Here is a 56,930-nt window from a genome sequence, read left to right as displayed (position 1 = left end):
GGGCATCGACATCTCCGACCAGACCCCGAAGGTGCTGACCCCCGAGGCCGCCCAGGCGTCGGACTACATCATCACCATGGGCTGCGGCGACGCCTGCCCGTACTTCCCCGGCAAGACCTACCTCGACTGGCAGCTCGAAGACCCGGCAGGACAGGGCGTGGAGGCCGTCCGCCCCATCCGCGACGAGATCAAGGGCCTCATCGAGGGCCTGATCGCCGAGATCGACGCCAAGCAGCAGGCGTGACAAGGTGACCGACACGCACCCCGCCGACGGCATACGCGACGTCGTCATCATCGGCTCCGGCCCCGCCGGATACACCGCCGCCCCAAGCGACCAGGTGCAGAACGCAGCCGAGGTCCTGGCCTGAACCGCCAGGCCGGGACGGGAACCGGGGCACGGACTGCCGACCGACAGTGTGCGGCGGACTGTGCCCGGGTTCGCGCGTGCCGGACGCGGTCGGGCTGTCCGCGCTGATTCAGGGCGCGGGTCCCCCGGTTCGCGGACCGCGCGGCGTCGAGTTCGCCCTGGCATTCCTCCAGGGTCCGCTGCGCTGCCAAGCGGCCGGCGCGGGCATGGGCGTTCGCCGGGTCCGCCTGGAGAGATGCGCGGGTGACCGCGGTCCCGGCCCGCCTCCGGCCACCGCCGGCCTGTCGACCTGCACCACCTCAGGTACAGGGCGACCCCGCCGGCGTACGGCTTCGTCGTCGACTCGGCCCGGTCGCGCCCGAACCGAAGATTCCGCAGCCAGTGATCGGCTACGGAGACGACCTCCAGGTCGTCGTCAAGGACCGTCCAGTACCTCTGCGCGGACGGCATCACCACGGGAAACGCCCGCACCCGCAATTCCTGCATCGAGTCGTGCAACAACCCGCCGCAGAGCCACACCCCCCGAGAACGAGTCCCAGGACCTCAACGAACCCACCTCACCCCACGTCACACCACAGCCCATCCACCCCCAGAGAAGGGGTTTCCGCCACCAGTTCGGAACGGACGAGTTCGAGGAGGCGGCCCGTCCAGTTGCGGCCCCGCCCCCCGTTCTCGCCCCAGTGGCCCGAGTCGGCGTCGTCGTAGAGCAGGGTCGCGTCACCCGTGGCGAGCAGGATCGCCGCGAGGTCGGGGTGCTGCTCGTACTTGGCGCGCAGCAGTCGGGCCATGACCGCCGTCCGCACCTGCTCCCAGCCCTCGCGCCGCTGCGCGGCCGCCGCGACCGTACGGGCCTTCGCACCCGACTCCGCCGCCACGACCGCGGCCCGGGCCTCAGGTTCGGCGACGGACCGGGCCCAGTAGGCGTGCGCCACCGACGGGTAGGTGGAGCCGCCGACAGTGATCGCAGCGGGGTAGTCGTTGCGCAGGGCCTGCTTGCCGGGGTCTTCGAGCGCCCGCTGCGGGTACGAGTGGTAGATCTTGACCGCGGGCGCGAAGGACTCGGCCGGCCCGTCGGCGGGCACCCGCGAAGCGGCAGTCGCCCTCCACTGCGCACGCTCCTCGAAGTAGGAGACGGCCGCGTCGTACTCCTCCTGGGTGACCGTTTCTCCGCGCTCGTCCGGGGTCCGGCCCCCGGGTCCCGCCACCAGCACCCGCAGCGGACGGTCCTTGCGGTCCATGTCGCCGAGCGCGTAGTGCCGCACCGTCTCGGGAATGGCCTCGTAGGCCGCCCGGGCAGCGGCCCGGTTGCCCTCCGTACGGTCCGCCATGAAGACGTCCACGGCGGCGAGGCAGCGGGCGGTCGAGTCGGGGCGGCCGTTCAACTCGTCGATGGTGTCACGGACCTCGGCGAGCAGCAGGTCCGGCGTCAGCCAGGTGTCCGGTGCACCGAAGGTCCACGAGGCCAGGTGGTGCGCGGAGGCGCGGCCGCCCTCCGGAAGGCTGGTGGCCACCCAGCCGCGGCGGAGCTTCTGCTCGAACTCGTCGAGGGTGACCAGCTCCCAGCAGTCGATCAGTCCGTCGGCGTAGACGAAGAGGTCGGTGAGGAAGTAGGAGCCGCCGTTGCAGATGAACGCGTGCCGCCAGGTGCCGGGTATGCGGACGCCGTCCGCCGTGCGATGGGTGATCCGGTTGCCGATCATGCCGCGATGATGCCGGACGGACCGACCGGCGAGCACCTGGATTCGGCGCCGCGGGCGTCGTGTGATGATGTGCGTCCACTGGCGGGGAGGTGACGGTGTCGAGAAGGGGCGCGCGGTGGGCGGCGGGCACGATGGCCGCGGCATGCATGCTGCTGCTCCTGGGCCCCGGCGCACCGCCCGGCGGCGTCCCCGTCCCCGCGCAGGCCGTACCGGACCGGGTCGGTACGTGGAACATCTGCAACCCGTGCGGCGGGAGCGGGCTCAACTACGGCCGTGCGACGGACATCGCCGCGTACGCACCGCAGGTCATCGGCCTGCAGGAGGCGTGCGTACGGGACGTCGAGCAGATCCGCGCCCACCTGGAGGATGCCTACGGGCTGGTCTACCGGGTCGCATACGGGTCGGTCCTGCGGAACTGGAACCGCTGCGGAGGGCTGCCGTGGCAGCCGGGCGGCTACGGGCAGGCGATCCTCTCGGCAGCGCCGATGACGGACCGGGCCAGCGTCGAGTACCCCGATGGAGGCTCGGAGGACCGCGGGTACCTGGCCGTCACCACGCTGGTGGGCGGCCGGCCCGTCCGCGTCTTCAACACCCACCTCGCCGAGCGTCGGCAGCCCCAGGTGCGGGCGGGTCAGGTCGAGGTGCTGGCGGCGGAAGTCGCCCGCCACGACCGCGCCATCGTCCTCGGCGACTTCAACGCCGCGCCGCACGCCCCCGAACTCGCCCCGATGTGGGCCCTGGCCACGGCCACGGACCCGGGCTGCCGCCCCTCGGACCCCTCCGCCGACACCGACGCCTGCACGCCGACCACCGACTGGAACAGCACGTTCGACTACGTCTTCCTGCGCGGCCTCACCCCGCGCACGCACCGCGTCCTGCCGAGCCTGTACTCGGACCACCACGCCGTCCACACCGACCTGAACCGCCGCCCGCACCAGGGGGCGATCGAGTTGGCAGGAGTGAGCAAGCCGATTGCTGCCTTGAGCAGCCCAAGCGGCGCCGGATGCTCCAGAGCGCTCGGTGGGCGTGCTCGCCGTTCCAGGAAGAGCCCTCTTCTGAGGCGTGCGTCTCCTACTCGTCGGCAGGCGAGGTGTCCGTCCTGCTGAAGAGGTGACGCCTCACGTCGTAGAGCCGCCAGTGGTAGGGGGAGGCCTCGTCGTCGTGATCGAGGCCGCGGAGGACTTCGTCGCCGCGCGGGTCGTCGTGCAGGGCGAGCCGAACCGCGGCCTCCACGCGGACGCTCTCGTCCTCGTCTGCAAGGCATGCGGCGAGCGCATCCCATGCGGTTACGGCGTGGGCCGGAGCGGAGGCCAGTCCATAGCAGGCAGCCCGGCGGACTGCCGCACTCTCGTCCATCGTGCGCTCCACGACAGCGGTCAGCGCCTCGGGCTTTCCCGCCGCGATCGCATGCGCCAGTCCCGAGATCGCCCAGCTGCGGACCTTTCCGTCGGCGTGTCGGGTGAGCGCGGGCATCGGCCCCTCGGCTCGCGGGTCCGCATACCCGGCATCGCACAGTCCGGCAGTCAGTACCCATGTCACGCGCGGATCCGGTTCGTCGGCGACCCAGGGCAGGAAGAGGTCGACGAGACGGGCGGCGTACGGCGATTCCTCGCTCTCGTCGAAGAGGCTGATCAGGCGGAGGACCTCGGCACCGAAGTACCGTTCCTCGGGGTCCGTCCGGTCGCGCATGGCGGCTGCCGTTCCCCAGGTGGTGGGGTCATGCCGCTGCTGGAGCAGGTACGTCGTCACCCACCACACTTCGTGGTCCACGTCCGGTTCGGCCAGAGCGCGGGACAGCAGTTCCTCGAACGCGACAGTGATGCCGTACCGCGGCTCCAGGTCTGTGAGGATTGCCGTATGACCGGTCCTGACCTTCAGGCCCCCCAGCGACAGCTCACCGCAGGTTGTCCCGTCCTCGGATCGGACGGTTCTGACCTCGGCCGGTCCGGGACGGCCGGTCCTTCGGCGCAACTCCGTCATGACGTCTGTCTCGTGCCAGTACCGGGCCAGTGCCAGGGCGTCTCGCCCTTCGGCATCTTTGGCCCACAGCTTCGCTCCGTTGCGGATGAGCGCGTGTGAGATGTCGCGGTGGCCGCGGTCGATCGCGCGCAGCAGTGGTGTGCGTCCGTCGGCGTCGACCCGGTCCAGCCGGCCCGATGCCATCAGGGACTCGACGATCGGGAGGTCGAAGGTGTCGACCGCCAGACACAGCGCGGGCGTGCCGTGCTCGTCTGTGGTGTCGGGGTCGGCGCCTGCTTCCAGCAGTGCATCCACTGCCCGAGCGTCCCCGCTCCGTACCGCCGCTATGAGTGGTTCTTCGCCCATGTCCCTCCTCGCTCCGCGGCGCATTGCGCGCCCTGACCCGTCGCAGGGTGGGACGGCGCCAAGAAGAGCGTAGGCGGCCGGGCAGGTAGGTCTTGGCGTGGACATCCCCGCGTGAGAGGACGAAGTGCCGAGCTGGAGCGTCACAGCTGGCGAAACCCGCCCAGTGAAGCGCTCCTTACCTTGCTGGCGGGTTGATTCCAAGGGCGGGGGCAGGGTCGGTGGTCTGCCTTCCCGGGCGCCGGGCCGGGGGAGACGCTCGGGCCCGGGGGCCCAGGGGGGCCGCCGAGATCAGTCGGTCAGGACCGCCCGGGCGGCGGCGTCGGCCGCCGGGCCCGGGCCCCGGTCATGGTTCAGCACCGGCCGCCGAGGCCGGACGGTTCTGCCCGCGGGCTCGGCCCCCGGGCCTGGCCCGTGGGCCTGGCCCAGCGCGGTCTCCGAGGCCCGGCGGTTCGGCCCGCGGGCTCGGCTTTCGGATCCGGCTCCCGGCACGGGCCCAGCGCCGACCGCCGTACCCCTGCTCCGGGCCCCGCCTTGATCCGGGGCTCCCTGGCCCTGGCCGCCAAATCCCGGGAGCGGCCCGCCGGGAGGCGGGTCGGTTCCCTCGGGCGCAACGGAGAGGGCGCCTCGGGTCGTCTCGGTCCGCGCGTCCGGCGAGGGTCAGGCCGCGTGGCCGCCGTCCACCGCGAACTCCGCGCCCGTGACGTAGGCCGCCCGCGGCCCGGCGAGGAAGGCCACCACGTCCGCGACCTCCTCCGCCCTCCCGAAGCGGCCCAGCGCCGTCATCGCCGCCTGCGGCCCCGCGTACGGTCCGTCCGCCGGGTTCATGTCCGTGTCGACGGGCCCCGGATGCACGACGTTCGCGGTGATCCCGCGGCCCCCGAGTTCCCGCGCCAGAGCCTTCGTCAGCCCGATCGTCGCGGCCTTGCTCGTCGCGTAGAGCACTCCGCCCGGCCCGGGCACCCGCTGCGCCATGCAGCTGCCGATGGTGATGATCCGGCCGCCCTCCCGCATGCGTGCCGCGGCCGCCTGGGCCGCGAGGAACGCCCCGCGCACATTGACCCCGAGCACCCGGTCGACATCGCCGGCCCCCACCGCCTCCAGCGGCCCGACCGCCCCGACACCGGCGTTGTTGACGAGCACGTCGAGCCGCCCGAAGCGCCGCACGGTCTCCCCGACGGCGTTCGCGACCTCCGCCGCGTCCCCCGCATCGGCCCGCAGTGCGACAGCGCGCCGCCCGAGGGCCTCCACCGCCTTGACCACGCGCCCCGCGGCCTCGGCATCGCTGACGTACGTGATGGCGACGTCCGCCCCGCCCTCGGCGAGCCGCACGGCAACGGCCGCCCCGATCCCCCGACTTCCACCGGTCACCAGCGCCACAGTGTTCCTGTCCATGCTCTTCCTCCCGCATCGCTTGGTTGCGGCTTCAATCAAATAGCCCCCACCCCTCCACCGCTGGCAAAAATCCGACCCCGCGTTCCCGGGCTGCCGGAAACGCCAGAGCCCGCCGGACTCGATCAGGTAGGCGAGGGAGACAGCCGGATACGGCGTGCGTGGCGGCGCGACGAGTTTCGGCGGAGGCGGGAGTCTGAACCCCTGAGGAGCATCGAGCGAGGAGTGGAAATGGCCGAGCTGACACTGACCACCTTCGTCACGCTGGACGGCGTGATGCAGGCGCCGGGCGGGCCCGAGGAGGACCGGAGTGACGGGTTCGGGTACGGGGGGTGGGTCGCGCCGTACGTCGACGAGGGGATGGGGGAGTTCATCACCGAGGTGTTCGGGCGGGCCGGGGCGTTCCTGCTCGGGCGGCGCACGTACGAGATCTTCGCGGGGTACTGGCCCGAGCACGACGAGCCGGGTGACCCCGTGGCGGGCGGGTTGAACCGGCTGCCGAAGTACGTCGCCTCGACCACCCTCAAGGAGCCGGCCTGGGGGCCGGCCACCGTGTTCCACGGGGAGCACCTGCAGAGCGAGATCGTCCGGGTCAAGGACGCGCTGGAGGGGGAGTTGCAGGTGCACGGGAGCGGGAGGCTCGCGCAGTGGCTCCTCGCCCGGGATCTTGTCGACGAGGTCAATCTGCTGGTGTTCCCGGTGGTGCTGGGTGCCGGGCGGCGGCTCTTCCCCACCGGCGGGCTGCCGACCGCCTACCAGCTGAAGGCCTCCCGTACGACCCCCTCCGGAACGGCCATCCACACCTACCGGCCCACCGGCCGGGCGTCCTTCGGCACCGTCGGTGAGTGATCCTTCCGCACCGTCGGTGAGTGGCCCTCCTCGCCGGGCCGGGTGCCGCGAGGACCGCCGTGGCGCAGCTCCGTCGTGGCCGGCGTCGACGCAGCCGGGGGAGCCGACAGGTTTCCCGTGATGCTTGCCGCTCGGACAAGCCCGTTCGCGCTCCGGAGCGAGGCCGGCCTCGCTCGTCGGCCGCAGCCCCGGAGGCGATGCGGGTTGCCGCCGGCGTGGGCCGGTCCGGTGGGGGCCGGTCGGTACGTCCCGGCTCGGCCGGCTGCCCAGCCCTGTCCCGGCCGGCCGCTCCGTGGGCCATGCGGCGGCACCGGCCGGGGCACGCGAAGGCCTGAGCAGGGAGCAGGCCCCGGGACGAGGACCGGAAGGCCGCGGGGAGAGCGGCCACGGGGCCGGCTCGCTGCGCGGCGCCGGCCTACGGCTCCGAATCGGGTGGCTCGGCATGATCGGCTCCGGTACGGTGTGCCCGCGAGCGTGCGAGCCGCCGGTGTCTCCACTTCCCGATCGCCTGCTGGAGACTTCCGTGACCCTTGCCGCGCCGCCCCTGACCGCCGCGCCCCGCCGTGCCGCCCGGCTCGCCGATCTGCCCGTGCTGGCCGTTGCCGTCGTGTGGGGCGGGAGCTATCTCGCCGCCAAGGGGATCACCACCGCGCACACCGTGATCGCCGTGCTCGTGCTGCGGTTCGCGCTCGTGCTGCCCGTGCTGGTCGTCGCCGGGTGGGCGCGGCTGCGGGCGCTCACCCCCGCGCAGCTGCGCGGCTCCGGGCTGCTGGGGCTCGTACTCGGCGGGATCTTCCTCCTGGAGACCTACGGGGTCGTCCACACCTCCGCCACCAACGCCGGGCTGATCATCAGCCTGACCATGATCTTCACGCCCCTCGCCGATGCCGCGGTGAAGCGGAAGGCGCCCTCCGGCGGCTTTCTCGGAGCCGCTGCCGCCTCGGTCCTCGGCGTCGTCCTCCTCACCCAGGGGGCCGGTTTCACCGCGCCGGGTCTTGGGGACCTGCTCATCCTCGGCGCCGCTCTCGCCCGGACCCTGCACGTGCTGCTGATGGCCCGGTCCGACGGCCTCGGCGGCGCCGACCCGCTGTCGCTGACCACCGTGCAACTCGGCGGGGCCGTGCTCGTCTTCGCCCTGCTGGCCGCCGTGCCCGGGACCGGTGCCACGCCCTGGGCCGCCGCAGCCGACTTCGGACCGGCGCAGTGGGCAGGCCTCGCGTTCCTCTCCGTCTTCTGCACGCTCTTCGCCTTCTTCGTGCAGATGTGGGCCGTACGCCGTACCTCGCCCTCCCGGGTCAGCCTGCTGCTGGGCACCGAGCCCCTGTGGGCGGCCGTAGCCGGCATCGCCGTCGGCGGGGAGCACCTGGGCCCCCTCGGCTACGCCGGCGTCGTGCTGGTCCTGGTCGGCACCGTCTGGGGGCGACGGGCGGTCAGCCCGGCGCCCGCCGCCTGAGAGGTCCCGAGAGGCTGACTTTCGAGTGCCGGCGCCCCCGAGTGGGGCCTGGCCGCCCGGTGCGCCCCCAGCGTGGCCGGAAAGCGCCGCAGTCAGTACGGGAACACCGCCGTAGGGTGTCCGGATGCCCCGCTCACCGTTCCGGCCACCGAGCCGCCCGCCGGTCCGCCCGCCGGGCCGCTCACCGGTCCGGCAGGTCCGGGAGCTCCTCCAGGCGGACCCGGCGCCGCTCCCGCCGCGACAGCTCGCATGCCTCCGCGACCCGGAGCGCGGCCAGGGCCTCGCGCCCGTCGCACGGGTTCTCGCACTCGCCGCGCACCAGCCGGACGAAGGCGTCCAGCTCCGCCTCGTAGGCCGGGCCGAAGCGTTCCAGGAAGCCGGTCCACGGCTTGCTGGCCGGCGGCGGGCCGTTCGGTTCGGTCGAGGCGATCGGGGTGCGGTCGTCCAGCCCGGCGGAGACCTGGTCGCGCTCCCCGGCCAGCTCCATCCGCACGTCGTACCCGGCGCCGTTGCACCGGGTCCCGGTGGCCGTGACCAGCGTCCCGTCGTCCAGGGTGAGGACCGCTGCCGCCGTGTCGACGTCGCCCGTCTGCCGGAACTGCGGCGGACCGGCGTCCGACCCGGCCGCGTACACCTCCGCCACCTCGTGCCCGGTCACCCACCGCACCATGTCGAAGTCGTGCACCATGCAGTCCCGGTACAGGCCGCCCGACGTCGCCAGGTAGTCGGCGGTGGGCGGCGCCGGGTCCGCCGTGGTCGTGCGCACGGTGTGCAGCCGGCCCAGGGCGCCCGAGCGGACCAGCTCCCGGGCCGTGCGGTAGCCGGCGTCGAAGCGCCGCATGAAGCCCACCTGGAGCAGCCCGCCCAGGGCCGTCACCTCGCGCAGCACCGACAGCGTGCGGTTCAGGTCGGGGGCCACCGGCTTCTCGCAGAACACCGGGAGCCCGCCGCGTACCGCCCGTACGACCAGTTCCGCGTGCCCGTCGGTGGAGGACGCCACGACCACCGCGTCCACGCCCCAGGTGAAGACCTGCTCCACGGAGGGCGCGGCGGTGGCCCCGAGCCGGTCGGCGAGGCGGGCCGCCCGCGCCGGATCGGAGTCCGCGAGGAGGAGCGACCCCGCCTCCGGGTGGCGGGCGAGCGCCGCCGCGTGGAACGAACCGATCCGGCCAGTTCCGATGAGCCCGATGCGCATGGACTCAACCTGGCCCCGCGGGAGGAACCTGTCAATCCGCTCGCGCGGGATCTGCGCTCTCCGCACGCTGATCTGCGATCCCGTCGTGTCGATCTGCGCGCGCATGCCCCGATGGCCCTTCATGGTCCACTGTGGCGGATACTGGGCGGCTGAAACCGGAATGACCGAATGATGACGGGGCGGCACGCCAGGCGGTACGACCGACGGCGTGCCGCACGGGACACCGATGGCATGCCGGCCGGTACGACCGACGGCATGACGCACGGGACGGCCGACGGCATGACCGCCGGGACGACCGACGAGACGGACGAGGGAAGGGCGCGGCGACGTGGCTAGGGTTCGGACAGGGGTACGCGTCGTGGGCGCGGTGCTCGCGGCGGTACTGGGGGCCTCGCTCGCGGGATGCAGCAGTACGGGCGGCAAGCGCGCCGAGGAGCGCGCCAAGGCCGCCGAGGCGGGCCGGCCGGCCGTCAGCACCCCGCGCTGGACCTTCGCGATGGTCACCCACGCGGGCGACGGCGACACCTTCTGGGACATCGTCCAGAAGGGCGCCAAGGAGGCCGCGGCGAAGGACAACATCAACTTCGTCTACGCCCACGACGACCAGGCCCAGCAGCAGGCGCAGTTCGTGCAGAACGCCATCGACCAGAAGGTCGACGGGATCATCGTGAGCCTGGCCAAGCCGGAGGCACTGAAGGACGTCGTGGCCAAAGCCGTCAAGGCCGGCATCCCGGTGATCACGGTCAACTCCGGATCCGCCCAGTCCGCCGCGTACGGGGCGCTCACCCACATCGGGCAGGACGAGGAGATCGCCGGCGAGGCCGTCGGGACCGAGCTGAACAAGCGCAGTCGCAAGAACGCCGTCTGCGTCCTGCACGAGCAGGGCAACGTCGGCCACGAGCAGCGCTGCGCCGGCGCCAAGAAGACCTTCTCCGGAACGATGGAGAACCTGTACGTCGAAGGCACCAACATGCCGTCCGTCCAGGCGGCGATCCAGGCCAAGCTCCAGGCGGACCCGTCCGTCGACGCGGTCGTCACCCTCGGCGCGCCTTTCGCGCCCACCGCGATCAAGGCGAAGGAGGCCGCCGGCAGCAAGGCCGAGGTCGACACCTTCGACCTGAACGACTCCGTGGCCCGCGACCTGGAGTCCGGCGCCCTGGGCTTCGCCGTGGACCAGCAGCCCTACCTGCAGGGATACCAGGCCGTCGACCTGCTCTGGCTCTACCGCTACAACGCGGACGTCCTCGGCGGCGGCCGCCCGGTGCTCACCGGACCGCAGATCGTCACCGCCGCCGAGGCCGCGCAGCTGGAGGAGTACATCAAGAGGGGCAGCCGATGAGCGCCGCCACCGCCGTCGACGAGCGGCTGGCGCCCACGTCGCTCGTCCGCAGGCTGCTGGGGCGGCCCGAGCTGGGCGCGGTGGTCGGCGCCGTCGCCGTCTTCGTCTTCTTCTCCTTCGCGGCCCCCACCTTCCTGCAGGCCTCCAGCATCAGCACGATCCTGTACTCGGCCTCCACCATCGGGATCATGGCGGTCCCCGTGGCCCTGCTCATGATCGGCGGCGAGTTCGACCTCTCCGCTGGTGTCATGGTCACGACCTCGGCCCTGGTCAGTTCGATGTTCAGCTATCAGATGACGGCCAACGTGTGGGTGGGGGTGGGGGTGTCCCTGCTGGTCACCCTGGCCATCGGCTTCTTCAACGGCTTCATGCTGACCCGAACCGGCCTGCCCAGCTTCATCATCACCCTCGGCACCTTCCTGATGCTGACCGGCCTGAACCTCGGCTTCACCAAGCTGATCAGCGGAACGGTCTCCACCAAGTCCATCGCCGACATGGAGGGCTTCCCCTCCGCCCGCGGCCTCTTCGCCTCGAAGTGGGAGATCGGCCCGGTCACCCTCCAGATCACCGTCCTGTGGTGGCTGGCCCTGGTCGCCGTCGCCACCTGGATCCTGCTGCGCACCCGCGCCGGCAACTGGATCTTCGCGGTGGGCGGCGGCGCCGACGCGGCCCGCGCGGTCGGCGTGCCCGTCGTGAAGACCCGGATCGGCCTCTACATGGGCGTCGCCCTGTGCGCCTGGATCTCGGGCCAGCACATCCTCTTCTCGTTCGACGTCGTCCAGTCGGGCGAGGGCGTCGGCAACGAGTTCCTCTACATCATCGCGGCGGTCATCGGCGGCTGTCTGATGACCGGCGGCTACGGCTCGGCCATCGGCTCCGCGATCGGCGCCTTCATCTTCGGCATGACCAGCAACGGCATCGTGTACGCGCAGTGGGACCCGGACTGGTTCAAGTTCTTCCTCGGCGGAATGCTGCTGCTGGCCACGCTGCTCAACGCATGGGTCCGCAAGCGGGCGGAGGCGACCAAGTGACCACGACCGAAACCACCCGGGCCGCCACCGCAGCGACCGCACTGGTGCGGCTGACCGGCGTCAGCAAGTACTACGGCAACATCCGCGCCCTCCAGGACGTCTCCCTGGAGGTCTCCGCGGGCGAGATCACCTGCGTCCTCGGCGACAACGGCGCCGGCAAGTCCACCCTCATCAAGATCATCGCAGGGCTGCACCAGCACGACGCCGGCACCTTCGAGATCGAGGGCGAGGAGACCGTCCTCGCCAACCCGCGCGCGGCCCTCGACCGCGGCATCGCGACCGTCCACCAGGACCTCGCGGTGGTCCCGCTCATGCCCGTCTGGCGCAACTTCTTCCTCGGCTCCGAGCCGACGAAGGGCCGCGGACCGCTGCGCCGCCTCGACGTCGGGCTCATGCGCCGCACCACCCGCGCCGAACTGCTGCGCATGGGCATCGACCTGCGCGACGTCGACCAGCCCATCGGCACCCTGTCCGGCGGCGAGCGGCAGTGCGTGGCCATCGCCCGGGCCGTCCACTTCGGGGCGAAGGTCCTCGTGCTCGACGAGCCGACCGCGGCCCTCGGCGTCAAGCAGTCCGGCGTGGTCCTCAAGTACGTCGCCGCGGCCCGCGACGCCGGCCTCGGTGTGGTCCTGATCACCCACAACCCGCACCATGCCCACCTGGTCGGGGACCGTTTCGTGCTGCTCAAGCGCGGCACCATGGCAGGCAGCCACACCCGCGACTCCATCACCCTCGACGAGCTCACCCGCCAGATGGCGGGCGGCTCCGAGCTCGACGAGCTGAGCCACGAACTGGAGCGGGTGGCAGAATCGGGGACGGGCGGCACGGACGTCACGGCCCCCGGAGCCGGCCGCACCGGACCGGCGGGCACGGCCGACGAGGCTCCCCGCACCACCGCACCCACAAGGGACGACACGACTCGATGAGCACGTACCGGGACTTCACGCTCACCCACCGGGGGTCGGCGCGAGGCACCGTCCTGCGCACCATCGGGACCCGTGAGCGCCGGTCGCACCTGACCGCACCACGCGTCCCGACCGTCGGCATCGACATCGGCGGCACCAAGGTGATGGCCGGCGTCGTCGACGCCGACGGGATCATCCTGGAGAAGATCCGCACCGAGACCCCGGACAAGTCCAAGAGCCCCAAGGTCGTCGAGGACACCATCGTCGAACTGGTCCTGGACCTCTCCGACCGGCACGACGTGCACGCCGTCGGCATCGGCGCGGCCGGCTGGGTCGACGCCGACCGCTCCCGGGTCCTGTTCGCACCCCACCTGGCCTGGCGCGACGAGCCGCTGCGCGACGCGCTCCAGTCCCGGCTCGCGGTCCCGGTCATGGTCGACAACGACGCCAACACCGCCGCGTGGGCGGAATGGCGCTTCGGCGCCGGCCGCGGCGAGGACCACCTCGTCATGATCACGCTCGGCACCGGCATCGGCGGCGCCATCCTCGAAGGCGGCCAGGTCAAGCGCGGCCGCTACGGGGTCGCCGGCGAGTTCGGCCACATGCAGGTCGTCCCCGGCGGCCACCGCTGCCCCTGCGGCAACCGCGGCTGCTGGGAGCAGTACAGCTCGGGCAACGCCCTGGTGCGCGAGGCGCGCGAGCTCGCCGCCGCCGACTCCCCGGTCGCCCACAACATCATCGCCAGGGTCGGCGGGAACGTCGCGGAGATCACCGGGCCGCTCATCACCGAGCTGGCCCGGGAGGGCGACGCCATGTGCGTCGAACTGCTCCAGGACATCGGCCAGTGGCTCGGCGTCGGCATCGCCAACCTCGCCGCCGCCCTCGACCCGTCCTGCTTCGTCATCGGCGGCGGCGTCAGCGCCGCCGACGACCTGCTGATCGGCCCCGCCCGGGACGCCTTCCGCCGCCACCTCACCGGCCGCGGCTACCGCCCCGAGGCCCGCATCGCCAAGGCGCAGCTCGGCCCCGAGGCGGGCATGGTCGGCGCCGCCGACCTCGCCCGGCTCGTCGCCCGCCGCTTCCGCCGCGCCACCCGCCGGCGGGTCGAGCGCTACGAGCGCTACGCGCAGCTGGGCCAGCAGCTGGGCCGCCGGCGCGAGACCGCACCCGAGGACCAGGAACCGTCGTGAATCCGCCCACCCTGCCCCACCAGGCCTCCGCTCCCGGCGAGGGCGGCACGCCGCCGGCCACCGCCGAGGACCGCCGGCACGTCGTCAAGCGCCGCTGGATCACCGCGATCATCATCGTGCTGCTGATCGGCGTACCGGCGGGCTACCTGGCCATCTCGACCCAGCAGAGCCGCGAGAGCGGCCGCGACAAGGCCGCGAAGGTCGGCGCGTCCAAGGTGCGCCCGGGCTGGCCCTCCCGGGTGCAGCGCAGCATCTACGAGGTGCCGATTCCGGCGAAGGCCTGGAAGGTCGGGTTCCTGGAGACCAACAACTGGCGCACCAGCCGGCTCTTCACGCAGTTCGCCGTGACCCCGGCCGATCTGGACGACTTCCTCGCGGCCGTCGGCACCAGCCGCGATGCGCTGGTCGCCGGGGACGTGACGATCTCCCCGCACGACGCCGAGGTCGCGGGCTGGAGCTGGAGCCCCCGCGCCACCTGGTACGGAACCACCGTGGAGCAGGCCGACCCGCGCCCCAGCCGCGACATCACCGTCGACCTCACCGACCCCGAGCACCCCAAGGTGTACGTCGTCTCCACGACCACCCCCTGACCGCCTCGCGACGGCCTCCCGACCGCCGCGGCCACCCCCGGCCGGGCCGGTCCCGCGGATAGCCTGGGATCATGAAGCTCACCAAGCGGCTGCACTCCTGCGTCCAGTTGGAGAAGGGCGGGCGCACGCTCGTCATCGACCCGGGCGCCTTCAGCGAACCGGACGCGGGACTCGGGGCGGACGCCCTGCTGGTCACGCACGAACACCCCGACCACTTCGAGGAGGGGCGGCTGCGGGCCGCCCTGGAGGCGAACCCGGCGGCCGCGCTGTGGACCCTGCGCAGCGTCGCCGAACGGCTCGCCCCCGCCTTCCCGGGCCGGGTGCACACCGTCGGCCACGGCGACACCTTCACCGCGGCCGGTTTCGAGGTGCAGGTCCACGGCGAGCTGCACGCCGTGATCCACCCGGACATGCCGAGGGTCACCAACGTCGGCTTCCTCGTCGACGGATCCCTCTTCCACCCCGGCGACGCGCTGACCGTGCCCGGCGTCCCGGTGGAGACCCTGATGGTGCCGGTGCACGCGCCCTGGAACAAGGTCTCCGAAGTGATCGACTACCTCCGCGAAGTGGCCCCGCGCCGGGCCCTCGACATCCACGACGCCTACCTCGCCGACCTCGCCCGGCCGATCTACGACCTCGCCCTGGACAAGCTGGGCGGCACCGACCACGGGCGTCTCACGGCAGGGGACAGCACCGAGCTGTAGCGGGCGCTGTCGGTGCCGGGCGGTAGGTTGGCAGGTATGCGTATCGCCACCTACAACGTCAACTCCATCACCGCCCGGCTGCCGCGCCTGCTGGCCTGGCTGGAGAGCTCCGGCACCGATGTCGTGTGCATCCAGGAGACCAAGTGCACGGCGGAGCAGTTCCCGCACGAGCAGCTGCGCGAGCTGGGCTACGAGGCGGCGGTCAACGCCACCGGCCGCTGGAACGGCGTGGCCCTGCTCTCCAGGGTCGGCCTGGACGACGTGGTCATGGGGCTGCCCGGCGGCCCCGACTACGAGGGCGTCCAGGAGCCCCGCGCGATCTCCGCCACCTGCGACGGGGTCCGGGTCTGGTCGGTGTACGTGCCCAACGGCCGCGAGGTCGCGCACGACCACTACGGCTACAAGCTCGACTGGTTCCGCGCGTTGGCCGCGGCCGTCGCCGAGGACGCGGCCGGCCCGCGCCCCTTCGCGGTGCTCGGCGACTTCAACGTGGCACCGACCGACCAGGACGTCTACGACCCGGCGGTCTTCGAGGGCCTCACCCACGTCACCCCCGCCGAGCGGGCCGCCCTGGAGGCGCTGCGCACCGCCGGCCTCTCCGACGTCGTCCCGCGCGCGCTGAAGTACGACCGCCCGTACACCTTCTGGGACTACCGGATGCTCGCCTTCCCCAAGAACAGGGGGATGCGCATCGACCTCGTCTACGGCAACGAGCCCTTCACCAAGGCGGTCACCGACGCCTACGTCGACCGCGAGGAGCGCAAGGGCAAGGGCGCCTCCGACCACGCCCCGGTCGTCGTCGACCTCGACCTCGACCGCTAGGGCTGTCGTGCGGACGAGACGGTCCAGCCGGGAAACCGCACAGGCGCGCCCTGTGGCCAGCGGCGGGTCCTGGTGCGACGCTGGGCGGTATGAACATCCCTTTCCTGGACAACTGGCTGAACCGGCGTGAAACGGAACAGGGTGCGGGGCTCGCGGCCGCCCTCGTGGACGACCCCGAGGGCGTCGCCGAGTTGTTCTCGGAGTGCGAGATGCTGCGGGTCCACGCCCGGGCCGCCGGCCTCGAACTCGACCAGACTCCGGCCTCGTTGGAGTCCCTCGACCAGCTGATGCCCCGCTGGCGGCGCGACCCCGAGGTGGTGCCCTGGCTCGGCAACGACGCGGGCTTCTACCTCGGCACCGTGATCGTCCGGACCGTCGCGGGAACGGCCTGGAAGGTGTGGCCCAACGGCCAGCCGGTGATCCGCCTGGCCTCGGGACGCGAGCTGAACGTGATCGAGTCGGGGGTCTCGTGGGCGATGACCGGTTCCCCGGAGCTCAGCCAGGCCTACGCGGAGGCCTCCGAAGGCTGACCGGCTGCGGCGGGCGCCGCGCAGGCCCCGCGCGTACCCGGCCGCCGCCCCATGCCTACCCGGCCGCCCGCGCCGCCCGGCGCCGACCGGGCCGCCCCGCGCACGCGGGCCTCCCCGGCCCGGGCGGCGTGTCGCCGCGAAGTGCCCTTCCGCGGCTGGATAGTTTGCGCCGACCGGCATTTCGAGCACCGAGTGGGCAGGGCAGCGCATGGCCGTCGATCCGTTGATCGAGCTGCGGGACGTCAACAAGCACTTCGGGGCGTTGCACGTCCTGCGGGACATCAACCTCACCGTCGGCCGGGGGGAGGTGGTGGTGGTCATCGGCCCCTCCGGCTCCGGCAAGTCCACCCTGTGCCGGGCGATCAACCGGCTGGAGACCGTCGAGTCGGGCACGATCCTGATCGACGGGGAGCCGCTGCCCGCCGAGGGCAAGGACCTGGCCCGGCTGCGCGCCGAGGTCGGGATGGTCTTCCAGTCCTTCAACCTGTTCGCGCACAGGACCGTCCTCGCCAACGTCTCGCTCGCCCAGGTCAAGGTCCGCGGTCGGGCCGGGCGTGAGGCGGATGAGCGCTCCCGCCGGCTGCTGGAGCGCGTCGGCCTCGCCGACCAGGCGGACAAGTACCCCGCCCAGCTCTCCGGTGGCCAGCAGCAGCGCGTGGCCATCGCCCGCGCCCTCGCCATGGACCCCAAGGCCCTGCTGTTCGACGAGCCGACCTCCGCCCTGGACCCGGAGATGATCAATGAGGTGCTGGAGGTCATGCGGCAGCTCGCCCGTGAGGGCATGACCATGGTCGTCGTGACCCACGAGATGGGCTTCGCCCGCTCGGCGGCCAACCGCGTGGTCTTCATGGCCGACGGCACGATCGTCGAGGACCGCACGCCGGAGGAGTTCTTCACCGCCCCGGAGAGCGACCGGGCCAAGGACTTCCTCTCCAAGATCCTCAAGCACTGAGGGTCGGAGCGGGGCCGTCCCGGCCCGGCCGCCGCCGTCCGTCACTGCTCGCGCAGCGGCACCGAGACGTAGCTGGGGTCGCCCGGCGGCGAGGAGAAGGTCAGCTGCGCGCCGGTGGGGTTGTGCTCGATGTAGAGCGGGTCGACGGTGTCGACGACGAGGGCGAGCCGGTGGCCCGCCGGCACGTCGTAGGCGGTGGAGAAGAGCTCCAGGTCCACGCCGAAGTCGCGGCCCGGGGTCTTCCCGTGGAAGGTGAAGGGGGCGTTGCTGACCAGCTTGCCGATGCCGAGCGGGCCGACGTCGTAGAGGTACGCGACGAAGGTGCCGTCCCCCTTGGTCGGCGTCACGGTGGTGTGCAGCCGCACGGTGCCGCGGATCCGGCGTGCCTCGTCGTAGCGCCCGGACTGCCACACGCCGGCGAAGGCCCGGGGCAGGAGCGGGACGGAGGCGATCGGGGGTGCCTTGAGGAACTGGTCGAAGACGCTGGAGAGCAGGACGACACCGCCGTTGGCGCCGGAGTCGACGTTCGCGAAGAGGTGCTCGCTGTCGGAGAGCGCGAGCTTCTCGGTGCCGCCGGAGCCGACCGACGCCCAGTCGGCGTAGCCCTCGTAGCCGCTGTCGCTGCGTGACTTGATCTGCACCGGGGCCTCGGTGTCGACGCCGTTGCGCTCGCCCTTGAGGTAGCGGTCGAACCAGCGGTGGGCTTTGGTCCAGGTGTCGTTGGGGAGGCCGAGCAGGCCGGTGCCCTCGGCGGTGGCGTGGTCGCCCGGGCGGAACTCCAGGCGTTTGGGGCCGGTCAGCCGCTCGTAGAACGCCGCGTACTGGTTCGGCGGGAAGATCGTGTCGCCCCAGGCGTTGCCGAGCATGACGGCGGCCCCGTTGGCGTTGATCCGGTCCACCTGCTCGGCGGCCGACCGCTTCCTGCCCCAGTCGATCATCTGCTGCTCACGGTCCAGCCGGGAGCCGAGGAAGTCGTCCAGGATCGACGTCAGTTCGGGCCCGGGGCGGCCGGTGAGGTAGCCGGCGGCGCCGAGCAGGCCTGCGGCCTGGCGGTGCTGCGTGCGGCCCGAGTAGATCGATTCGATGAGGTCGGCCCAGCCGCTCATCGCGACCACGGCCTTCACGCGCGGGTCGTGCGCGGAGGCCAGCAGGCTGATGCCGGCGCCGTACGAGACCCCGCCCAGGCCGATGCGGTCCGCGTCCGCCGGGGTGTGGGCGAGGGCCCAGTCGATGACGGCGGAGACGTCGGCGACGTCCGGCGGACCGGCCACCTCGATCTGCCCGCCGGAGAGCCAGAAGCCGCGGGAGGTGTAACTGACCACCACGTAGCCCGAGTCGGCGAGCTTCTTGGCCTGTGCGATGTACTCGATCTGCGGCATGCCCCAACTGGTGGGCAGCACGATCAGCGGGTACTTCCGGCCGCTCTCGGCCCCGGCCGGGGTGAAGACGTTCCCCTTGAGGGTGATGCCGCCGGAGCCGGGAATGTCGTGGAAGCGCAGGTCCGCCGTGGCGGCCCGGGCGGTGGTGGCGGCGGTCGCCGCGGTGGGCGCGGGAGCCGCCTGGGCCTGGTGGGGGGCCAGGCCCAGGGCGGTTGCCGCCAGGAGTGCCGCCACGGCTGCGGCGGTGGGGGTGCGTTCCATCGGTCGCCTCTCGCGTGCACCGGGAGTCCAGAAAGTGACCCGACGGTAACGGGAGGGGCTTACCGAAGGTAACCCGTCGGTAAGTTACGTGGTGGTAACAATTGAACGAGAGTCAGTCCGGCGATCCGCAGGTCAGCCGTTCTGCGGGGCGGTGGACAGGGCGCTCTTGGTCTTCCACTGGTCCCAGGACAGGTTCCACTCGCCGTAGCCGTTGCCGATGTCCGCGTTGCCCTTGGAGCCCTCGCCGACCACCTCGAAGGCGTCGCCGATCTGGGAGGCCGCGAAGAACTCCTCGGCGTTGGCGTCGCTCATCCCCACGCAGCCGGAACTGCTGTTGCTGCGGCCGAAGTTGGCCTCGTTCCACGGCGCGGCGTGTGCGTACATGCCGGACCAGGTCAGCCGCATCGAGTAATCGACCATCTTGTCGTAGGCGTTGTCCAGGCCCACCGTCTGGGAGTCCATCCGGATGGTGCCCTCCTTGGACATGATCACCATCTTCCCGGACCAGGAGGCCTTCTTGCCGCCGGGCGTGCCCGCCGAGATCGGGATCGTCTTCTGCACCTGGCCGTCCTCGGTCACCGTCATCTTCTTGGTGTCGAGGCTGACCTGGACCCGGCGGTCCTTGCCGATCTTGAACTCGGTGGTGTAGTCACGGGCGAACATCCCGCCGCCCTTGCCGGAGTCCACCCCGTTGAGGTGCATTTCGACCTTCACGTCGGTGCCGGACTTCCAGTAGTCCTTGGGCCGCCAGTCCACGCGGTCGTTGCCCGAGTGGTCCTTGATCCAGCCCCACGAACCCTCGGTGTTGTTCGAGGTCGTCACCTTCAGCTGCTTCTCCACCTCGGCCTTGTTCGCCACCGGGTTGTCGAAGACGAGCGACACGGGCATCGCCACGCCCACCGTGCTGCCCTTGGGGATGTTGATCGAGACCTTGTTCACCTTGTCGGCGGCGCTGGTCCTGAACTGCGTGGTGGCGCTCTGGCTGTCGGTGTTCTGCGCCTCGACCTTGTACTCCGCACCCGCCGGGGCGTTGCGCTCCGACGTCCAGCTCCTGCCGTCGTCGGCTATCTTGCCCGGCAGCTCCGCGCCCTTGGCGTCGGTCACCTTCACCTGGGCCAGCTTGCCCTCGGCGACGGTCACCGTCACCGGCTGGCCCGCCTTGACCTGATCCCCCGTGAGGTTCACCGAGACCGCCATCGGCGCCTTCGGCTTCGACTCGTCCTTGCCCTTGCCGTCGCTGCCGCCCTGATCCCCGCCCGAACAGGCGGTCAGCGCGGCGGCCAGGAGTGCGGTGCCCGCAATGGCGGTGCGGCGTGTGCGGCTCAACGAAGGGCCCCTTCGAGTCGTGGCGGTGGTGAGCGTTCGCAAAAGAGGATGAGAACGAACCGACTTTAGGTTGCGCAATCCGCGGAAAAGATGCGCCTTTTCGGTTGTGACCCCGACCGCAGCAAAACGGTCACCGTCCGGTCACATGCGCCGCGCACACCGGTCACGGGTGGCTGTGAGAGTCCTGTGAACGACCCCCGGCACGAACAGGAAGGCCGTCAGCCGTGTGCGCACTGCTCGTCACCCCCGCCCGGCAGGACCAGGACCAGGAGCTCCACGTGCGCACCCTGTCCGTCCCCGAATACCAGGCCTTCCTCGCCAGGACCCCGGCGGCGAGCTTTCTGCAGTACCCCTCCTGGGGTCGGGTGAAGGACCTGTGGCGCTCGGAAACGATCGGATGGCATCGTCCGGGCGGGCAGATCGAAGGGGCCGGACTCGTTCTCTCTCGGCAATTCCCCGGCACGCGCAAATACTTCGCCTACCTCCCCGAAGGGCCCGTCGCCGACTGGTCCGACCCGCGCGTCGACCGCTGGCTGGGCCCCCTCATGCGCCACCTGCGGGCCGCCGGCGCCTTCGCCGTCCGCATCGGCCCCAGCCCCGCCTACCGCCGCTGGGACGCCGCCACCGCCAAGGCGGGCACCGGCCCCGGCCGGCAGATCTCGGACGTCCTCGCCACCGAGGTCGACGCCGTGGGTGCCGCACTCGCCGACCGGCTGCGCACCCGCGGCTGGAAGCGCTGCGGCGGCGAGGACGACGGCGACGCCCAGCCCCGCCACGTCTTCCGCGTGCCGCTCGCCGGCCGCACCCTCGACGACCTGTGGTCCGGCCTCAACCAGGAGTGGCGGCGCAACGTGCGCAAGGCCGACAAGGCCGGCGTCGAGACGGTCCTCGGCACCTCCGCCGACCTGCCCGAGTTCTACCGGCTGCTGCGCATCACCGAGGAGCGCGACGGCTTCCGGCTCGGCCGCTCCCTCGCCTACTACGAGCAGCAGTACCGCGTCCTCAACGAGGAACAGCCCGGCCGGATGCGGCTCTACCTCGCCCTCCACCGCGGCGAGATCCTCGCCGCCCACACCATGATCAGCACCGGCAGCAGGGTCTGGTACCAGACCGGCGCCTCCGCCGACCACCGGCGCGAGGTACGCCCCAGCAACGCCCTGCAGTGGCGCATGATGCGCGACGCACACGCCCTCGGAGCCGACGAGTACGACATGCGCGGGGTACCCTCCACCCTCGACCCCGACGAACGCTCTTTCGGGTTGCTGCGCTGGAAGCTCGGCACCGGCGGACAGGTCGTCGAAACGCTCGGCGAATGGGAGATCCCGATGGACGGAGTGGCCAACACGGCGCTCTACAAGGCGTTCCAGGCCTACCTGGCCCGCCGGTGACGGCCACCGACACCAGACCGGCCGGCCCGGCGTCCGACGGCGCGGCACCGAAGAAGACCTCCGTGATGCGCAGCGGCGCGCTCATGGCGGCCGGATCGATCGTCTCCCGCGCCACCGGCTTCGTCCGCTCCGCCGTCGTCGTCGCCGCCCTGGGCACCGGACTGCTCGGCGACGGCTACGCCGTCGCCAACACCGTCCCGAACATCATCTACATCCTCCTCGTCGGCGGAGCCCTCAACGCCGTCTTCGTCCCCGAGCTGGTCCGGGCCGCCAAGGAACACGCCGACGGCGGCACCGCCTATACCGACCGGCTGCTCACCGCCTGCACGGCGGCCCTCATGGCGCTCACCGCCGCCGCCGTCCTCGCCGCCCCGCTGATCGTCTCCGCCTACACCGGCTACAGCGGCGCCCAGGAGAGCACCACCGTGGCCCTGGCCCGGTACTGCCTGCCGCAGATCCTCTTCTACGGGCTCTTCACCCTGCTCGGCCAGGTGCTCAACTCCCGCGGCCGCTTCGGCGCGATGATGTGGACCCCCGTCCTCAACAACGTCGTGATCATCGCCGTGTTCGGGCTGTTCCTGTACGTCTCCCACGACGCCGCAGGCGGCCTCACCGCGGCCGAGACCCGGCTCCTGGGCCTCGGCACCACCGCCGGCATCGTCGTCCAGGCCCTCGCGCTCCTCCCCTCGCTGCGCGCGGCCCGCTTCCGCTGGCGCCCCCGCTTCGACTGGCGCGGCAGCGGCCTCGGCCGCCCCCTGCGCAACGCGGGCTGGACCGTCCTGCTCGTCCTCACCAACCAGATCGCCTACTGGGTCGTCACCCGGCTCTCGACCACCACCGGACAGCATGCCGTCGACGCCGGCCTCTCCGGCGGCGCCGGCTACACCGCCTACAGCAACGCCTACCAGCTGTGGATCGTCCCCCAGGGCATCATCACCGTCTCCCTCGTCACCGCCCTGATGCCGCGGATGAGCGCGTCCGCCGCCGACGGCGACCTCGGGGCGGTCCGCCGCGACGTCTCCTACGCCCTGCGCTCCAGCGCCGCCCTCGTCGTGCCCGCCGCCGCCCTCATGGCCGCGCTGGCCCCCTGGGTGATGGGCGCCGTCTTCGGCTACGGACGCACCGGCGCCGCCGACATCGAGATCATGGCGGGCATGCTCACGGCCTTCGCGCCCGGCCTGGTCGCCTTCTCCGCGCAGTACGTGCTCTCCCGCGGCTTCTACGCCCTCTCCGACACCCGCACCCCCTTCTTCCTCAACCTCGTCATCGTCACCGTCAACGCCGGCCTGTCCGCGGCCGCGTACCTTCTGCTGCCTCCGCGCTGGGCGGTCACCGGCATGGCCGCCGCCTCCTCCGCCGCCTTCCTCGCCGGCGCCGCCGTCACCGGGTACGCCCTCTCCCGCCGGCTCGGCCCGCGCACGGGCAGCCGCGGCGCACGCCGTGCCACGGCCGCGCGCACCCACCTGCGGCTGCTGGCGGCCTGCCTGCCCGCGGCCGCCGCCGCCCACGCGGCCGCCCGCGCCGCCGAACGCTTCGGCGACTTCGCCGCGGTCGGCGCGGGAACCGCGGCCCTGGCCCTGGTCGTCGTCCTCCTTGCCCGGCCGCTGCGCCTGGCCGAGATCACCGCCCTGCTCGACTCCCTGCGCCGCAAGACCGGCCGGTAGCGGGGAGGAGGAGCCGAAGACCGCCCTGGGATACTGACCGGATGCCACGCGTACTGCTGATCGAGGACGACCCTTCCATCCGCGAAGGGGTGGGCCTCGGCCTGCGCCGCCGCGGGCACGAGGTGCGGGCCGCCGAGACGGGCGAGGAAGGACTCGCCTTGATGGCGGACTTCCACCCCGAACTCGTCCTGCTCGACCTGATGCTGCCCGGCATCAACGGAGTCCAGGTGTGCCACCGCATCCGCCGGACCAGCGAAGTCCCGATCATCATGCTCACCGCACGCGGCGACGACTTCGACATCGTCATCGGCCTGGAGGCGGGCGCCGACGACTACATCGTCAAACCCGCCCGCACCGAAGTCATCGAAGCCCGCATCAAGGCCGTCCTGCGCCGCCTCAGCGACCCCGTCGGAGGACGCCCCGGCATCGAGAGCCACGCCGAACTCACCATCGACCGCGCCGGCCTGACCGTCGCCAAGAACGGCGAACGCATCGCCCTCGCCCCCAGCGAGATCAAGCTCCTGCTGCACCTGTCGGCCTCACCCGAGCAGGTCTTCTCCCGCCAGCAGCTCCTGGAGTACGTCTGGGACCACAGCTACCACGCCGACGCCCGGCTCGTGGACGCCTGCGTCCGCCGCCTGCGCCACAAGATCGAGGACCCCGCCCGCAGCCCCCGCTACATACAGACCGTGCGCGGCTTCGGCTACCGCTTCGGCCCGCTGTAGGCCGCGGTGCGACGCATAGCACCGCTCGGGCTGCGCACCCGGCTGATAGCGGCCTTCCTCCTGGTCGCCGCCATCAGCGCGGGAACCACCGCCGCCCTGACCTACCAGCAGGCGCGCAACGCCATCCTCAAACAGACCCAGGACACCGCCGTCAGCACGCTGCGCGACCAGATCGAGCAGCAGGAGTTCCGCCTCCCCCTGGAACAGACGGAACTCCAGCGCATCGTCATCGAGCTCGGCAAGCGCGGCAAACCCCACCCGTGGATCATCTTCGGCGAGTACGCCGGGATGCGCGTCTCCACCAATCCCGGCACCCCCACCTCCACCGTGATCACCGACAGCCTGCGCGAGAGGGTCCGCAACAACCGGTACGCCGCCTTCCAGCGCGTGGAGGACCAGCGCGGCAACCCCTGGCTCACCATCGGCGTCCCCGCCGTCTTCGAACACAACGGGTACACCGAACCCACCGGCGTCGTCTTCTACGCCAGCGTCCCGCTCTCCACCGAGAAGCAGACCGTCGAGGCCATGGTCGAAGCCGCCCAGCAGGGCGCCGTCCCGGGCCTGGCCATCGCCATCGTCCCCGCGCTGCTGGCCGCCCGCAGCGTGCTGCGGCCGGTCCGCGACATGCGCCGCGCCGCCCAGAAGCTGGGCCGCGGCCGCCTCGACACCCGCATCGAGGTCCGGGGCGCCGACGAACTCGCCGGACTCGCCCGCACCTTCAACGAGACCGCCCGCGCCCTGGAGCAGTCCGTACGCGAGCTCCAGGAGGCCGAGGTCCGCGCCCGCCGCTTCGCCTCCGACGTCTCCCACGAACTGCGCACCCCGCTCGCCGGGATGCTCGCCGTGACGGAAGTCCTCGACGAGGACGCCGCCCGCCTCGACGCCGACACCGCCAAGGCCCTGCGCCTGGTCAGTGCCGAGACGGGCAAACTAGCCGTCCTCGTCGAGGACCTGATGGAGATCTCCCGCTTCGACGCCCGGGCCGCCGACCTCAACCTGGACGACGTCGACATCGCCGAAGCCGTCCGCAAGACCCTCGAACGACGCCACTGGGACGACGACCGCGTCACCACCGAACTGCCCGACGCCGTACGCGCCCGGCTCGACCCGCGCCGCTTCGACGTGGTCCTCGCCAACCTCGTCGGCAACGCCCTGCGCCACGGCGGCGCCCCCGTACGCGTCACCGTACGGACCGCACCCCGCCCCGACGGCGAACGGCTCCTCATCGACGTCGCCGACAGCGGCCCCGGCATCGCCCCCGACGTGCTGCCGCACATCTTCGACCGCTTCTTCAAGGCCGACGCGGCCCGCACCCGCTCCGCCGGCAGCGGCCTCGGACTCGCCATCACCCTGGAGAACGTCCGCCTGCACGGCGGCACCCTCCACGCCGCCAACGGCCCCGCCGGCGGCGCGCTCTTCACCCTCGACATGCCGTTGGAGGCCCGCGTATGACAGGGCGGAGGAGCAGCCGCCGGACCGCGGCGGCCACCGCGGCGCTGACCGCCGCCACCCTGCTGCTCGCCGGCTGCGGGATCAAACGCACCGGAGTGGTCGAGAGCGGCCACGCCGCCGGCGTCAAGATCCCCGGCGACAAGAACGCAGCCGTCCTCTACTTCGTCTCCAAGGACGGAGACCGGCTCGTCCCGGTCCCCTTCCAGATGGGCGCCGACTACACGCTCGCGCCGACGCCGCTGCTGCGGCTCCTGCTGAACGGCCCCAGCGGCCCGGCCTCGGCGGCAGGGCTCACCACGGCGCTGCCACCGGTGCCCGACGACAGGACCAACTCGGCGACGGTGGGCGCGTACGCGCCGTACAAGGGGCTGACGGTGAACGTGCCGTTCGCCGTCGGCGGCCTCTCCGAACTGGCCCGCGACCAGCTCGTGTGCACCATCGGCGTCTCCGCCGTACGGGACACCCTCAGCCCCGTCACCATCCAGGGCACCGACACCACCCTGCCGTCCGCGGACTGCAGGACGTCACAGCGCTGACGTCGCCCCGCCGACGTCGGCGCCGGAACGCCGCGCGCCCGGCGCCGCGCCCTTGCGGCCCGGGCCGGGCACCCGTCACGGTGGCCCCATGGACCACGCCGCGGACGTCCCCGACGTCTTCGACCCCCGCATCCACGCCGCCGGAGTCCCGCACGAGCGCTACCGGATCCTGCGCGACCACCACCCCGTGGCCTGGCAGCCCGAGCCCGAGATCGCCGGCTGGCCCGCAGGCCCCGGCTTCTGGGCCGTCACCCGGCACGCCGACGTCGTCCGCGTCCTGCGCGACCACCGCAGGTACTCCTCCTGGCTGGGCGCCACCCAGATCCGCGACCCCGACCCGGCCGACCTGCCCTTCCTGCGCCGCACCATGCTCAACCAGGATCCCCCCGACCACGGCCGACTGCGCCGGCTCGTCGCCCGCGCCTTCACCCCCGCCCGCGTCGACGCCCATGCCGTACGGGTGCGCGCACGCGCCCGTACGCTGCTGGCCGCCGCCCGGGACCGTGCCGAGGACGGCAGCGCCGACCTGGTGCGCACGGTCACCGACGAATACGCGCTGCTCAACCTCACCGACCTGCTCGGGGTCCCGCCCGCGGACCGGTCTCTGCTGCTGGAGTGGACCGTTCGGGTCATCGGCTACCAGGACCCCGACGACGTGCCGCAGCCGCTCCTCGGCCCCGACGGAAAACCCCTCGACCCGCGCTCCCCGGCCCTGCTCGGCGACATGTTCGCCTACGCCCGCGAACTCGCCGACCACAAGCGCCGACACCCCGGCGACGACGTGATGACCGCGCTTGCCACGGCCGGACTCGACCCCGCCGAACTGGAGATGTTCTTCTTCCTGCTCACCGTCGCCGGCAACGACACCGTCCGCAGCGCCGCTCCCGGCGGCCTGCTCGCCCTGGCCGGGGACGCGGACGCCTACCGCCGGCTCGCGGCCGGGCAGTACCCGTTCGCGACCGCGGTCGAGGAACTCCTGCGCGTCCACCCGCCGGTCCTCAGCTTCCGCCGCACCGCCGCCGTCGACCACGAACTGGCCGGACAGCCGGTCCGCGCCGGCGACAAGGTCGTCGTCTTCCACGCCTCCGCCAACCACGACGAGCGCGTCTTCACCGACCCCTACCGGCTGGACCCCGGACGCACCCCCAACCCGCACGTGTCCTTCGGGGACGGCCCGCACGTCTGCCTGGGCGCCCACTTCGCCCGCCTCCAGCTTCGCACCCTCTACGAGGAGTGGTGCGCCGCCATGCCCGCACCGGAACTCACCGGCCCACCCCGGCGGCTGGTGTCCAACTTCATCAACGGGATCACACGGCTGCCGCTGCGGGTGTCCGGGCCGGCCGGGTGACGTCCGCGACCAGCTCGGTCACGTCCGGACCGTAGGCGTCGGAGTTGACCACCTTCAGCACCAGGCAGAAGGAGTCCGCCCCGTAGGTGCGCGCCAGCCGCGCGTGGTGCCGGCTCAGGTACCGGGCGGCCGCCTGGTTGCTGACCGCGGTCTGCCCCGACAGCAGGAACACCGGACGGCCGCCCTCCCCGCCCGCCAGCCGGGCCAGTACCACGAACTCCTCCAGCCCCTTGCGCCACCGGTAGCTCTCACCGCCCACCTGGATCGCGCCGCGGTCCTCGTGCTGCTCGGAGTCGGTGTTGACGGTGATGCCCGGCAGCATGGACGCCAGGTGCGCCGTGGTGCGGGCGTTGGACACCGGCCCGCCGACGCAGAACTCGGCCCGGTCGCCGAATCCCTGACGGGCCGTGTCGTGCGTGACGATCTGGATGTTCGCCCCGCAGTCCTTGATCAGGGCGGAGATCTCCAGCAGGGCGAAGGCGTCGTTGCGGTGCAGCGAGGAATCCTTCCCACCCATCTGCCGGTTGACCACGAACAGGCAGTCGGCGCCGGCCGGCAGCCCGAAGAACGCCTGCTTGCGGCGGAGCGCGCGCCGCCAGAGATAGGTCCGGGAGAACCAGCCGAACCCGCCGCTGACGGCGGTCGCTATCAGCCCGAGCACGATGTTGCGCACGTCGTCGTTCATGCGCCGGATGCTAGCGCCGCCGCCGGGACGGGTCACCGCCGCGGTCCGCCCCGGCGGGCGGCGCGCCCCCGCCGATGCCCTGACGGGGCGACGGGCCCGGCGCTAGGCTCGCCCCACGCTGCCACTGGAGGTCCGGATGCACCGTCCCGCCGTCGCCCGCACGTTACCGCTGCTGACCGTCGTCGCCGCACTCGTCTCGACCGGAGCCGCTCCGCCCTCCGCCACCGGGACCCCGGCCCCGCCGGCGAAGGTACCGGTCGCCGCCGGCTACGGCGGGGCCGTCGCCAGCGTCGACGCCGATGCCTCCGCCGTCGGGATCGCCGTACTGCGCTCCGGCGGCAACGCCGTCGACGCGGCCGTCGCCACCGCCGCCGCGCTCGGCGTCACCGAGCCCTACTCGGCGGGCATCGGCGGGGGCGGCTACTTCGTCCACTACGACGCCCGCTCGCAGCGCGTCCACACCATCGACGGGCGCGAGACCGCCCCCGCCTCGGCCACCGAAACCCTGTTCCAGGAGAACGGGCAGCCCATCCCCTTCGCCGAGGGCCAGACCAGCGGCCTCGGCGTGGGCGTGCCCGGCACCCCGGCCACCTGGAAGAGCGCCCTCGACGCCTGGGGCACCCGCTCACTGCGCTCCCTGCTGAAACCCGCCGAGAAACTCGCCCGTGACGGCTTCACCGTGGACGCCACCTTCCGCGCCCAGACCGAGCTCAACGAGGCCCGCTTCAGGGACTTCCCCGACACCGCCGAGCTCTTCCTGTCCGGCGGCTCCCTGCCCGTCGTCGGCTCCACCTTCAAGAACCCGGACCTCGCCGACACCTACGCCGAACTCGGCCGCAAGGGGACCGGCGCGCTCTACCGCGGCCCCCTCGCCGACGACATCGTCCGCACCGTCCGCACGCCTCCGGTGGACCCGGCCGCCACCCGCAGGGTGCGGCCCGGCGACCTCACCGCCGGGGACCTGCGCGCCTACGCCACCAAGCGGCAGGAGCCCACCCGGGTGGGCTACCGCGGCCTGGACGTGTACAGCATGGCGCCCTCCTCCTCGGGCGGCACCACGGTCGGCGAGGCGCTGAACATCCTGGAGCGCACCGACCTCGGGAAGCTGTCGCAGACCCAGTACCTGCACCACTTCATCGAAGCCTCCCGGATCTCCTTCGCCGACCGCGGCCGCTGGGTCGGCGACCCGGCCGCCGTGGACGTGCCGACGCGCGGACTGCTCTCCCAGCGATTCGCCGACTCCCGCGCCTGCCTGATCGCACCGGAGCGGGCACTGACCAGCCCGCTGGCCCCCGGGGACCCGCGCCACCCGGTGCCCTGCGCCACCACCGGACAGGCTGCCCCGACCACGTACGAGGGGGAGAACACCACCCACCTGACGGTCGCCGACCGCTGGGGCAACGTCGTCTCCTACACCCTGACCATCGAGTCCACCGGCGGCAGCGCCATCACCGTCCCCGGCCGCGGCTTCCTCCTCAACAACGAGCTGACCGACTTCTCCTTCGCCCCGGCGGCGCCCGGTGTCCCGGACCCGAACCTGCCCGGACCCGGCAAGCGGCCGCGCTCGTCCATGTCCCCGACGATCGTGCTGGACGACGGCCGGCCCGTGCTGGCGGTCGGCTCACCCGGCGGAGCCACCATCATCACCACCGTCCTGCAGACCCTCACCGGCCACCTGGACCGGGGCCTGCCGCTGGTCGACGCCATCGCCGCCCCGCGCGCCAGCCAGCGCAACCAGGCCACCACCGAGCTGGAGCCGGCCCTGTGGAACAGCCCGCTGCGTGCCGAGCTGGAGGCCTTCGGGCACGGGTTCCGGCTGAACCCGGAGATCGGCGCCGCCACCGGTGTGCAGCGGCTCCCGGACGGCCGCTGGCTGGCGGCGGCCGAGACCTCCCGGCGGGGCGGCGGCTCGGCCATGGTGGTACGCCCGCAGGGCAGGCCGTAGCGGCCGTCAGGGCGCGGTCAGGATCCGCGGGCCGCGGCCGGTGATCGCGACCGTGTGCTCCGAGTGCGCGGCGCGCGTGCCGTCGACGGTGCGCAGGGTCCAGCCGTCGCCGTCGCAGCGGTAGTCGTCCGTACCGCCCGCGATCAGCATCGGCTCGATGGCGAGGACCATGCCGGGACGCAGCTTCATGCCCCGTCCCGGCAGGCCCTCGTTGGGCACGCCCGGGTCCTCGTGCATGCGCCGGCCGATGCCGTGGCCGCCGAAGCCGTCGGGGACGCCGTATCCCGCGGCGCGGCAGACCGTGCCGACGGCGTGGGCGATGTCCCCGATCCTGTTGCCGGGGACGGCGGCGGCGATGCCGGCCGCGAGGGCCGCCTCGGACGTCTCGATCAGCCGCCGGTCCTCGGGACGGGCCCGGCCGACGGTGAAGCTGACCGCCGCGTCCCCGACCCAGCCGCCGAGCTGCGCCCCGCAGTCGATGCTGACCAGGTCGCCGTCGCGCAGCCGGTAGTCGCCGGGGATGCCGTGCACGATCGCGTCGTTCACGGAGGCGCAGACCACCGCCGGGAAGGGGACGGGCGCGAACCGCGGCCGGTAGCCGAGGAAGGGCGAGGTCGCGCCGGCCGCACCGAGCACGTCACGGGCCACCCGGTCCAGGTCGGCCAGCGGCACGCCGACGTGCGCGGCCTTCCGCACGGCGGCGAGGGCGCGGGCGACGACCCGGCCCGCGGCGCGCATCTTCTCGATCTCCGGTGCTGTCTTCAGTTCCACCATGCCAATAACTATACCGGTATAACTGTAACGGGATAACTATTGGCGAGCCGGGTAGGATGGGGCCATGGTCCGCACCCCCCTCACTCCCGAAGAACGCGAGCGCGGCGAGCGCCTGGGCGCCCTGCTGCGCGAAGCCCGGGGCAGCCGCAGCATGGTCGAGATCGCCGCAGGGGCCGGGCTCTCCGCCGAGACCCTCCGCAAGATCGAGACGGGGCGGGCGCCCACCCCCGCCTTCTTCACCGTCGCCGCCCTGGCCGAGGCCCTCGGCCTCTCCCTCGACGACCTGCTGCGGCGCTGCGTGCCCGAGCCGGCCGCGGCCGCATCCGCTTAGGGCGAGAGATACGCCCTGGCCCGTCCTCTCGAACGGCCCTGGGGCCGAACGGCCCAATCGGGGTGGGAGTGGCTGCCGGCGGGGCAAGGGTGAAGAGGTGTCAGCCACGAACCCGGCCGAACGACTCGGATGCGCAGCCGTCGGCGCCCTCCTCGCAGGAGGACTGCTGCTGGCGGCGTGCACTGTGCCGGACGACCGGCCGGGCCCCGTCCAGGGAGTGGACGGTCGGGCCCGGCCGCGGGCGGTGGAATCCGGCGGCCCCGGCAGCCCCGGCGGCACCGGCGGCCGCTGAACGGCCCCGCACCGAACGGCGGCTCCGCCGGCCCGTCCGGGTTAGGGTCCGGGTATGGGTCTCCAGGAGCTCGGCAGCGCGCGGTACGTCAGCCTCACCACCTTCCGCAAGGACGGCACGGCCGTGGCCACGCCCGTGTGGGCGGTCGCAAGCGGGGATGAGTTGTACGTATGGACGCGCAGCGACTCCTGGAAGGTCAAGCGCATCCGCAACGACGGACGCGTCACGGTCGCCCCGTGCGACGTGCGCGGGCGGGTGGAGGAAGGGGCGCCCGTGGTCGAGGGGCGGGCCAGGCTGCTCGACGACGAGGGCCTGCGGCGGGTGCGCAAGCTGATGTCGCGCAAGTACACCTGGCAGTTCTGGGCGGTGGACGTGCCGGCCGCTCTCGTGCGCCGGGGCAAGCGGCCGCACACCGCTATCGCCGTCAAGCTTTGAGGCTCCCGTAGTCCTCCTGTAACACAGGTGGGGTCCAATGCGGTCATGGAGACCGCGACCTCATGGGCGATCAGTCAACTCTCCGGCTATTTACGAGGGTTGACGCAGCGGCTGGATGCCGGGGCAGGCTGGTACGGGGAGTTCCTGCGCCGGGACCCCGAGGGCCTGCAGGCCTGTCTGAACGGGGCGGCGATCCCGCCTTGGGACGTGGTGGAGTCCCTGCTGAGGGACCTCGCGCGAACGGGTGGCGCGGAACTCGCGGCGCGCGAGACGGTGTACGCCGCGCGCCTGCGGGCGGCGGCCGTCGCCGTGTGGGACCGGCTGCCGGGAGGCGAGGACGAGCTGCGGATCCTGCTCGCGGCGGCGGCGGCCCAGCGGGCCGAGTCGGAGACGGCCCTGCGCAGCCTGACCGTCCGGCTCGGCGCCACCACCGACCGGGCCGAGACCGACGCCCTCACCCGGGAGCTGTCCTGGACCCAGGACGACGTGGCCCGCGCCGCGGGCCGCCAGCAGGACCTGGCGGCCCGCCTCGCGGCCCTCGAAGCCGCCCCCTCGCCGTCTGCCCCCGCTCACGACCCGTCCCGACCCCGGTCCTGGTCCGACACGGCCGCCGAGCCCGTGGCGCACGCGGTGGTGCCGCCACCGGCGGGGCCCGCGGCCGGCCCGGATCCCGCACCGGACCGGCCCGAGGCCTCGGCCGGCGCCCCCGCGGGTACGGCCGACTCCGGCCGGGTCGGCGCACCCGGCGATGCGGCGGCCGCCGCCCGGGCGCAAGCGCCGGCGCCCGTGGGGCGGGCCGAGGGGCGATGGCTGCGGGGGCGGCGTGCCGGGGGCGCGCGGTATGCGGGGGCGGCGGCTCACGAGGTGACCGCCTTCGCCCCGCCGCCGGGCCACGCCGACGCGCAGGCGCGCCCCGCTCCGCGCGGCGCCCGGTTCGGCGGCCTGCGGCCCGACCCGGAGCCGCACCCCGAGCCGCAGGCCACGGTGGGGACCACGGCCGCACCCGGGTCGCACGCCCCGACGCAGCCCGGGACGCAGCCCGCACCCCCGGCCGCGCCCGTGCCGCCGCCCGCGTCGCCGACCGGCACCCCCGCGGCCGTCGCCGCCGAGCTCATCGTGCTGCGCGCGCAGGGCCGTACCGGCGAGGCGCACGCCCTGCTCTGCCAGGCCGCGGCCTGGCCCGCCGGCCGGCTGCCCCACCTGGCCGCCGAACTGGCCCGCGCCGGCCTGGGAGCCGACTGGAACACCCTGCTCTGGGAGGCGGCCTCGCTGCCGCCCGCGCAGCTCGCAGCGGCCGCCGCCGCCCTCGGTGAGGCCGGCCGGCAGGCCGACTGCGACGCCGTGCTGCGCCAGACCGTCGCCCGCCCCGCCGCGGAGGTCGCGGACGTGGCCCTGGCCCTCGGGGCGGCGGGCCGTACCCGGGAGGCCGATGCCCTGCTCGGAGCCTTCGTACGGGTCAGGACCGCCGAGGAGGCCGCCGACCTGGCCCGGCAGGACCCGCCGTGGTTCACCCCGCGGCTCCTGCGGGCGGCCGGCTCGCTCCCCGGCTCCCGCCACCGCGACCTGGCCCACGCCCTGCGCACCGGCGGCATCGTCCCGGGCGGGACCGTCCCTGCTTCGTGACGTGAAAAACCCGTCCGGTGATCGCAAACGACCGCTGTGCGACCTAACGTGACCGACTACTCCAACTGTGCAAGGCGGTCTTGCCCCGCGCAGTGACGAGGCCTACGTTCTACTCCCTACGCACACCGTCTACGTGCGTAGAACCGGCGTTCCCGTCGCGAGGAGCAGCTCATGGCCCAAGTCGTCCGCGCCGCGCTGGTCCAGGCCACCTGGACCGGCGACACCGAATCGATGATCGCCAAGCACGAGGAGTACGCCCGCCGGGCCGCCGCCGAAGGTGCGAAGATCATCGGCTTCCAGGAGGTGTTCAACGCCCCCTACTTCTGCCAGGTCCAGGAGCCCGAGCACTACCGCTGGGCCGAGGCCGTTCCCGACGGCCCGACCGTCCGCCGCATGCAGGACCTCGCCCGCGAGACGGGGATGGTCGTCGTCGTCCCCGTCTTCGAGCTGGAGAGCGCCGGCTTCTACTACAACACCGCTGCCGTCATCGACGCCGACGGCACCTACCTGGGCAAGTACCGCAAGCACCACATCCCGCAGGTGAGGGGCTTCTGGGAGAAGTACTACTTCCGCCCCGGCAACCTCGGCTGGCCCGTCTTCGACACCGCCGTCGGCCGGATCGGCGTCTACATCTGCTACGACCGCCACTTCCCCGAGGGCTGGCGCCAACTGGGCCTGGCCGGTGCCCAACTGGTCTACAACCCGTCCGCCACCCACCGCGGCCTCTCCGCCTACCTCTGGCAGCTCGAACAGCCCGCCGCGGCCGTCGCCAACGAGTACTTCGTCGCCGCGATCAACCGCATCGGCCAGGAGGAGTACGGCGACAACGACTTCTACGGCACCAGCTACTTCGTGGACCCGCGCGGCCAGTTCGTCGGCGACGTCGCCAGCGACAAGGAGGAGGAACTCCTCGTCCGCGACCTCGACTTCGACCTGATCAAGGAGGTCCGCGACCAGTGGGCCTTCTACCGCGACCGCCGCCCCGACGCCTACGGAGGGCTCGTACAGCCGTGACCGACCCCACCCCGCTCCACCACCGCCACCGCACCGTCCTGCCCGACTGGCTCGCGCTCTACTACACCGACCCCATCGAGCTCACCCACGGCGAGGGCCGCCATGTGTGGGACGCCGACGGCAACCGCTACCTCGACTTCTTCGGCGGCATCCTCACCACCATGACCGCCCACGCCCTGCCGGAGGTCACCAAGGCCGTCTCCGAACAGGCCGGGCGGATCATCCACTCCTCCACCCTCTACCTCAACCGGCCGATGATCGAGCTGGCCGAGCGGGTGGCCGCCCTGTCCGGCATCCCCGACGCCCGGGTCTTCTTCACGACCTCCGGTACCGAGGCCAACGACACCGCCCTGCTGCTCGCGACGACGTACCGCCGCTCCAACCAGATCCTGGCGATGCGCAACAGCTACCACGGCCGGTCCTTCTCCACCGTCTCCGTCACCGGCAACCGCGGCTGGTCCCCGACCAGCCTCTCGCCTCTGCAGACGTACTACGTCCACGGCGCCGTCCGCAGCCGCGGCCCCTTCGCGCACCTCGACGACACCGCCTTCACCGCCGCGGCCGTCGCCGACCTCGAGGACGTACTGGGCCAGGCCCGCGGGGGAGTGGCCGCCCTCATCGCCGAACCCGTCCAGGGCGTCGGCGGCTTCACCTCCCCGCCCGACGGCCTGTACGGAGCCTTCCGCGAGGTCCTCGACCGCCACGGCATCCTGTGGATCAGCGACGAGGTGCAGACCGGCTGGGGCCGTACCGGCGACCACTTCTGGGGCTGGCAGGCACACGCCCAGAACGGCCCGCCGGACATCCTCACCTTCGCCAAGGGCATCGGCAACGGGATGTCCATCGGCGGCGTCGTCGCCCGCGCCGAGGTGATGAACTGCCTCGACTCCCAGTCCATCTCCACCTTCGGCGGTTCACCGGTCACCATGGCGGCCGGCATCGCCAACCTCGGCTACCTGCTGGAACACGACCTCCAGGGCAACGCCCGCCGCGTCGGCGGCCTGCTCCTGGAGCGGCTGCGCGGCATCGCCGCCACCGTCCCCGCCGTCCGCGAGGTCCGCGGCCGGGGCCTGATGGCGGGCATCGAACTCACCCGCCCCGGAACCGACCAGGCCGATCCGGACGCCGCCGCGGCCGTCCTGGAGGCCGCCCGGGAAGGCGGCCTGCTCCTCGGCAAGGGCGGCGGCCACAACACCAGCGTGCTGCGCATCGCACCGCCGCTCTCCCTGACCGTCGCCGAGGCGGAAGAGGGCGCCGGGATCCTCGAACAGGCACTGCGCAGCGTCCAGTAGGGGGATGACATGAGCAACCGCACCCTGATCAGCGGCGGCCTGGTCGTCACCGCCTCCGACGAACTCCACGCGGACGTCCTGATCGAGGACGGCCGGGTGGCGGCGCTGGCCGCCCACGGCTCCGCGGCCGCCGGTGCCTGGACGGCCGACCGCACGATCGACGCGACCGGGAAGTACGTCATTCCGGGAGGCGTCGACGCGCACACCCACATGGAGCTGCCCTTCGGCGGGACCTCCGCCTCGGACACCTTCGAGACCGGCACCAGAGCCGCCGCGTGGGGCGGCACCACGACCATCGTGGACTTCGCCGTGCAGAGCCCGGGCCACTCCCTGCGCGAAGGACTCGACGCCTGGTACGCCAAGGCCGACGGCAACTGCGCCGTCGACTACGCCTTCCACATGATCCTCTCCGACGTCAACGAGCGCACGCTGAAGGAGATGGACCACCTCGTCGGCGAGGGCGTCACCTCCTTCAAACTGTTCATGGCCTACCCGGGCGTCTTCTACAGCGACGACGGGCAGATCCTGCGCGCGATGCAGCGCGGCGCCGCCAACGGCGGGCTGATCATGATGCATGCCGAGAACGGCATCGCGATCGACGTCCTCGTCGAACAGGCCCTGGCCCGCGGGGAGACCGACCCCCGCCACCACGGCGAGGTCCGCAAGGTGCTCCTGGAGGCCGAGGCGACCCACCGCGCCATCCAGCTCGCCCGGGTCGCCGGCTCCCCGCTGTACGTCGTGCACGTCTCGGCGGAGGAGGCCGTGGCCGAGCTGGCCGCGGCCCGCGACAAAGGCCTCCCCGTCTTCGGGGAGACCTGCCCGCAGTACCTGTTCCTGTCCACCGACAACCTGGAGGAACCCGACTTCCAGGGCGCCAAATACGTCTGCTCCACCCCGCTGCGGCCGCGCGAGCACCAGGCCGCCCTGTGGCGGGGACTGCGGACCAACGACCTCCAGGTCGTCTCCACCGACCACTGCCCCTTCTGCTTCCGCGGCCAGAAGGAGCTCGGCCGGGGCGACTTCTCGAAGATCCCCAACGGGCTGCCGGGCGTGGAGAACCGCATGGACCTCCTCCACCAGGCCGTGGTGGACGGCCACATCGGCCGCCGCAGGTGGATCGAGATCGCCTGCGCCACACCCGCCCGGATGTTCGGGCTCTACCCGAAGAAGGGCACCATCGCGCCCGGGGCCGACGCCGACATCGTCCTCTACGATCCGCACGCCGAGCAGGTCATCTCCGCCGAGACGCACCACATGAACGTGGACTACTCGGCGTACGAGGGCAAGCGGATCACCGGACGCGTCGACACGGTCCTCTCGCGCGGCGAACTCGTCGTCGACCGGCGCGAGTACACCGGCCGGGCCGGCCACGGGGCCTTCGTCCACCGCTCCACCTGCCAGTACCTGTAAGCCCGTAAGGAGCAGCCGCCCCATGGACTTCGGCCTCGTCCTGCAGACAGACCCGCCCGCCTCCCAGGTCATCAGCCTGATGAAGCGCGCCGAGCGCAACGGCTTCCGCTACGGCTGGACCTTCGACTCCGCCGTGCTGTGGCAGGAGCCGTTCGTCATCTACAGCCAGATCCTCGCCAACACGCAGAAGATGCACGTCGGCCCGATGGTGACCAACCCGGGCACCCGCACCTGGGAGGTCACCGCCTCCACCTTCGCCACCCTCAACGACATGTACGGCAACCGCACCGTCTGCGGGATCGGCCGGGGCGACTCCGCGATGCGCGTCGCGGGCCGGGCCCCCAACACCCTCGCCCGGCTCGGCGAGGCCATCGAGGTCATCCGCGACCTCGCCGAGGGCCGCGAGGCCTCCGTGGACGGCAACCCGATCCGCATCCCCTGGATCAAGGACGGAAAACTGCCCGTCTGGATGGCCGCGTACGGGCCGAAAGCGCTCGCCCTCACCGGTCGGAAGGCCGACGGGTTCATCCTCCAGCTCGCCGACCTCTACCTCACGGAGTGGATGGTCCAGGCCGTACGGCAGGCCGCGACCGAGGCGGGCCGCGACCCGGCGTCCCTCACCATCTGCGTGGCCGCCCCCGCCTACGTCACGGCCGACGCCTCGGCGGAAGCCCTCGCCCACGCCCGTGACCAGTGCCGCTGGTTCGGCGGCATGGTCGGCAACCACGTCGCCGACCTCGTCTCCCGCTACGGAGAGCACTCCGCCATGGTCCCGGAGGAACTCACCGACTACATCAAGGCCCGCCAGGGCTACGACTACAGCCACCACGGCCGGGCCGGGAACCCGTCGACGGACTTCGTCCCCGACGAGATCGTCGACCGCTTCTGCCTCCTGGGCCCGGCGGAGGCCCACATCGAGAAGCTGCGGGCCCTGCGCGACCTCGGCGTCGACCAGTTCGCGGTCTACGACATGCACGACGCACGCGAGGCCACCATCGACGCCTACGGCCGGGACATCATCCCGGTGCTGCGCGACTGACTACGCCCCGGACGGGCGGGACCCCCGGGTCCCGCCCCGGCCCGGCCGGTTCACCGGGAGGCCACCCGCCGTGCGCCCCGGCGTCCGGTCCCGGCGGTGGGGTTTGTCGGCCGGGCGTGCTTTGCTGGAGGCATGATCGATGAGTTCCTGGCCCAGGGCCTGCCCGACGTGGAAGAGGCCGTCCGCAAGGCGGCGGCGATCGAGATCATGCCGAGATTCAGGCAGCTCGCCGAGCACGAGGTCGTCGAGAAGAGCGGCCCGCACGACCTGGTGACCGTCGCCGACCGCAAGGCGGAGGAGCACCTCACGGCCTCCCTGACGCGACTGCTGCCCGGCTCGGCCGTGGTCGGCGAGGAAGCCGTCCACGCCGACCCCACCGTGTACGAGGCGCTGCGCGCGGACGCCCCGGTGTGGATCGTCGACCCCGTCGACGGCACCCGCCAGTTCGTGGGCGGCGACCCGGCCTTCTGCACCCTGGTCGCGCTGGCCGTGCGCGGCGAGATCCTCGCCTCCTGGACGTACGCCCCGGCACTGGAGGAGCTCGCGACCGCCGTGCGCGGGCAGGGCGCGTACGTCAACGGGCAGCGGATCCGCAGCGGTTCCCCCGAGCCCGGCGCCGATCTGCGGGTCGCCATCGCCCACCCGCTCTACACCTCCGACGAGAACAAGCGCACCCTGGCCCGGCTGGACGTGCCCGGCGTCGCGGCCCGGCCCTGCGGCTCGGCCGGCCTGGAGTACCTGAAGGTGGCCCGCGGTGACGTGGACGCCCTCGCCTTCACCTGGCCCTCCGCCTGGGACCACGCCGCGGGACTGCTGCTCGTCGCGGAGGCGGGCGGCGCCCAGAGCACCGTCGACGGCGTCCCCTTCCGGGTGGACCGCGACAACGCCCTGCCGTTCGCCGTCGGCCGGGACGAGGCCACCGCCGCACGCATCCGCGACCTGCTCCGGGGCGCCCCGTAGGTCCGGCGGGCCGGGCCGGCGGGCCCGCCGCCCTATCCTGAGGGCGTAGCCGCCGCCGGGAACGAAGGAGTGCACGTGCCGTCGATCTTCGATGTGGTCGTGGTCGGGGCGGGCCCCAACGGGCTGACGGCCGCCGTCGAACTGGCCCGGCGCGGCTTCTCCGTGGCCGTCTTCGAGGCGGCCGGCATCGTCGGCGGCGGAGCCCGGACCGAGGAGCTGACCCTCCCCGGCTTCCGGCACGACCCCTGCTCCGCGGTGCACCCCCTCGGCATCGGCTCGCCGGTCTTCGCCACGATGCCGCTGAAGCGGTACGGGCTGGAATGGCTGCACGCCCCGCTGCCCATGGCGCACCCCTTCGACGACGGTACGGCCGCCGTCCTCTCGCGCTCCGTCGCCGAGACGGCGGCGTCCCTGGGGCCGCGCGACGCCGGCGCCTACCGGCGCCTGGTCGGCCCGTTCGTCGGCCGATGGGACACCCTGGCCCGGGACTTCATGTCCCTGCCGGACACCGCGCTGCCCCGCGACCCGGTGACCCTCGCCCGGTTCGGGCTCGCCGGGCTGCCGCCCTCGACGTGGCTCCTGCGCCGCTTCCGGGACGATCGGGCCCGGGCGCTGTTCGCCGGGCTCGTCGCCCACGTCATCGCCCCCCTCGGCGGGATCGGGACCGGCGCGGTCGGCCTGGTCTTCGCCCTGGCGGCCCACGCCAACGGCTGGCCGATGCCCCGCGGCGGCTCGCAGTCCATCTCCGACGCGCTCGCTGCATACGTACGCGACCTCGGCGGCGAGATCCACACCGACTTCCACGTCAAGCGGCTCGACGACCTCCCGCCCGCCCGTGCCTACGTCTTCGACACCTCGCCGACCGCGCTGGCCCGCATCGCCCGCCTCGGCCGCGCGTACGACGGCTACCGGTACGGAGCATCCGTCTTCAAGATCGACTACGCGCTGGACGGACCGGTCCCGTGGACGGCCGAGGCGCCGCGCCGCGCCGGCACCGTCCAGGTCGGCCCCCGCACCCGCGACATCGACGCCGCCCTCCAGCTCGCCTCGGGCGGCCGCGCCCCCCGCACACCCTTCCTGATCACGGCGCAACCCAGCCTCGTCGACCCCGGCAGGGCCCCCGCCGGCAAGCACGTCTTCTGGGCGTACGGGCACGTCCCCGCGCGCTGGGAGGGTGACCTCACCGACGCCGTCGAGCGACAACTGGAGCGCTTCGCCCCGGGCTTCCGCGACCTGGTCCTGGCCCGCGCCACCGCCGGCCCACCCCAGCTCGCCGCCCGCAACCCCAACTACGTCGGCGGGGACATCGCCTGCGGCGCCGCCTCGGGCCTCCAGCTGCTGCTGCGCCCGCGGCTCAGCCTCTCGCCGTACACCACCGCCCACCCGGCGGTCTTCCTCTGCTCCTCGGCGACCCCGCCCGGACCCGGCGTCCACGGCATGTCCGGCCACAACGCGGCCAAGGCGGTCTGGCGCCACCTGCGCAGGGCCGCATGAGCCCGGCCGCCCCCGACGCCCGCCCCCGGCCGGCACCCACCCGCGAAAGGAGTCCGATGGTCCGCATCACCCTGGTGCGCGGCGACATCACCGCCCAGCATGCCGATGCCATCGTCAACGCCGCCAACTCCTCGCTGCTCGGCGGCGGCGGGGTCGACGGCGCCATCCACCGCAAGGGCGGCCCCGAGATCCTCGCGGCCTGCGAGGACCTGCGGCGCTCGCACTACGGCAAGGGCCTCGCCACCGGCCGGGCCGTCGCCACCACCGCCGGCCGACTGGCCGCCGACCATGTGATCCACACCGTCGGTCCCGTCTGGTCGCGGGACGAGGACCGGTCGGAACTGCTCGCCTCCTGCTACCGCGAATCGCTGCGCGTCGCCGACGAACTGGGCGCCCGCACGGTCGCCTTCCCGGCCATCTCGACCGGCATCTACGGCTGGCCCCTGGACGACGGCGCGCGGATCGCGGTCGGCACGGTCCGCGCAGCCCGTACGGAGGTCCAGGAAGTGCGCTTCGTGCTCTTCGACGAAGCCGCCCACGCCGCCTTCGAGGCGGCGGTCGAAGCCCCGCAGTAGGAGTTGCGGCCGGGCCTACGTCCCCCGCGGCCGCCGGGAGGCGCCCGGCGCCGGCCGCGGGTAGGTCCTGGACTGCTTCACGCTGCCGTACGCGAAGCTCGACTCGATCGAGGCGATTCCGGGGATCGCGTGGATCCGGTGGCGCACCAGGGCCTCGTACGCCTCCAGATCCTCGATGACGACCCGGAGGAGGTAGTCGCTGCTGCCCGCCATCAGGTAGCAGTCCTGGATGTGCTCGATGACCGCGACGTGCTCCTCGAAGAGCCGCACCGCCTCCGCCGTGTGCCGCTCCAGCCGTATCCGGACGAAGACGGTCACCGGCAGCCCGAAGGCGACCTGGTCGACCATGGCGGTGTAACCGCGGATCAGGCCCGCCTCCTCCAGCCGCCGGACCCGGCGCAGGCAGGGCGACGGGGAGAGCCGTACGCGGTCCGCCAGTTCCTGGTTGGAAAGGCGCCCGTCCGTCTGCAACTCCCGGATGATCTGCAGATCGACTGCGTCCATGGCCACTCCTTGGCAGATCCTGCCCCAAACGTATGTCCGAGCGGCAGAACTGGCAATCGGCTGCCCCGGCCGAAGCCCTAGCGTTGCTCCCGAACGGGCCGGACCGGTCCGTGCCCCGGAGGCTGGAGTGGATCCCTTGGTCGCGACGCACACCACCCGGGCGACCCTGCCTCCCGATGCGGCGGGCCCGCGCGCCGGACACCCCGGCGGGCGCGGGCTCTCCCCGCAGGCCCAGGGCATGCTGGCCCTGCTGGTGACCGTGTCGATCTGGGCGGCGTTCGCCCTCAGCGCCCGCGCCCTGAGCACCTCCTCACTGCTGCCCGCGGACGCGGCCCTGCTGCGCTTCGGTCTGCCGCCCCTCCTGCTGCTGCCCGCCCTGTGGCGGCGCCGCCGCGCCCTCGCCGCCGTGCGCCCCGGCCCGGCCCTGAAGATCGTCTGCGGGGCCGGGGTGCCGTTCTTCCTGGCCGCGATGCACGGCGGAGCGCTGACCTCTGCGGCCTTCGTCGGCTCCATCGTCCCCGGCATGGTCCCGCTCTTCGTCTCCCTGATCATGATCCGGCGCGGCCACGGCGTCCCCCGGGGGACCCAGGCCCTCGGCCTCGCGCTGATCGCCACCGGGGTCGTCGCCCTCGTCTGGCGCTACGTCGTCCCCGTGGACACGGCCGTCCTCGCCGGCTCCGGCACCCTGCTGGTCGCCAGCGGCCTGTGGGCCCTCTACACCGTGGGGCTGCGCGAGGTGGACCTCGACCCCGTGGGGTCGATCGGCCTGCTGTGCCTGCCCTCCTTCCTGATCGTCGCGCTGCTCGTCCTGACCGGCGTCCTGCCCACCGGGATCGCCCGGGCGACCGGCGGCGACATCGCACTGTTCCTGGTCGTGCAGGGGCTCGGGGTCGGGCTGTGCGCGGGTCTGCTGTACGCCTTCGCCATCCGCCGCCTCGGCGCCGAACGCAGCTCCGTCGTCGGCAGCCTCAGCCCCGTCGCCGTGGTCCTGCTCGCGATCCCCCTGCTCGGCGAATCACCGACCGCCGCCGTCCTGGCCGGCGTGCCCCTGATCACCGCCGGCGTCGTCCTCGCCAACCGCCGCCCCCGACCCGAGGTCCCCGCAGATGCTTGAGCTCCTTCCCCCGCCGCCCACCGACCCGCTGTGGGACCTGACGTACGAGTTCGGCGGCGACGAGCGGCCCGAACGCCTCAACCTCGTCCTCGGCGTCTACCGGGACCAGAGCGGGACCACCCCCGTGATGGCAGCCGTCCGGGAGGCCGAGATCCGGCTCGCCGAGCGCTCCGAGTCCAAGGAGTACCGCGGCCTCTCCGGGAACACCGCCTTCAACAGCGCCCTGCTCGACCTGGTCCTGGGCCCCGACGGGCCCGCCGAGCGGGCCGCCGCCGTCCAGACCGTAGCGGGCTCCGGAGCGCTGCGACTCCTCGCCGACCTGGTCTTCCGTACCCGGCCGGGCGCCACGGTGTGGATCAGTGACCCCGCCTACGTCAACCACCGGCCCATCCTGGAGGCAGCCGGCCTCACGGTCCGCACCTTCGGCTGGCGGGACGCCGAGGGCGGCTTCGACGCGGCCGGGGCGCTGCGGCAGCTGGCGGACGCCCGGCGCGACGACGTCGTCCTGCTCCAGGGCTGCTGCCACAACCCGACGGGCGTCGACCCGCTCCTCGACGACTGGGAGGCGCTGGCCGAGTCGGCGCTGCGCGGCGGCTGGGTGCCCTTCGTCGACCTCGCCTACCACGGGCTCGGCGACGGCCTGGAGGCCGACCTGCTGGCCACACGGCTGCTGGCGGCCCGGGTGCCCGAGATGCTGATCGCGGTCAGCTGCTCGAAGAACTTCGGCCTCTACAGCGACCGCGTCGGCTGCGCCATCGTGCTCGGCGCCTCCGCCCGGGCCGTACGGCACGCCGAGACGGCCCTGCAGAACGCAGCCCGCACCCTGTACTCGATGCCGCCCGAGCACGGCGCGGCCGTCGTGACGACGATCCTCCAGGACCAGGGGCTGCGGGCCTCCTGGCGGGCCGAGCTGGACCTCATGCGCAACCGGATCATGGCCAACCGCGCGGACCTGACCGCCCACCTCGACGCCCTCGGCCGCACGGACCAGGCACGCGCGCTGGCCCGCCAGAAGGGCATGTTCTCCATGCTGCCGCTGACCCCGAACCAGATGCTCCGGCTGCGCAGGCAGTACGCCATCTACGGGACGACCTCGGGGCGCATCAACATCGCCGGCATACCGGCCCACCGGATCCCGTGCCTGGCCCAGGGGATCGCTGCGGTCCTGGACACGGCGGAGGTCCCCCGCCCCCGCGAACCCGCTCAGGGCGTGTCGTGCGCAACACCCCCTCGAGAAGCCCGGTGCTCCTGAAGCACCGCCGAGGGCTTCGATACCTTCGGCGGTGCGCCGTCCCTCCCTGCGCACCACGGACGCACCTGGCCAGCCCTGCGGGACGTACGCTGGAAGGAATCCGCGTCGCACTCCGCACGAGGCCGACGGGAGGTGGCCATGACGGCAGAGCCGGACCTCCGGGTCGCCCGCGGGCCCGGCGCCACGGTCTGGGCCCCCGAGACGGTCACGGACGACCCCTTCAACGCGCAGACCCCCGCGGCCGCCCTGGCCGAGCCGACCACCCCGGCAGCGGCCCTCTTCGTACGCGACCACTTCGGCATCCCGGAGGCCGACCCCGGCCGGTGGCGGCTCCGGGTCGGCGGCGCCGTCGCCACCCCCCTCTGCGTCGGCCACGAGGAACTCCTCGCCCTGGAACACCAGGAGCTCGACGTCGTCCTGGAATGCGCGGGCAACGGCCGAAGCCTCATGCGGCCGCTGCCGCCCGGCCTGCCCTGGAGCCAGCGGGCGGTGGGCTGCGCACGCTTCGCCGGCGTGCCCTTCCTCCTCCTCGCCGATCGCGCCGGCATCGACCCCGCCGCCGTCGAGATCCTGTTCACCGGAGCCGATCGCGGCACCGTGCGCGGCCGCGGCACCCCCTTCGCACGCAGCCTCCCCCTCGCCGTGGCCCGCCACCCGGACACCCTCCTGGCCACCCGCATGAACGGCGCACCCCTCACCCCCGAGCACGGCGCGCCGGTCCGCCTGGTCGTCCCCGGCCGGTACGCCGTCGCCGATGTGAAGTGGCTGGTCGGCGCGGAGGCCCTCACCCGCCCGTTCGACGGCGTCTTCCAGGCCGAGGAGTACCTCTACCTCGACCCCCGCGGCACCCCGGAGGGCCCGGTGACCGCCCTGCGGGTCAAGTCGCTCATCACCGAGCCCGCACCGGACGAGGACCTGCGCCGCGGCCACGAGAGCGTGGTCCGCGGCCACGCCTGGTCCGGCGACGGCGTCCCCGTGCGCCGGGTCGAGGTACGCGCCGAGCACGCCGACGACGGCCGCGACCGGGAACACGTGCGCGGATGGCAGCCGGCCGTCCTCGAACCGCCGGCCGGCCCCTACGCCTGGCGCAGCTGGTCCTACCGGTGGACGCCGCAAGAGCCGGGACCGTACCGGGTGCTGTCCCGCGCGACCGACGCCCGCGGCGACGCTCAGCCGTCGCAGGCCCCGTGGAACGCCCGTGGCTACGGCTGCAACCCCGTGGCCTGCGTGGAGGTGGTGGTCGTATGAACGGTTCCGAGGCGACGATCGACGTCATCCCCACCCCCTCGCTCGGGGACACCAGCTACCTGCTCGTCAGCGGCGACGAGGCCGCCCTCGTCGACCCGCAGCGCGACTGCTGGGAGCTGATGGAAACCTGCTCGGCCAAAGGGGTCGGGATCCGGTACGTCCTGGAGACCCACATCCACAACGACTACGTCTCCGGCGCGCTGGAGGTCCGCGCGGCGACCGGGGCCACGATCGCCGGCCCGGCCCGCGCCCCGTACGCCTTCGACCACCTGCCCCTCGCCCAGGACGACGAGGTCCGCGTCGGCGACGTGACCGTGCGGGCCGTCGAAACCCCGGGCCACACCGCTGAGCACACCGCCTACCTGGTCTTCGACGACGACTCCCGGGCCCCCTCCGCCGTCTTCACCGGAGGCAGCCTCCTCGTCGGCAACGCCGGCCGCACCGACCTGTCCGGCGGCGGCCGCACCGAGGAGCTGGCCCGGGCCCAGTACCGCACGCTGCGCCGGCTCGCCCTCCTTCCGGACGGCACGCGCGTCCTGCCGACACACGGCGCGGGCAGCTCCTGTGCGGCCGGCCCGGTGTCGGGGGAGCGGACCAGCACGGTCGGCGCAGAGCGTCGCACCAACCCCGTGCTCACCGCGCAGGACGAGGAGGAGTTCGTCCGCGCACGCCTGTCCGGCCTGCCCCCCTACCCGGCGTACTACCGCCACATGGGCTCCGTCAACGGCGCCGGGCCCCGAGTGCTGGGCGGCCCGCCCCGGGTGCGTCCGCTCGGTCCGACCGTGGTCGAAGGGCTTCTCGGCGGCGGCGCGCAGATCGTCGACGCACGCAGCCGGGCGGCCTTCGCCGCCGGCCATCTCCCCGACTCCCTCTGCGACGAGCTCGACGAGCGCTTCGCGAGCCTGGTCGGCGAGGTCGTGCCCTTCGGCACCCGGCTGGTCCTGGTCCTGCCGGAGCCGGCCGACCAGGCCGCCCACGAGGCTGCGGTCCAGCTGCTGCGCATCGGATACGACGACATCGCCGGATACCTGGCGGGAGGCACCGACGCCTGGGCGGCCGCCGGCCGTCCGCTGCGCACCTTCCCCACCACGGACGCGACCGCCCTGGCCGGACGCGTCGACGGCAAGCGGGTGCTCGACGTCCGCCCGGACCGCCCCGAAGGGGGCGTCCCCGGCTCGCTCGCCGTGCCCCTCGCCGAGCTGCCGCGCAGGATCGGCGAGCTGCCAAGGGACCAGGAGATCTGGGTGGTGTGCGACAGCGGCCGCCGGGCGGCCGTCGCGGCGGGCCTGGTCGACCGGGCGGGCATCCCCGTGACCGCGGTGATCAGCGGCGGGGTCCGGGAGCTGATGGCGCGCCCTTGACGGAGTCCCCGCCCGCACAGCGCCCGGCCGGGGCGGCGCCGCAGCCGCCGTGACCTGCCAGGGGTTTCGAGCCGCCCCTGCGGAGGTACTGGTCCTCACCTGGTCCTTCCGGCGGACGCAGAGCCCGGCGCCGACGCCTCGGATAGGGTGAATCGGTAGGAATCGGGCGCCCGGGGTGAGGTCGGTGTGGAGACGTACCAGTCGACGAGCGCGGTGCCGGACCCGCCGGCCGCGGCAGTCGGCTATGCGGGCGTACTCCGCGAGCTGCTGCCGATCGCCCTGTGGCGGGAGGACGCCGACGGGCGCATCGTGGAGTGGTCGCTGGCCGCGCAGGACCTGCTCGGGCACCGCCCCGAGGACATCCTCGGCCGCCCCGGCGCGACCGTCCTGGTCCCCGAGGCCAACCACGAGCTGGCCGCCCAGCTGACCCGCCGCGTCCAGGCCGGCGAAGCCGTCGTCGGCACCCTCCCCGTACGCCACCGCGACGGACACCGCGTCGTCATGGAGATGTGGATCGTCCCCGCCGTCGACGCCGCCGGCCGCACCGGAGCCCTGCTCATCGCCGTGGAGACCTCCGAGGTCCTCCACATGCGCGACTCCCTCGCCGCCCTGCAGAGCCTCTTCACCCAGTCGCCCATCGGCCTCGCCACCCTCGGCCCCGACCTGCGCTTCCTCCGCGTCAACGACGCGCTCGCCCGGATGAACGGCGTCCCCGCCGCCGAGCACCTCGGCAGACGCCTCACCGACGTCGTCCCCGGGGTCAACGCCGTCGCCCTGGAGGCGACGATGCAGCAGGTCCTCGACAGTGGCACCGCCGTCGTCGACGTGCGCCGCACCGGCCGGACCCCCGCCGACCCCGACCGGGACCGGACCTGGTCCTGCTCCTACGCCCCCCTCCTCGACGGCTCCGGGCGCCCCCTCGGCGTCATCGCCTCCCTCATCGACATCACCGAGCGGCAGCAGGCCCAGGCCGAGGCCGAACGGGCCCGGCACCGCTTCGCCGTGCTCGCCGAGGCCGGCACCCGCATCGGCACGACCCTGGACCTGCACCAGACCGCCCAGGAGATCGTCGACCTGCTCGTACCGCACCTCGCGGACTCCGCCGACGTACAACTGCTCGAATCGGTCCTCGGCCCCGACGAAGGCGCGGCGCCCGCCGCCTCCACCCGCGGACTCCTGCGCCGCCTGGCGGCCCGGTTCCCCGACCCCGCCGCCCCCACCGCCAAACTCACCGCCGGCCAGACCTTCCAGATCCCCGCGGGCACCGTCTACGAACGGGTCGTCGCCGAGGGCCGGCCCATGAACCTCTACGTCTCCGACATCCCCGCACTGATCACCTCCCCGCGTGCCGCCGCCCTGCGGACCTACCTGGCCACCCTGGGCTCGGCCCGCCTCGTCCCGCTCGTCGCCCGCGGCACCGTGCTGGGGGCGGTCACCGTGACCCGGACCCGCGAGCGCGAGCCCTTCGACGCCGAGGACTGCGTCCTCGTCGACGAACTGGTCGCCCGCGCCGCCCTCAACATCGACAACGCCCGCATGTACACCCGCCAGCGCCAGGCGGCCCTGACCCTCCAGCGCAGCCTCACCAACAGCGCCCTGCCCGAGGTCCCCGGCCTCGACCTCACCGGCCGCTACCTGCCCGCCAGCGACCACGACGTCGGCGGCGACTGGTTCGACGCCATCCCGCTGCCCGGCGGCCGGACCGGACTCGTCATCGGCGACGTCATGGGCCACGGCGTCCACGCGGCCGCCGTCATGGGCCAGCTGCGCACGGCCGTACGCACCCTCGCGCGCCACGGCGTACCTCCCGCGCAGCTGCTCCGCTCCCTCGACGCCGTCGTCGCCGACCTCGGCGAGGACGAGATGGCGACCTGCGTGTACGCCGTGCACCACGCGGCGTCCGGCACCTGCGCGATCGCCCGCGCCGGCCACCCGCCGCCGGCCGTCGTCGCCCCCGGTGGGGCCGTCACCTTCCTCCACGGCCCGCCGGGGACCCCGCTGGGCGCCGGCGGGCGCGACTTCCGCACCGAGGAGGTGCGCCTGACACCGGGCACCCTGCTCGTCCTCTACACCGACGGACTCATCGAAGCCCGCGACCGCGACCTCGACCAGGGCATGGCACAGCTGGGACAGGCCCTGCACGGGGTGGAGGAGCCCCTGGAAGGGCTCTGCGACCGGATTCTGCGGCGGCTGCTGCCCTGCGCGCAGCAGGACGACGTGGCGATGCTGCTCGCCCGCGCCCGGCCCCTGTGAGACGCCCTCCGGCGGCCCGCCGCCTTCACCAGGCCAGGTCCTCCAGCGCATCCAGGTCCAGCGGCACCGGCGGCTGCGGCTCGGCACCGCCGGTCAGCGGCAGCTCCGCCCAGATCACCTTCCCGCGGTCCGTGTAGCGGGTGCCCCACCGCTCGGCGTACTGCGCGACGAGGAACAGCCCGCGCCCTCCCTCGTCGGTGGTGGCCGCGTACCGCAGGTGCGGGGAGGTGCTGCTGCTGTCGGAGACCTCGCAGATCAGGGTCCGGTCGCGGAGCAGGCGGACCCCGACGGGCGCGCTCCCGTACCGGATCGCGTTGGTGATCAGCTCGCTCAGGATCAGCTCCGCGGTGAAGGCGATGTCCCCCAGGCCCCACTCGACGAGTTGCGCCGACCCCGCGTTGCGCACCCGGGAGACGGCCGAGTACTCCTCGGGCACCTCCCACTCGGCGATCCGGTCCGCCTCCAGCCGCCGGGTGTCCGCGACCAGCAGGGCGATGTCGTCGCTCGGCACCGGGAACAGCATCGCGGCCAGCACGTCCGAGCATGCCTGGTCGGGGCTGCGTCCGGGCCGCGACAGCGTCTCGGCGAGCAGGCGCCGACCCGTGTCGAAGTCCCGGTCGCGGTCCTCCACCAGCCCGTCCGTGAACAGGACGAGCCGGCTTCCCTCGGGCAGCTGGAACTCGACCGCCTCGAAGGGCATCCCGCCGACGCCCAGCGGGATCCCGGCCGGGAGTTCGGGGAACTCCACCTTGCCGTCGGGCCGGATCAGCGCCGGACCGGGATGGCCGGCGCTCGCCATCCGGCACCGGCCCGAGACCGGGTCGTAGACCGCGTAGAGGCAGGTCGCGCCGGTGACCGACGAAGCCCGCTCGGCCGCCTCGTCGGGCTCCGCCGCCCAGCCGGCCGCGCCGCTCCCGCCGGCCCGGCCGTCGCCGTCCGCGGCGGCCCCGGCCTCCTCCTGGTCGATCCGGTTGATCAGGTCGTCCAGGTGCCCGAGCAGCTCGTCGGGCGGCAGGTCCAAGGTGGAGAAGTTGTGCACCGCGGTCCGCAGCCGGCCCATGGTGGCCGCGGCGTGCACCCCGTGCCCGACGACATCACCCACCACCAGCGCCACCCTGGCGCCCGGCAGCTGGATCACGTCGAACCAGTCGCCCCCCACCCCCGCCTTCGCCGGCAGGTAGCGGTAGGCCACGTCCACGGCGCTCTGGTCGGGCAGCACCCGGGGCAGGAGGCTGCGCTGGAGCGTCACGGCCATGGCGTGCTCGCGGGTGAAGCGGCGGGCGTTGTCGATGGAGACGGCCGCCCGCGCCCCCAGCTCCTCGGCGAAGGACAGGTCCTCCTCCTCGAACGGCTCCGGAGTGTCGGCCCGCCAGAAGTTGGCCATGCCCAGGACCACCCCGCGGGCCTGGAGCGGCACGGAGATCAGCGAGTGCAGCCCGTAGTCCAGAGCCACCCGCGTCCCCTGGGAGTCCTGGGCCCGCCAGCCCATCGCGGCGTTCAGGTCCGCAGCGAGCACCGCGTGCCCGGCGGCCAGGGCCGCCGCCATGGGAGCCGTCGGCACCTCGAACCGGATCAGGTCGCCGACCGGCTGGAGCGGCGAGTCCGTACGGATGCCGCTGATGGCCGCCCGCCGCATCTCGGTGTGCACACCGGAACCGGAAGGCTCGTCACCGCGCAGCACGGGCTCCAGCAGCTCCACCGTCACGAAGTCGGCGAAGCGCGGCACGGCCACCTCCGACAGCTCCTCGGCGGTCCGCGACACGTCCAGCGTGGTGCCGATCCGCACACCGGCGTCGTAGAGCAGCTGCAGGCGGCTGCGGGCGACCTCGGCCCGGCCGGACAGCGCGGCCAGCTCCGTCGTGTCGCGCAAGGTCACCACACGGCCCGCCGGCCGTCCCGCGTACGCCATCGTGGGCCGTACGTTGACCGCCAGCAGCCGGTCGCCCGCCAGGTGCACGTGGTCGGTCACGACCCGGCCCGAGGCGAGCAGCTCGGTGGTGCGCGGGTCGAGACCGAGGTCGACGACGTGCCGCTCCTCGGCGTCCTGCGGCAGGTCGAGCAGCCTGCGGGCCTCGTCGTTGGCCAGGATGAGCCGCTGGTCGTTGCCGATGATGAGCACGCCCTCGCGCACGGCGTGCAGAACCGCCTCGTGGTGTTCGTTCATCCGGGTCATTTCGGCGGCGCCCAGGCCGCGCGTCTGGCGCAGCAGCCGCCGGCTGACCAGGGCGGCGCCGGCGGTACCGACCAGCAGACCGCCGGCCGTGGCGCCCACCAGCAGCGGGAGCTGGCCCTCGACCGCTTGGGAGACGTTCCCCACCTCGATGCCCGTGCCGACCAGCCCGATGACCTCGCCGTCCGCGTTCCGTACGGGCACCACGGCCCGCACGGCGTCACTCGGCTGCCCCTTGAACACCTGGGTGAAGGACTCCCCGGCTGCGGCCCGGGAGACGTCCGAGGCCTGCCGGCCGATCAGCTCGGGCCGCGAGTCGGTGTAGCGGACCCCCCGGATGTCCATCACCGCGATGAAGTCGAGCCCCGAGGCCTTGCGGGCGGCCTCCGCCAGCGGCTGCAGCTCCGCCGTCGGGTCGCGCGACATCAGCGCCTCGGGGAGCCCGGGGGCGTGCGCGAAGGCCTCGGCGGCGGCGAGCGAGCGGTTGCGGGCGTCGCGCTGGCTGTCGAAGCGGGCCTGGAGGACCAGGGCCAGTGCGGCGGCGGTGATCAGCAGCAGCACGATCACCGCCTGGAGGGCGAAGACCTGACCGGCGACGCTGTGCGCCCCCCGGGACAGGCGCGCGGACAGGCGCGAACCCCACCCGGTCGGCTGTCGACCAAAACGTCCGGTCATGAGCCCTTTCTAACACTGTCCCGGGCAGGGGGCGTGACCACGGAACCGCCGCCGGCCCCGCGGTCGGCCGCCTCGGAACGGCCGGAGCCCGGCACCCACTGGGCGTGTCTTTCGGATCAGGCCGAGTCGGCACGATCCGAAGGACGCGCCCTGGGGGCCGGGCCCGTGCGGCGCAGCGGTCAGAGGACGTCGGCGGCGATGCCGGCCGCGACCTCCTCCAGGAGGGGACCGGCGTTCGGGATGGACTTGGCCGGGTCCGGCTCCAGGTCCGTCAGCGGGTACGCCTTGCGGATACCGGCGGCCTGCAGGGCCTCCTGGTCCAGCAGCAGCCGGCCGCAGACCGCGACCACCGGCTTGCCGGCCGCGCGGGCGGCCGCCGCGACGCCCGCAGGGGCCTTGCCGTGCAGCGTCTGCTCGTCCAGCGAGCCCTCACCGGTGATGACGAGCGTGGCCCGCTCCAGCGCCGGCGCGAAGCCCAGCACCTCCAGCATCAGCTCGATACCGGGCCGGAAGCGGGCACCGAGCAGCAGCGCGCCGAAACCGATGCCGCCCGCACCGCCCGCGCCGGGGGAGGCGGCCAGCTCGGCGGCCTTCGGGCCGATCGCCTTCTCCAGCACCTGCGCGTAGTGCGCCAGCGCCGCGTCCAGGGTCGCCACGTCCTCGGGCGACGCGCCCTTCTGCGGGCCGTAGACGGCCGCGCAGCCCTTCGGGCCGGTCAGCGGGTTGTCCACGTCGCTGGCCAGGACGAAGTCGACCTCGGCGAAGCGCGGGTCCACGCCCGACAGGTCCGCCGACGCCAGGTCGGCCAGTGCTCCGCCGCCCGGACCGACCGGTTCGCCGTTCGCATCCAGGAACACCGCGCCGAGCGCCGCCAGCATGCCCGCGCCGCCGTCCGTCGTGGCGCTGCCGCCGACGCCGAAGACGATCGAGCGGGCACCCGCGTCCAGCGCGGCCTTGAGGACCTCGCCCGAGCCGTAGGTGGTCGCCGTCAGCGGGGCGAAGGTGCCCGCCGGCAGCAGCTGGAGGCCGGAGGCCTCCGCCATCTCGACCACCGCGGTGCCCGCGCGCAGCGCGAAGGCGGCCGTGACCTGGTCGCCGAGGGGTCCGGTGACCCGCACCTCCCGGCGTTCGAAACCGGCCGCCACGGCGGCCGCGACCGTGCCGTCGCCGCCGTCCGCGACGGGGAGGGTCTCGACCTCCACGTCCGGTACGGCCCTGCGAAGGCCGGCCGTCACCCGCTCCGCGACCTGAACGGCCGTGAGCGAGCCCTTGAATTTGTCCGCGGCGATGAGCACGCGCGCGGCCTCAGTTACTGCTCCGTCCGTCACCTTGCTATCCCTTGCTATCGAACAGTGCAGTCGCGCCTCCATGAGCTTATCCGGAGGATCCTCCTATGCCCATGAGTGGCCTGGGTCACACGGGGTGCACCATGCGCCCGAATGGGGACATATGCCTGCACGGCGTGGCCGCACGAGCGCCGCGTCACCGGACCGGCGGCGCGGGCGGCCGACCGGCGCCGCCTCGGTAGGGTGACCCGGTGACCACCACGGATGACTACGCCTCCTACATCGCGAGCCTGCCCCGGGTGCTGGCCGGCGCGGCCGCCCTCTATCGGGACGCCGCCGGCCGGGTCCTGCTCGTGGAGCCCAACTACCGCGAGGGCTGGGCCCTGCCGGGCGGCACCGTCGAGTCGGACCGGGGCGAGTCGCCGCGCACCGCCGCCCGCCGCGAGAGCGCCGAGGAGATCGGCGTCGACGTCCCCCTCGGCCGCCTCCTCGCCGTCGACTGGACCATCGGCCCCGACCGGCCGCCGCTCGTCGCGTACCTGTACGACGGGGGAGTGCTCGACGAGGCCCGGCTGGCCTCGATCAGGCTCCAGGAGGAGGAACTCCTCTCGTGGCGGATGGTCGAGCCCGCCGAGCTCACCGCGTACCTGCCCGGAGCGCTGGGGCGGCGCGCCCAGGAGGCGTACCGCGTCCTCCAGTCGCGCGAGGGAACGGCGGAACTGGAGAACGGCCGGCGCCCGGTCACCCCGTAAACACCCGGCATACTGCGACCAGGACAGAATCAGAAGATGATCACGATGTACGCCTGGCCGAGCACGGCCGACGGGCCGGACGCCCTGCCCATGGTCCACTTCACGACGGACGAGCAGGCAGGTGGTGAGGTCGCCCCCGACGGTACGCCGGTGTGGCTCTTCGACACCGCGATACGCGAGGGCGGCTGGGCGCAGTTCGCCGACTTCGAGGGCTGGTCCACGCCCGCCGCCGACTGGCGGGCCCTCTACCGCCGCGAGGACGACGTCCTCGCCGTCACCGGCCCCGGCGCCTGCCAGGGCTGGTACGAGGGCACCCTCGGGGCCGACGCCGCATGGGTGGCGGCGGCCGCCGCCCAGCAGAGCGTGGTGCTGCTCGCCGCGCCCGTGCAGCACCCGTCGCTCTACGGCTACGCCGTGGAGGCCGGCGCCGCCTTCGCCCTGCTCGTCCCGCTCCTCGTGGTCTGACCCGGAGTCAGGCCAGCAGCTTGGCCTTGGCGCGGTCGAACTCCTCCTGGGTGATGTCGCCCTTGTCCTTGAGCGCGGAGAGCTTGTGGAGCTCGTCCGCCGAACCGCCGCCGGGGCCGGCCGCCTGCTGGACGTACTGCTTGAAGGCCGCCTCGTTCTCCTGCATCTGCTTCATCTCCCGCTCGGTCATGCTCTTCCCGCGGGCGATGAGGTACACGAACACGCCCAGGAAGGGCAGGATCAGCACGAAGATCAGCCAGCCGGCCTTGCCCCAGCCGCCCAGGGTGTGGTCACGGAAGATGTCCGTGATGATCTTGAAGAGCAGGAAGAACCACATGATCCAGAGGAACAGCCACAGCATTGTCCAGAAGAGGTTCAGAAGCGGATAGTCATCCATGCCCGGCTCCGATCGTGTAGCGGTACATCTTTCATACAGGTGGTCCTGTATGTCCGCATTCGGAGCGGTGCGGGCGGTGCTCAGGACCGGGACGCCGCCTCGAAGGCCAGCAGCTGCACCTTCCGCTCCACACCGCCGCCGTACCCGGTCATGCCGCCCGAGGCCCCGATCACCCGGTGGCACGGCACGATGATCCCGACCGGGTTCCTGCCGTTGGCCAGACCCACCGCCCGGGAGGCGTTCGGCTTGCCCAGGCGCGCTGCCAGCTCACCGTAGGACCACGTCTCGCCGTACGGGATCCGCACCAGCTGGTCCCACACGCTGCGCTGGAACTGCGTGCCCTCCAGGCGCAGCGGCAGGTCGAACGCGGTCAGCTCCCCCGCGAAGTACGCGGCCAACTGCCGCACCACTTCGGGGAAGGGCTCCTGCGAGGCGGCCACGCGCTCACCGAAGGACTCCTCGGCCGGCCGGTGGCGCTGCCCGGTCATGTAGAGGCCGCTGAGGACGCCGTCCGCGGCGACCAGGGTGAGCGGGCCGTACGGGCTGTCGACGACGGTGTGCTGCTTGACGTTCATGGCTGCTCCTCAGGCGGGCAGGTGGTTGACGGGGTGGGTGTCCGTGGCCCACAGGTACTGGACGGCATACGCACGCCAGGGCCGCCAGCCGGCCGCCCGTGCCGTCAGCGCGGAGGGGGTGGAGGGCAGACCCAGGCCCTGCGCCGCACGGCGCACGCCGAGATCGGACGGAAGGAACGCGTCCGGGTCGCCGAGCGCCCGCATCGCGATCACCTCGGTGGTCCAGGGACCGAAGCCGGGCAGCGCCGAGAGCTGCGCGCGGGCCGCGTCCCAGTCGCTGTCGAAGCCGAGCGGCAGCGAACCGTCGGCCAGCGCCGAGACCAGCGTGGTGAGGGTGGCACGGCGGCTGCGCGGCAGCGCCAGTGACTCCGGGTCGAGCGCGGCCAGGGCCTGCGGGGAGGGGAAGAGGTGCGTCAGCCCGCCCAGCGGGTCCTCCACCCGCTCGCCGTGGGCCGTGACCAGCCGGGCCGCATGGGTGCGCGCCGCCGCCGTGGACACCTGCTGGCCCAGGACGGCCCGTACGGCGAACTCCGCCGCGTCGACCGTACGGGGTACCCGGCGACCCGGAGCCTTGTCCACCAGCGGTGCCAGCAGCGGGTCCGAACGCAGCTGCTCGTCGACGGCCTCGGGGTCGGCGTCGAGGTCGAGCATCCAGCGGCAGCGGCTGATGGCGATCGTCAGGTCGCGCAGGTCGGTGAGGGCGAGCCGGCAGCCGATGTGGTCGGGCTGCGGGGTCAGGGCGACGACGCCGGTGCCGTGGGGGAGGCGCAGGGTGCGGCGGTAGGCGCCGTCGCGCCACTCCTCCACGCCGGGCACCGCCGTCGCGGCGAGGTGCCCGAAGAGGTTGTCCGGGTTCAGCGGGGCACGGAACGGCAGCCGCAGGCTGATCGTGCCGGGGATCCGGGGCTGGGCGTTCCTGCTGCGTCCGGCCCTTGCCGACCGGTCCCGCAGCTCGCTCGGGGACAGGGCGAACACCTCGCGGACGGTGTCGTTGAAGGTGCGGATGGAGGAGAAGCCGGCGGCGAAGGCCACGTCGCCCATCGGCAGCTCGGAGGTCTCGATGAGCAGCCGGGCGGTCTGCGCGCGCTGGGCCCGGGCCAGGGCGAGGGGGCCGGCACCGAGTTCGGCGTTGAGCTGCCGTTCCACCTGGCGGGTGGAGTAACCGAGGCGCGCCGCCAGTCCCGGCACGCCTTCGCGGTCGACGACCCCGTCCTGGATCAGGCGCATCGCCCGGGCGACGGCGTCGGCGCGGGCGTTCCACTCGGGGGAGCCGGGGCTGGTGTCGGGCCGGCACCGCTTGCATGCGCGGAAGCCGGCCTGCTGGCAGGCGGCGGCGCTGGGCAGGAAGGTCATGTTCTCGACCTTCGGGGGGACGGCGGGGCAGCTGGGCCGGCAGTAGATCCGGGTGGTGAGGACGGCGGTGAAGAACCAGCCGTCGAAGCGGGCGTCCTTCGACTGAACGGCCCTTACGCAGCGCTCGGTGTCGGTGTGCATGGCTCCAGGATCCGGGGCGGAACCGAGGGGGGCTGGCGGTTTTCCGACATCAAGCGTAGCCCTGGCCGGGGGCTCGGCGGGGGTGTGTGGGGGCG

General features: G+C 73.1%; 51 protein-coding genes and 1 pseudogene (1 of these 52 running past the window's edge). 38 read left to right on the top strand and 14 right to left on the bottom strand.

All coding sequences use genetic code 11. From position 1 onward, the window contains the following. Positions 1 to 244, top strand: the 3' portion of a protein-coding gene (locus tag IF89_RS0118045) for an arsenate reductase ArsC (RefSeq protein ID WP_030768579.1). It extends 176 nt beyond the left edge of the window; the window shows 244 of its 420 coding nt (coding positions 177–420); the start codon falls outside the window, past its left edge; its stop codon occupies positions 242 to 244. A 680-nt stretch (positions 245 to 924) separates the two neighbouring features. Here the strand turns inward: IF89_RS0118045 and IF89_RS0118035 are convergent. Further along, on the bottom strand, positions 925 to 2,067 hold the full coding sequence (locus IF89_RS0118035) for an NADAR family protein (RefSeq protein ID WP_030768576.1): 1,143 nt from the start codon (positions 2,065 to 2,067) through the stop codon (positions 925 to 927). 131 nt (positions 2,068 to 2,198) lie between these two features. Here IF89_RS0118035 and IF89_RS0118030 point away from each other — a divergent pair. Then, positions 2,199 to 2,990 (top strand): annotated as a pseudogene (locus IF89_RS0118030) (endonuclease/exonuclease/phosphatase family protein); the annotation flags it as partial. Positions 2,991 to 3,138: 148 nt separating this feature from the next. Here the strand turns inward: IF89_RS0118030 and IF89_RS0118025 are convergent. Further along, a complete protein-coding gene (locus tag IF89_RS0118025) occupies positions 3,139 to 4,392 on the bottom strand; it encodes an ankyrin repeat domain-containing protein (RefSeq protein ID WP_030768570.1) in 1,254 nt (417 codons plus the stop codon). Between the two features lie 657 nt (positions 4,393 to 5,049). Then, the gene (locus IF89_RS0118020; RefSeq protein WP_030768566.1) at positions 5,050 to 5,784 is read right to left on the bottom strand and encodes an SDR family oxidoreductase; all 735 of its coding nucleotides are present in this window, start codon (positions 5,782 to 5,784) and stop codon (positions 5,050 to 5,052) included. A 228-nt stretch (positions 5,785 to 6,012) separates the two neighbouring features. On the opposite strand from IF89_RS0118020, the gene IF89_RS0118015 reads away from it, so the two are divergent. Further along, positions 6,013 to 6,630 (top strand): dihydrofolate reductase family protein, encoded by a 618-nt coding sequence (locus tag IF89_RS0118015; protein ID WP_030768563.1) that lies wholly within the window; start codon positions 6,013 to 6,015, stop codon positions 6,628 to 6,630. Positions 6,631 to 7,153: 523 nt separating this feature from the next. Continuing rightward, a complete protein-coding gene (locus tag IF89_RS0118010; protein WP_030768559.1) occupies positions 7,154 to 8,083 on the top strand; it encodes a DMT family transporter in 930 nt (309 codons plus the stop codon). A gap of 181 nt (positions 8,084 to 8,264) precedes the next feature. Here IF89_RS0118010 and IF89_RS0118005 read toward each other — a convergent pair whose 3' ends face one another. Then, positions 8,265 to 9,278 (bottom strand): Gfo/Idh/MocA family oxidoreductase, encoded by a 1,014-nt coding sequence (locus IF89_RS0118005; RefSeq protein WP_030768556.1) that lies wholly within the window; start codon positions 9,276 to 9,278, stop codon positions 8,265 to 8,267. A gap of 358 nt (positions 9,279 to 9,636) precedes the next feature. Between IF89_RS0118005 and IF89_RS0117995 the strand changes: the two genes are divergently transcribed. The 9 genes from IF89_RS0117995 (at position 9,637) to IF89_RS0117955 (ending at position 17,341) form a co-directional block, all read left to right on the top strand. Beyond that, positions 9,637 to 10,617: a sugar ABC transporter substrate-binding protein gene (locus IF89_RS0117995; protein ID WP_030768552.1), complete on the top strand. Its 981-nt coding sequence runs from the start codon at positions 9,637 to 9,639 to the stop codon at positions 10,615 to 10,617. Then, positions 10,614 to 11,648, top strand: a complete 1,035-nt coding sequence (locus IF89_RS0117990) for an ABC transporter permease (protein ID WP_030768549.1) — start codon at positions 10,614 to 10,616, stop codon at positions 11,646 to 11,648. The genes IF89_RS0117995 and IF89_RS0117990 overlap by 4 nt, the downstream gene beginning before the upstream one ends. Next, entirely contained in the window at positions 11,615 to 12,574 is a 960-nt protein-coding gene (locus IF89_RS0117985; RefSeq protein ID WP_234327796.1) for an ATP-binding cassette domain-containing protein, read from the top strand. The genes IF89_RS0117990 and IF89_RS0117985 overlap by 34 nt, the downstream gene beginning before the upstream one ends. Continuing rightward, positions 12,571 to 13,743: an ROK family glucokinase gene (locus IF89_RS0117980; protein WP_030768544.1), complete on the top strand. Its 1,173-nt coding sequence runs from the start codon at positions 12,571 to 12,573 to the stop codon at positions 13,741 to 13,743. Before IF89_RS0117985 ends, IF89_RS0117980 begins: the two co-directional genes overlap by 4 nt. After that, a complete protein-coding gene (locus IF89_RS0117975) occupies positions 13,740 to 14,333 on the top strand; it encodes a hypothetical protein (RefSeq protein ID WP_030768540.1) in 594 nt (197 codons plus the stop codon). Before IF89_RS0117980 ends, IF89_RS0117975 begins: the two co-directional genes overlap by 4 nt. Before the next feature lie 71 nt (positions 14,334 to 14,404). Next, positions 14,405 to 15,037 (top strand): MBL fold metallo-hydrolase, encoded by a 633-nt coding sequence (locus IF89_RS0117970; protein WP_030768537.1) that lies wholly within the window; start codon positions 14,405 to 14,407, stop codon positions 15,035 to 15,037. Positions 15,038 to 15,073: 36 nt separating this feature from the next. Further along, positions 15,074 to 15,859, top strand: coding sequence for an exodeoxyribonuclease III (locus tag IF89_RS0117965; RefSeq protein ID WP_030768533.1), 786 nt, complete (start codon positions 15,074 to 15,076; stop codon positions 15,857 to 15,859). Between the two features lie 89 nt (positions 15,860 to 15,948). Further along, complete coding sequence (locus tag IF89_RS0117960; protein ID WP_030768530.1) at positions 15,949 to 16,389, top strand: DUF6278 family protein; 441 nt, start codon at positions 15,949 to 15,951, stop codon at positions 16,387 to 16,389. Positions 16,390 to 16,597: 208 nt separating this feature from the next. Continuing rightward, a complete protein-coding gene (locus IF89_RS0117955) occupies positions 16,598 to 17,341 on the top strand; it encodes an amino acid ABC transporter ATP-binding protein (protein ID WP_030768527.1) in 744 nt (247 codons plus the stop codon). Positions 17,342 to 17,382: 41 nt separating this feature from the next. Here IF89_RS0117955 and IF89_RS0117950 read toward each other — a convergent pair whose 3' ends face one another. Together IF89_RS0117950 and IF89_RS0117945 are read right to left on the bottom strand one after the other, a co-directional pair. Further along, on the bottom strand, positions 17,383 to 18,981 hold the full coding sequence (locus IF89_RS0117950; protein ID WP_030768524.1) for a CocE/NonD family hydrolase: 1,599 nt from the start codon (positions 18,979 to 18,981) through the stop codon (positions 17,383 to 17,385). A gap of 132 nt (positions 18,982 to 19,113) precedes the next feature. Then, a complete protein-coding gene (locus tag IF89_RS0117945) occupies positions 19,114 to 20,307 on the bottom strand; it encodes a L,D-transpeptidase (protein ID WP_030768520.1) in 1,194 nt (397 codons plus the stop codon). Positions 20,308 to 20,531: 224 nt separating this feature from the next. Between IF89_RS0117945 and IF89_RS0117940 the strand changes: the two genes are divergently transcribed. The 6 genes from IF89_RS0117940 (at position 20,532) to IF89_RS0117915 (ending at position 27,420) form a co-directional block, all read left to right on the top strand. Next, complete coding sequence (locus IF89_RS0117940) at positions 20,532 to 21,695, top strand: lipid II:glycine glycyltransferase FemX (protein ID WP_030768517.1); 1,164 nt, start codon at positions 20,532 to 20,534, stop codon at positions 21,693 to 21,695. Next, positions 21,692 to 23,359, top strand: coding sequence for a murein biosynthesis integral membrane protein MurJ (gene murJ, locus IF89_RS0117935; protein WP_030768514.1), 1,668 nt, complete (start codon positions 21,692 to 21,694; stop codon positions 23,357 to 23,359). The genes IF89_RS0117940 and murJ overlap by 4 nt, the downstream gene beginning before the upstream one ends. A gap of 41 nt (positions 23,360 to 23,400) precedes the next feature. Further along, entirely contained in the window at positions 23,401 to 24,084 is a 684-nt protein-coding gene (locus IF89_RS0117930; RefSeq protein WP_030768511.1) for a response regulator transcription factor, read from the top strand. Between the two features lie 6 nt (positions 24,085 to 24,090). Further along, positions 24,091 to 25,536, top strand: a complete 1,446-nt coding sequence (locus tag IF89_RS0117925) for an ATP-binding protein (protein WP_030768508.1) — start codon at positions 24,091 to 24,093, stop codon at positions 25,534 to 25,536. Next, complete coding sequence (locus tag IF89_RS0117920; protein WP_030768506.1) at positions 25,533 to 26,072, top strand: GerMN domain-containing protein; 540 nt, start codon at positions 25,533 to 25,535, stop codon at positions 26,070 to 26,072. Before IF89_RS0117925 ends, IF89_RS0117920 begins: the two co-directional genes overlap by 4 nt. Before the next feature lie 88 nt (positions 26,073 to 26,160). Next, positions 26,161 to 27,420: a cytochrome P450 gene (locus tag IF89_RS0117915; RefSeq protein WP_030768503.1), complete on the top strand. Its 1,260-nt coding sequence runs from the start codon at positions 26,161 to 26,163 to the stop codon at positions 27,418 to 27,420. Here IF89_RS0117915 and IF89_RS0117910 read toward each other — a convergent pair. Next, on the bottom strand, positions 27,380 to 28,105 hold the full coding sequence (locus IF89_RS0117910; RefSeq protein WP_030768501.1) for a hypothetical protein: 726 nt from the start codon (positions 28,103 to 28,105) through the stop codon (positions 27,380 to 27,382). The two genes, IF89_RS0117915 and IF89_RS0117910, sit on opposite strands and share 41 nt — an antisense overlap. A gap of 136 nt (positions 28,106 to 28,241) precedes the next feature. Between IF89_RS0117910 and ggt the strand changes: the two genes are divergently transcribed. Beyond that, the gene (gene ggt, locus IF89_RS0117905) at positions 28,242 to 30,050 is read left to right on the top strand and encodes a gamma-glutamyltransferase (RefSeq protein WP_030768499.1); all 1,809 of its coding nucleotides are present in this window, start codon (positions 28,242 to 28,244) and stop codon (positions 30,048 to 30,050) included. 6 nt (positions 30,051 to 30,056) lie between these two features. Here ggt and map read toward each other — a convergent pair whose 3' ends face one another. Further along, complete coding sequence (map, locus tag IF89_RS0117900; protein ID WP_030768497.1) at positions 30,057 to 30,824, bottom strand: type I methionyl aminopeptidase; 768 nt, start codon at positions 30,822 to 30,824, stop codon at positions 30,057 to 30,059. Positions 30,825 to 30,888: 64 nt separating this feature from the next. On the opposite strand from map, the gene IF89_RS0117895 reads away from it, so the two are divergent. The 11 genes from IF89_RS0117895 to IF89_RS0117845 all read left to right on the top strand — a co-directional run bounded on the left by IF89_RS0117895 (position 30,889) and on the right by IF89_RS0117845 (position 41,289). After that, a complete protein-coding gene (locus IF89_RS0117895) occupies positions 30,889 to 31,155 on the top strand; it encodes a helix-turn-helix domain-containing protein (RefSeq protein WP_030768495.1) in 267 nt (88 codons plus the stop codon). A gap of 97 nt (positions 31,156 to 31,252) precedes the next feature. Further along, the gene (locus IF89_RS46005) at positions 31,253 to 31,447 is read left to right on the top strand and encodes a hypothetical protein (protein ID WP_158717880.1); all 195 of its coding nucleotides are present in this window, start codon (positions 31,253 to 31,255) and stop codon (positions 31,445 to 31,447) included. Positions 31,448 to 31,501: 54 nt separating this feature from the next. Beyond that, positions 31,502 to 31,882 carry a PPOX class F420-dependent oxidoreductase gene (locus IF89_RS0117885; RefSeq protein ID WP_030768493.1) on the top strand — a complete coding sequence of 127 codons (381 nt, stop codon included), beginning with the start codon at positions 31,502 to 31,504 and terminating at the stop codon, positions 31,880 to 31,882. A gap of 45 nt (positions 31,883 to 31,927) precedes the next feature. Beyond that, a complete protein-coding gene (locus tag IF89_RS44640; RefSeq protein ID WP_030768491.1) occupies positions 31,928 to 33,505 on the top strand; it encodes a hypothetical protein in 1,578 nt (525 codons plus the stop codon). Positions 33,506 to 33,676: 171 nt separating this feature from the next. Next, complete coding sequence (locus IF89_RS0117875) at positions 33,677 to 34,519, top strand: nitrilase-related carbon-nitrogen hydrolase (RefSeq protein WP_030768489.1); 843 nt, start codon at positions 33,677 to 33,679, stop codon at positions 34,517 to 34,519. Then, complete coding sequence (locus tag IF89_RS0117870) at positions 34,516 to 35,811, top strand: aspartate aminotransferase family protein (protein WP_030768486.1); 1,296 nt, start codon at positions 34,516 to 34,518, stop codon at positions 35,809 to 35,811. The genes IF89_RS0117875 and IF89_RS0117870 overlap by 4 nt, the downstream gene beginning before the upstream one ends. 9 nt (positions 35,812 to 35,820) lie before the next feature. Continuing rightward, positions 35,821 to 37,221 (top strand): dihydropyrimidinase, encoded by a 1,401-nt coding sequence (gene hydA / locus IF89_RS0117865; protein ID WP_030768485.1) that lies wholly within the window; start codon positions 35,821 to 35,823, stop codon positions 37,219 to 37,221. Positions 37,222 to 37,243: 22 nt separating this feature from the next. Further along, on the top strand, positions 37,244 to 38,260 hold the full coding sequence (locus IF89_RS0117860) for a TIGR03842 family LLM class F420-dependent oxidoreductase (RefSeq protein WP_030768483.1): 1,017 nt from the start codon (positions 37,244 to 37,246) through the stop codon (positions 38,258 to 38,260). 132 nt (positions 38,261 to 38,392) lie between these two features. Beyond that, the gene (locus IF89_RS0117855) at positions 38,393 to 39,220 is read left to right on the top strand and encodes an inositol monophosphatase family protein (protein ID WP_030768481.1); all 828 of its coding nucleotides are present in this window, start codon (positions 38,393 to 38,395) and stop codon (positions 39,218 to 39,220) included. A gap of 75 nt (positions 39,221 to 39,295) precedes the next feature. Then, the gene (locus tag IF89_RS0117850) at positions 39,296 to 40,714 is read left to right on the top strand and encodes a phytoene desaturase family protein (RefSeq protein WP_030768479.1); all 1,419 of its coding nucleotides are present in this window, start codon (positions 39,296 to 39,298) and stop codon (positions 40,712 to 40,714) included. A gap of 56 nt (positions 40,715 to 40,770) precedes the next feature. Then, positions 40,771 to 41,289, top strand: coding sequence for an O-acetyl-ADP-ribose deacetylase (locus IF89_RS0117845; RefSeq protein WP_030768477.1), 519 nt, complete (start codon positions 40,771 to 40,773; stop codon positions 41,287 to 41,289). 15 nt (positions 41,290 to 41,304) lie between these two features. Here the strand turns inward: IF89_RS0117845 and IF89_RS0117840 are convergent, their stop codons facing one another. Further along, on the bottom strand, positions 41,305 to 41,793 hold the full coding sequence (locus tag IF89_RS0117840; protein WP_030768474.1) for an Lrp/AsnC family transcriptional regulator: 489 nt from the start codon (positions 41,791 to 41,793) through the stop codon (positions 41,305 to 41,307). A 136-nt stretch (positions 41,794 to 41,929) separates the two neighbouring features. Here IF89_RS0117840 and IF89_RS0117835 point away from each other — a divergent pair, with 136 nt between their 5' ends. The 5 genes from IF89_RS0117835 to IF89_RS0117815 all read left to right on the top strand — a co-directional run bounded on the left by IF89_RS0117835 (position 41,930) and on the right by IF89_RS0117815 (position 49,021). Continuing rightward, positions 41,930 to 42,907: a DMT family transporter gene (locus IF89_RS0117835; RefSeq protein ID WP_030768472.1), complete on the top strand. Its 978-nt coding sequence runs from the start codon at positions 41,930 to 41,932 to the stop codon at positions 42,905 to 42,907. Then, positions 42,900 to 44,159 (top strand): aromatic amino acid transaminase, encoded by a 1,260-nt coding sequence (locus IF89_RS0117830; RefSeq protein WP_078628371.1) that lies wholly within the window; start codon positions 42,900 to 42,902, stop codon positions 44,157 to 44,159. Before IF89_RS0117835 ends, IF89_RS0117830 begins: the two co-directional genes overlap by 8 nt. A 138-nt stretch (positions 44,160 to 44,297) precedes the next feature. After that, the gene (locus IF89_RS0117825; protein WP_158717879.1) at positions 44,298 to 45,407 is read left to right on the top strand and encodes a sulfite oxidase; all 1,110 of its coding nucleotides are present in this window, start codon (positions 44,298 to 44,300) and stop codon (positions 45,405 to 45,407) included. Then, entirely contained in the window at positions 45,404 to 46,768 is a 1,365-nt protein-coding gene (locus IF89_RS0117820) for an MBL fold metallo-hydrolase (RefSeq protein WP_043194082.1), read from the top strand. The genes IF89_RS0117825 and IF89_RS0117820 overlap by 4 nt, the downstream gene beginning before the upstream one ends. A gap of 186 nt (positions 46,769 to 46,954) precedes the next feature. After that, positions 46,955 to 49,021, top strand: coding sequence for a SpoIIE family protein phosphatase (locus IF89_RS0117815; protein WP_043194081.1), 2,067 nt, complete (start codon positions 46,955 to 46,957; stop codon positions 49,019 to 49,021). A gap of 25 nt (positions 49,022 to 49,046) precedes the next feature. Here IF89_RS0117815 and IF89_RS0117810 read toward each other — a convergent pair whose 3' ends face one another. Continuing rightward, positions 49,047 to 51,866 carry a SpoIIE family protein phosphatase gene (locus IF89_RS0117810; RefSeq protein WP_030768463.1) on the bottom strand — a complete coding sequence of 940 codons (2,820 nt, stop codon included), beginning with the start codon at positions 51,864 to 51,866 and terminating at the stop codon, positions 49,047 to 49,049. A 179-nt stretch (positions 51,867 to 52,045) separates the two neighbouring features. After that, positions 52,046 to 53,194 carry a glycerate kinase gene (locus IF89_RS0117805; RefSeq protein WP_051807206.1) on the bottom strand — a complete coding sequence of 383 codons (1,149 nt, stop codon included), beginning with the start codon at positions 53,192 to 53,194 and terminating at the stop codon, positions 52,046 to 52,048. 209 nt (positions 53,195 to 53,403) lie between these two features. Here IF89_RS0117805 and IF89_RS0117800 point away from each other — a divergent pair, with 209 nt between their 5' ends. Both IF89_RS0117800 and IF89_RS0117795 read left to right on the top strand, forming a co-directional pair. Then, positions 53,404 to 53,904: an NUDIX domain-containing protein gene (locus IF89_RS0117800; RefSeq protein WP_030768458.1), complete on the top strand. Its 501-nt coding sequence runs from the start codon at positions 53,404 to 53,406 to the stop codon at positions 53,902 to 53,904. Positions 53,905 to 53,940: 36 nt separating this feature from the next. Further along, positions 53,941 to 54,369, top strand: coding sequence for a hypothetical protein (locus tag IF89_RS0117795; protein ID WP_030768456.1), 429 nt, complete (start codon positions 53,941 to 53,943; stop codon positions 54,367 to 54,369). Positions 54,370 to 54,376: 7 nt separating this feature from the next. Here IF89_RS0117795 and IF89_RS0117790 read toward each other — a convergent pair whose 3' ends face one another. The 3 genes from IF89_RS0117790 to IF89_RS0117780 all read right to left on the bottom strand — a co-directional run bounded on the left by IF89_RS0117790 (position 54,377) and on the right by IF89_RS0117780 (position 56,835). Beyond that, the gene (locus tag IF89_RS0117790; RefSeq protein WP_030665180.1) at positions 54,377 to 54,766 is read right to left on the bottom strand and encodes an SHOCT domain-containing protein; all 390 of its coding nucleotides are present in this window, start codon (positions 54,764 to 54,766) and stop codon (positions 54,377 to 54,379) included. Positions 54,767 to 54,846: 80 nt separating this feature from the next. Continuing rightward, a complete protein-coding gene (locus tag IF89_RS0117785; RefSeq protein ID WP_030768455.1) occupies positions 54,847 to 55,341 on the bottom strand; it encodes a methylated-DNA--[protein]-cysteine S-methyltransferase in 495 nt (164 codons plus the stop codon). Positions 55,342 to 55,350: 9 nt separating this feature from the next. Then, positions 55,351 to 56,835: an AlkA N-terminal domain-containing protein gene (locus IF89_RS0117780; protein ID WP_030768454.1), complete on the bottom strand. Its 1,485-nt coding sequence runs from the start codon at positions 56,833 to 56,835 to the stop codon at positions 55,351 to 55,353. Positions 56,836 to 56,930 lie beyond the last annotated feature (95 nt).

The sequence above is a fragment of the Streptomyces sp. NRRL F-2664 genome (assembly GCF_000719345.1).
In the GTDB taxonomy this organism is placed as follows: Bacteria; Actinomycetota; Actinomycetes; order Streptomycetales; family Streptomycetaceae; genus Streptomyces.
The sequence above is the reverse complement of the archived record's forward strand: the minus strand, read 5'-3'. Positions and strand labels throughout refer to the sequence as shown.

Coding starts and splice junctions, on each gene's coding strand:
- IF89_RS0118035 (WP_030768576.1), bottom strand. CDS start 2,067: ATGATCGGCAACCGGATCACCCATCGCACGGCGGACGGCGTCCGCATA.
- IF89_RS0117915 (WP_030768503.1), top strand. CDS start 26,161: ATGGACCACGCCGCGGACGTCCCCGACGTCTTCGACCCCCGCATCCAC.
- ggt (WP_030768499.1), top strand. CDS start 28,242: ATGCACCGTCCCGCCGTCGCCCGCACGTTACCGCTGCTGACCGTCGTC.
- IF89_RS0118005 (WP_030768556.1), bottom strand. CDS start 9,278: ATGCGCATCGGGCTCATCGGAACTGGCCGGATCGGTTCGTTCCACGCG.
- IF89_RS0117885 (WP_030768493.1), top strand. CDS start 31,502: ATGGGTCTCCAGGAGCTCGGCAGCGCGCGGTACGTCAGCCTCACCACC.
- IF89_RS0117820 (WP_043194082.1), top strand. CDS start 45,404: ATGAACGGTTCCGAGGCGACGATCGACGTCATCCCCACCCCCTCGCTC.
- map (WP_030768497.1), bottom strand. CDS start 30,824: ATGGTGGAACTGAAGACAGCACCGGAGATCGAGAAGATGCGCGCCGCG.
- IF89_RS0117950 (WP_030768524.1), bottom strand. CDS start 18,981: ATGGAACGCACCCCCACCGCCGCAGCCGTGGCGGCACTCCTGGCGGCA.
- IF89_RS0118015 (WP_030768563.1), top strand. CDS start 6,013: ATGGCCGAGCTGACACTGACCACCTTCGTCACGCTGGACGGCGTGATG.
- IF89_RS0117910 (WP_030768501.1), bottom strand. CDS start 28,105: ATGAACGACGACGTGCGCAACATCGTGCTCGGGCTGATAGCGACCGCC.
- IF89_RS0117985 (WP_234327796.1), top strand. CDS start 11,615: ATGGGTCCGCAAGCGGGCGGAGGCGACCAAGTGACCACGACCGAAACC.
- IF89_RS0117845 (WP_030768477.1), top strand. CDS start 40,771: ATGGTCCGCATCACCCTGGTGCGCGGCGACATCACCGCCCAGCATGCC.
- IF89_RS0117930 (WP_030768511.1), top strand. CDS start 23,401: ATGCCACGCGTACTGCTGATCGAGGACGACCCTTCCATCCGCGAAGGG.
- IF89_RS0117840 (WP_030768474.1), bottom strand. CDS start 41,793: ATGGACGCAGTCGATCTGCAGATCATCCGGGAGTTGCAGACGGACGGG.
- IF89_RS0117790 (WP_030665180.1), bottom strand. CDS start 54,766: ATGGATGACTATCCGCTTCTGAACCTCTTCTGGACAATGCTGTGGCTG.
- IF89_RS0117955 (WP_030768527.1), top strand. CDS start 16,598: ATGGCCGTCGATCCGTTGATCGAGCTGCGGGACGTCAACAAGCACTTC.
- IF89_RS0117855 (WP_030768481.1), top strand. CDS start 38,393: ATGATCGATGAGTTCCTGGCCCAGGGCCTGCCCGACGTGGAAGAGGCC.
- IF89_RS44640 (WP_030768491.1), top strand. CDS start 31,928: ATGGAGACCGCGACCTCATGGGCGATCAGTCAACTCTCCGGCTATTTA.
- IF89_RS0117810 (WP_030768463.1), bottom strand. CDS start 51,866: ATGACCGGACGTTTTGGTCGACAGCCGACCGGGTGGGGTTCGCGCCTG.
- IF89_RS0117920 (WP_030768506.1), top strand. CDS start 25,533: ATGACAGGGCGGAGGAGCAGCCGCCGGACCGCGGCGGCCACCGCGGCG.
- IF89_RS0117860 (WP_030768483.1), top strand. CDS start 37,244: ATGGACTTCGGCCTCGTCCTGCAGACAGACCCGCCCGCCTCCCAGGTC.
- IF89_RS0117980 (WP_030768544.1), top strand. CDS start 12,571: ATGAGCACGTACCGGGACTTCACGCTCACCCACCGGGGGTCGGCGCGA.
- IF89_RS0117825 (WP_158717879.1), top strand. CDS start 44,298: ATGACGGCAGAGCCGGACCTCCGGGTCGCCCGCGGGCCCGGCGCCACG.
- IF89_RS0117795 (WP_030768456.1), top strand. CDS start 53,941: ATGATCACGATGTACGCCTGGCCGAGCACGGCCGACGGGCCGGACGCC.
- IF89_RS0117875 (WP_030768489.1), top strand. CDS start 33,677: ATGGCCCAAGTCGTCCGCGCCGCGCTGGTCCAGGCCACCTGGACCGGC.
- IF89_RS0117990 (WP_030768549.1), top strand. CDS start 10,614: ATGAGCGCCGCCACCGCCGTCGACGAGCGGCTGGCGCCCACGTCGCTC.
- IF89_RS0118025 (WP_030768570.1), bottom strand. CDS start 4,392: ATGGGCGAAGAACCACTCATAGCGGCGGTACGGAGCGGGGACGCTCGG.
- IF89_RS0117785 (WP_030768455.1), bottom strand. CDS start 55,341: ATGAACGTCAAGCAGCACACCGTCGTCGACAGCCCGTACGGCCCGCTC.
- IF89_RS0117830 (WP_078628371.1), top strand. CDS start 42,900: ATGCTTGAGCTCCTTCCCCCGCCGCCCACCGACCCGCTGTGGGACCTG.
- IF89_RS0118020 (WP_030768566.1), bottom strand. CDS start 5,784: ATGGACAGGAACACTGTGGCGCTGGTGACCGGTGGAAGTCGGGGGATC.
- IF89_RS0117780 (WP_030768454.1), bottom strand. CDS start 56,835: ATGCACACCGACACCGAGCGCTGCGTAAGGGCCGTTCAGTCGAAGGAC.
- IF89_RS0117960 (WP_030768530.1), top strand. CDS start 15,949: ATGAACATCCCTTTCCTGGACAACTGGCTGAACCGGCGTGAAACGGAA.
- hydA (WP_030768485.1), top strand. CDS start 35,821: ATGAGCAACCGCACCCTGATCAGCGGCGGCCTGGTCGTCACCGCCTCC.
- IF89_RS0117895 (WP_030768495.1), top strand. CDS start 30,889: ATGGTCCGCACCCCCCTCACTCCCGAAGAACGCGAGCGCGGCGAGCGC.
- IF89_RS0117970 (WP_030768537.1), top strand. CDS start 14,405: ATGAAGCTCACCAAGCGGCTGCACTCCTGCGTCCAGTTGGAGAAGGGC.
- IF89_RS0117965 (WP_030768533.1), top strand. CDS start 15,074: ATGCGTATCGCCACCTACAACGTCAACTCCATCACCGCCCGGCTGCCG.